The sequence below is a fragment of the Streptomyces sp. NPDC002577 genome, assembly GCF_053594815.1.
Genome location: NZ_JBSFWK010000035.1, coordinates 1 through 56,411, shown reverse-complemented (window position 1 = coordinate 56,411; position 56,411 = coordinate 1). Strand labels below are relative to the sequence as shown.

At 70.1% G+C, this 56,411-nt stretch carries 51 protein-coding genes and 5 pseudogenes; 33 read left to right on the top strand and 23 right to left on the bottom strand.

Features of this window, described 5'->3' with window-relative positions; translation table 11 throughout:
• Positions 1-168 precede the first annotated feature (168 nt).
• The gene (locus tag ACWD4J_RS31980) at positions 169-1,170 is read left to right on the top strand and encodes a flavin monoamine oxidase family protein (RefSeq protein ID WP_451398957.1); all 1,002 of its coding nucleotides are present in this window, start codon (positions 169-171) and stop codon (positions 1,168-1,170) included.
• Here the strand turns inward: ACWD4J_RS31980 and ACWD4J_RS31975 are convergent, their stop codons facing one another.
• A complete protein-coding gene (locus ACWD4J_RS31975; RefSeq protein WP_451398956.1) occupies positions 1,171-1,848 on the bottom strand; it encodes a TetR/AcrR family transcriptional regulator in 678 nt (225 codons plus the stop codon).
• Positions 1,849-2,026: 178 nt separating this feature from the next.
• Between ACWD4J_RS31975 and ACWD4J_RS31970 the strand changes: the two are divergent.
• The 4 genes and pseudogenes from ACWD4J_RS31970 to ACWD4J_RS31955 all read left to right on the top strand — a co-directional run.
• A pseudogene (locus ACWD4J_RS31970) lies at positions 2,027-2,607 on the top strand (hypothetical protein); the annotation flags it as partial.
• Between the two features lie 165 nt (positions 2,608-2,772).
• On the top strand, positions 2,773-3,540 hold the full coding sequence (locus ACWD4J_RS31965; RefSeq protein WP_451398955.1) for an IclR family transcriptional regulator: 768 nt from the start codon (positions 2,773-2,775) through the stop codon (positions 3,538-3,540).
• Positions 3,541-3,710: 170 nt separating this feature from the next.
• Entirely contained in the window at positions 3,711-4,400 is a 690-nt protein-coding gene (locus tag ACWD4J_RS31960) for a class II aldolase/adducin family protein (RefSeq protein WP_451398954.1), read from the top strand.
• Positions 4,401-4,742: 342 nt separating this feature from the next.
• Entirely contained in the window at positions 4,743-7,241 is a 2,499-nt protein-coding gene (locus tag ACWD4J_RS31955; RefSeq protein WP_451398953.1) for a SpoIIE family protein phosphatase, read from the top strand.
• A gap of 41 nt (positions 7,242-7,282) precedes the next feature.
• Here ACWD4J_RS31955 and ACWD4J_RS31950 read toward each other — a convergent pair whose 3' ends face one another.
• Positions 7,283-7,876, bottom strand: a complete 594-nt coding sequence (locus ACWD4J_RS31950) for an IclR family transcriptional regulator (protein WP_451399001.1) — start codon at positions 7,874-7,876, stop codon at positions 7,283-7,285.
• Positions 7,877-7,879: 3 nt separating this feature from the next.
• Positions 7,880-8,047 (bottom strand): annotated as a pseudogene (locus ACWD4J_RS31945) (helix-turn-helix domain-containing protein); the annotation flags it as partial.
• An 88-nt stretch (positions 8,048-8,135) separates the two neighbouring features.
• Between ACWD4J_RS31945 and ACWD4J_RS31940 the strand changes: the two are divergent.
• Genes ACWD4J_RS31940 through ACWD4J_RS31925 form a run of 4 tightly spaced genes read left to right on the top strand, consistent with a single transcriptional unit; the run spans position 8,136 to position 12,052 of the window.
• The gene (locus ACWD4J_RS31940) at positions 8,136-9,290 is read left to right on the top strand and encodes a cupin domain-containing protein (RefSeq protein ID WP_451398952.1); all 1,155 of its coding nucleotides are present in this window, start codon (positions 8,136-8,138) and stop codon (positions 9,288-9,290) included.
• On the top strand, positions 9,287-10,132 hold the full coding sequence (locus tag ACWD4J_RS31935; protein ID WP_451398951.1) for a fumarylacetoacetate hydrolase family protein: 846 nt from the start codon (positions 9,287-9,289) through the stop codon (positions 10,130-10,132). Before ACWD4J_RS31940 ends, ACWD4J_RS31935 begins: the two co-directional genes overlap by 4 nt.
• Positions 10,129-10,773 carry a maleylpyruvate isomerase family mycothiol-dependent enzyme gene (locus tag ACWD4J_RS31930; protein ID WP_451398950.1) on the top strand — a complete coding sequence of 215 codons (645 nt, stop codon included), beginning with the start codon at positions 10,129-10,131 and terminating at the stop codon, positions 10,771-10,773. The genes ACWD4J_RS31935 and ACWD4J_RS31930 overlap by 4 nt, the downstream gene beginning before the upstream one ends.
• A 13-nt stretch (positions 10,774-10,786) precedes the next feature.
• The gene (locus ACWD4J_RS31925) at positions 10,787-12,052 is read left to right on the top strand and encodes an FAD-dependent oxidoreductase (RefSeq protein WP_451398949.1); all 1,266 of its coding nucleotides are present in this window, start codon (positions 10,787-10,789) and stop codon (positions 12,050-12,052) included.
• Positions 12,053-12,134: 82 nt separating this feature from the next.
• On the opposite strand, the gene ACWD4J_RS31920 is transcribed toward ACWD4J_RS31925, so the two are convergent.
• From ACWD4J_RS31920 to ACWD4J_RS31880, 9 genes are all read right to left on the bottom strand, one after another.
• On the bottom strand, positions 12,135-12,893 hold the full coding sequence (locus ACWD4J_RS31920) for an alpha/beta fold hydrolase (protein ID WP_451398948.1): 759 nt from the start codon (positions 12,891-12,893) through the stop codon (positions 12,135-12,137).
• 112 nt (positions 12,894-13,005) lie between these two features.
• Complete coding sequence (locus ACWD4J_RS31915; protein WP_451398947.1) at positions 13,006-14,511, bottom strand: ABC transporter permease subunit; 1,506 nt, start codon at positions 14,509-14,511, stop codon at positions 13,006-13,008.
• Positions 14,508-16,022 carry a sugar ABC transporter ATP-binding protein gene (locus ACWD4J_RS31910; protein ID WP_451398946.1) on the bottom strand — a complete coding sequence of 505 codons (1,515 nt, stop codon included), beginning with the start codon at positions 16,020-16,022 and terminating at the stop codon, positions 14,508-14,510. The genes ACWD4J_RS31915 and ACWD4J_RS31910 overlap by 4 nt, the downstream gene beginning before the upstream one ends.
• Positions 16,019-17,167 carry a sugar ABC transporter substrate-binding protein gene (locus tag ACWD4J_RS31905; protein ID WP_451398945.1) on the bottom strand — a complete coding sequence of 383 codons (1,149 nt, stop codon included), beginning with the start codon at positions 17,165-17,167 and terminating at the stop codon, positions 16,019-16,021. The genes ACWD4J_RS31910 and ACWD4J_RS31905 overlap by 4 nt, the downstream gene beginning before the upstream one ends.
• Positions 17,168-17,211: 44 nt before the next feature.
• A complete protein-coding gene (locus ACWD4J_RS31900; RefSeq protein WP_451398944.1) occupies positions 17,212-17,709 on the bottom strand; it encodes a nuclear transport factor 2 family protein in 498 nt (165 codons plus the stop codon).
• A 168-nt stretch (positions 17,710-17,877) separates the two neighbouring features.
• Positions 17,878-18,984, bottom strand: coding sequence for an NAD(P)-dependent alcohol dehydrogenase (locus ACWD4J_RS31895; protein WP_451398943.1), 1,107 nt, complete (start codon positions 18,982-18,984; stop codon positions 17,878-17,880).
• Between the two features lie 36 nt (positions 18,985-19,020).
• Positions 19,021-20,484 (bottom strand): aldehyde dehydrogenase family protein, encoded by a 1,464-nt coding sequence (locus tag ACWD4J_RS31890; RefSeq protein ID WP_451398942.1) that lies wholly within the window; start codon positions 20,482-20,484, stop codon positions 19,021-19,023.
• Positions 20,485-20,578: 94 nt separating this feature from the next.
• Positions 20,579-22,900 (bottom strand): ATP-binding protein, encoded by a 2,322-nt coding sequence (locus ACWD4J_RS31885; RefSeq protein WP_451398941.1) that lies wholly within the window; start codon positions 22,898-22,900, stop codon positions 20,579-20,581.
• A 120-nt stretch (positions 22,901-23,020) separates the two neighbouring features.
• Positions 23,021-23,797 (bottom strand): GntR family transcriptional regulator, encoded by a 777-nt coding sequence (locus ACWD4J_RS31880; RefSeq protein ID WP_451398940.1) that lies wholly within the window; start codon positions 23,795-23,797, stop codon positions 23,021-23,023.
• Between the two features lie 120 nt (positions 23,798-23,917).
• Between ACWD4J_RS31880 and ACWD4J_RS31875 the strand changes: the two genes are divergently transcribed.
• Positions 23,918-24,769, top strand: coding sequence for a fumarylacetoacetate hydrolase family protein (locus tag ACWD4J_RS31875; protein ID WP_451398939.1), 852 nt, complete (start codon positions 23,918-23,920; stop codon positions 24,767-24,769).
• Positions 24,770-25,041: 272 nt separating this feature from the next.
• On the opposite strand, the gene ACWD4J_RS31870 is transcribed toward ACWD4J_RS31875, so the two are convergent.
• Both ACWD4J_RS31870 and ACWD4J_RS31865 read right to left on the bottom strand, forming a co-directional pair.
• Positions 25,042-26,301, bottom strand: a complete 1,260-nt coding sequence (locus ACWD4J_RS31870; RefSeq protein ID WP_451398938.1) for a flavin-dependent oxidoreductase — start codon at positions 26,299-26,301, stop codon at positions 25,042-25,044.
• Positions 26,298-27,494 (bottom strand): cupin domain-containing protein, encoded by a 1,197-nt coding sequence (locus tag ACWD4J_RS31865; protein WP_451398937.1) that lies wholly within the window; start codon positions 27,492-27,494, stop codon positions 26,298-26,300. The genes ACWD4J_RS31870 and ACWD4J_RS31865 overlap by 4 nt, the downstream gene beginning before the upstream one ends.
• A gap of 376 nt (positions 27,495-27,870) precedes the next feature.
• Here ACWD4J_RS31865 and ACWD4J_RS31860 point away from each other — a divergent pair.
• From ACWD4J_RS31860 to ACWD4J_RS31835, 6 genes and pseudogenes are all read left to right on the top strand, one after another.
• Positions 27,871-28,461, top strand: a pseudogene (locus ACWD4J_RS31860) (family 43 glycosylhydrolase); the annotation flags it as partial.
• Positions 28,462-28,561: 100 nt separating this feature from the next.
• Positions 28,562-29,779 (top strand): annotated as a pseudogene (locus ACWD4J_RS31855) (glycoside hydrolase family 36 protein); the annotation flags it as partial.
• A gap of 132 nt (positions 29,780-29,911) precedes the next feature.
• Positions 29,912-30,277, top strand: a complete 366-nt coding sequence (locus ACWD4J_RS31850) for a peptidoglycan-binding domain-containing protein (RefSeq protein WP_451398936.1) — start codon at positions 29,912-29,914, stop codon at positions 30,275-30,277.
• A gap of 528 nt (positions 30,278-30,805) precedes the next feature.
• Positions 30,806-31,219 (top strand): hypothetical protein, encoded by a 414-nt coding sequence (locus tag ACWD4J_RS31845; RefSeq protein WP_451398935.1) that lies wholly within the window; start codon positions 30,806-30,808, stop codon positions 31,217-31,219.
• A gap of 92 nt (positions 31,220-31,311) precedes the next feature.
• Entirely contained in the window at positions 31,312-31,527 is a 216-nt protein-coding gene (locus tag ACWD4J_RS31840) for a hypothetical protein (RefSeq protein WP_451398934.1), read from the top strand.
• A 218-nt stretch (positions 31,528-31,745) separates the two neighbouring features.
• Positions 31,746-33,218 carry a SulP family inorganic anion transporter gene (locus ACWD4J_RS31835; RefSeq protein ID WP_451398933.1) on the top strand — a complete coding sequence of 491 codons (1,473 nt, stop codon included), beginning with the start codon at positions 31,746-31,748 and terminating at the stop codon, positions 33,216-33,218.
• A gap of 80 nt (positions 33,219-33,298) precedes the next feature.
• Here the strand turns inward: ACWD4J_RS31835 and ACWD4J_RS31830 are convergent, their stop codons facing one another.
• From ACWD4J_RS31830 to ACWD4J_RS31820, 3 genes are all read right to left on the bottom strand, one after another.
• Positions 33,299-34,135: an undecaprenyl-diphosphate phosphatase gene (locus ACWD4J_RS31830; RefSeq protein ID WP_451398932.1), complete on the bottom strand. Its 837-nt coding sequence runs from the start codon at positions 34,133-34,135 to the stop codon at positions 33,299-33,301.
• Between the two features lie 91 nt (positions 34,136-34,226).
• Positions 34,227-35,444: a glycosyltransferase family 4 protein gene (locus ACWD4J_RS31825; RefSeq protein WP_451398931.1), complete on the bottom strand. Its 1,218-nt coding sequence runs from the start codon at positions 35,442-35,444 to the stop codon at positions 34,227-34,229.
• The gene (locus ACWD4J_RS31820) at positions 35,441-35,926 is read right to left on the bottom strand and encodes a DedA family protein (protein WP_451398930.1); all 486 of its coding nucleotides are present in this window, start codon (positions 35,924-35,926) and stop codon (positions 35,441-35,443) included. Before ACWD4J_RS31820 ends, ACWD4J_RS31825 begins: the two co-directional genes overlap by 4 nt.
• A gap of 149 nt (positions 35,927-36,075) precedes the next feature.
• Between ACWD4J_RS31820 and ACWD4J_RS31815 the strand changes: the two genes are divergently transcribed.
• From ACWD4J_RS31815 to ACWD4J_RS31785, 7 genes are all read left to right on the top strand, one after another.
• Entirely contained in the window at positions 36,076-36,465 is a 390-nt protein-coding gene (locus tag ACWD4J_RS31815; RefSeq protein ID WP_451398929.1) for a BlaI/MecI/CopY family transcriptional regulator, read from the top strand.
• 15 nt (positions 36,466-36,480) lie between these two features.
• Complete coding sequence (locus tag ACWD4J_RS31810; RefSeq protein ID WP_451398928.1) at positions 36,481-37,431, top strand: M56 family metallopeptidase; 951 nt, start codon at positions 36,481-36,483, stop codon at positions 37,429-37,431.
• 75 nt (positions 37,432-37,506) lie between these two features.
• A complete protein-coding gene (locus ACWD4J_RS31805) occupies positions 37,507-37,860 on the top strand; it encodes a VOC family protein (RefSeq protein WP_451398927.1) in 354 nt (117 codons plus the stop codon).
• Between the two features lie 277 nt (positions 37,861-38,137).
• Positions 38,138-38,329 carry a hypothetical protein gene (locus ACWD4J_RS31800; protein ID WP_451398926.1) on the top strand — a complete coding sequence of 64 codons (192 nt, stop codon included), beginning with the start codon at positions 38,138-38,140 and terminating at the stop codon, positions 38,327-38,329.
• Between the two features lie 5 nt (positions 38,330-38,334).
• Entirely contained in the window at positions 38,335-38,673 is a 339-nt protein-coding gene (locus tag ACWD4J_RS31795; protein ID WP_451398925.1) for an ArsR/SmtB family transcription factor, read from the top strand.
• A gap of 71 nt (positions 38,674-38,744) precedes the next feature.
• On the top strand, positions 38,745-39,140 hold the full coding sequence (locus tag ACWD4J_RS31790; RefSeq protein WP_451398924.1) for an ATP-binding protein: 396 nt from the start codon (positions 38,745-38,747) through the stop codon (positions 39,138-39,140).
• A 30-nt stretch (positions 39,141-39,170) separates the two neighbouring features.
• Positions 39,171-39,317, top strand: coding sequence for a DUF6126 family protein (locus tag ACWD4J_RS31785; protein ID WP_451398923.1), 147 nt, complete (start codon positions 39,171-39,173; stop codon positions 39,315-39,317).
• 140 nt (positions 39,318-39,457) lie between these two features.
• On the opposite strand, the gene ACWD4J_RS31780 is transcribed toward ACWD4J_RS31785, so the two are convergent.
• Complete coding sequence (locus ACWD4J_RS31780) at positions 39,458-39,808, bottom strand: ArsR/SmtB family transcription factor (RefSeq protein WP_451398922.1); 351 nt, start codon at positions 39,806-39,808, stop codon at positions 39,458-39,460.
• Between the two features lie 214 nt (positions 39,809-40,022).
• On the opposite strand from ACWD4J_RS31780, the gene ACWD4J_RS31775 reads away from it, so the two are divergent.
• Positions 40,023-40,235 (top strand): hypothetical protein, encoded by a 213-nt coding sequence (locus ACWD4J_RS31775; RefSeq protein WP_451398921.1) that lies wholly within the window; start codon positions 40,023-40,025, stop codon positions 40,233-40,235.
• A 105-nt stretch (positions 40,236-40,340) separates the two neighbouring features.
• Here the strand turns inward: ACWD4J_RS31775 and ACWD4J_RS31770 are convergent.
• From ACWD4J_RS31770 to ACWD4J_RS31760, 3 genes and pseudogenes are all read right to left on the bottom strand, one after another.
• Positions 40,341-40,572: pseudogene (locus ACWD4J_RS31770) on the bottom strand (ATP-binding cassette domain-containing protein); the annotation flags it as partial.
• Between the two features lie 217 nt (positions 40,573-40,789).
• Entirely contained in the window at positions 40,790-41,758 is a 969-nt protein-coding gene (locus ACWD4J_RS31765) for a M56 family metallopeptidase (RefSeq protein WP_451398920.1), read from the bottom strand.
• Positions 41,759-41,762: 4 nt separating this feature from the next.
• A complete protein-coding gene (locus ACWD4J_RS31760) occupies positions 41,763-42,188 on the bottom strand; it encodes a BlaI/MecI/CopY family transcriptional regulator (protein WP_451398919.1) in 426 nt (141 codons plus the stop codon).
• A gap of 139 nt (positions 42,189-42,327) precedes the next feature.
• Between ACWD4J_RS31760 and ACWD4J_RS31755 the strand changes: the two genes are divergently transcribed.
• The 8 genes from ACWD4J_RS31755 (at position 42,328) to ACWD4J_RS31720 (ending at position 51,571) form a co-directional block, all read left to right on the top strand.
• Positions 42,328-43,716, top strand: a complete 1,389-nt coding sequence (locus tag ACWD4J_RS31755; protein WP_451398918.1) for an MGDG synthase family glycosyltransferase — start codon at positions 42,328-42,330, stop codon at positions 43,714-43,716.
• Positions 43,713-44,492 carry a polysaccharide deacetylase family protein gene (locus ACWD4J_RS31750; protein WP_451398917.1) on the top strand — a complete coding sequence of 260 codons (780 nt, stop codon included), beginning with the start codon at positions 43,713-43,715 and terminating at the stop codon, positions 44,490-44,492. The genes ACWD4J_RS31755 and ACWD4J_RS31750 overlap by 4 nt, the downstream gene beginning before the upstream one ends.
• A 38-nt stretch (positions 44,493-44,530) precedes the next feature.
• Positions 44,531-45,784, top strand: coding sequence for an MFS transporter (locus ACWD4J_RS31745; RefSeq protein WP_451398916.1), 1,254 nt, complete (start codon positions 44,531-44,533; stop codon positions 45,782-45,784).
• A 387-nt stretch (positions 45,785-46,171) separates the two neighbouring features.
• Positions 46,172-46,999, top strand: coding sequence for a ZIP family metal transporter (locus ACWD4J_RS31740; RefSeq protein WP_451398915.1), 828 nt, complete (start codon positions 46,172-46,174; stop codon positions 46,997-46,999).
• A 455-nt stretch (positions 47,000-47,454) separates the two neighbouring features.
• Positions 47,455-48,111 carry a response regulator transcription factor gene (locus tag ACWD4J_RS31735; RefSeq protein WP_451398914.1) on the top strand — a complete coding sequence of 219 codons (657 nt, stop codon included), beginning with the start codon at positions 47,455-47,457 and terminating at the stop codon, positions 48,109-48,111.
• A complete protein-coding gene (locus ACWD4J_RS31730) occupies positions 48,102-49,370 on the top strand; it encodes a sensor histidine kinase (RefSeq protein WP_451398913.1) in 1,269 nt (422 codons plus the stop codon). Before ACWD4J_RS31735 ends, ACWD4J_RS31730 begins: the two co-directional genes overlap by 10 nt.
• Positions 49,371-49,408: 38 nt before the next feature.
• Positions 49,409-50,683 (top strand): COG4705 family protein, encoded by a 1,275-nt coding sequence (locus ACWD4J_RS31725; protein WP_451398912.1) that lies wholly within the window; start codon positions 49,409-49,411, stop codon positions 50,681-50,683.
• Positions 50,684-51,403: 720 nt separating this feature from the next.
• Entirely contained in the window at positions 51,404-51,571 is a 168-nt protein-coding gene (locus tag ACWD4J_RS31720) for a hypothetical protein (protein ID WP_451398911.1), read from the top strand.
• 410 nt (positions 51,572-51,981) lie between these two features.
• Here the strand turns inward: ACWD4J_RS31720 and ACWD4J_RS31715 are convergent, their stop codons facing one another.
• On the bottom strand, positions 51,982-53,403 hold the full coding sequence (locus ACWD4J_RS31715) for an MFS transporter (RefSeq protein WP_451398910.1): 1,422 nt from the start codon (positions 53,401-53,403) through the stop codon (positions 51,982-51,984).
• Positions 53,400-54,638, bottom strand: coding sequence for a M20 metallopeptidase family protein (locus ACWD4J_RS31710; RefSeq protein WP_451398909.1), 1,239 nt, complete (start codon positions 54,636-54,638; stop codon positions 53,400-53,402). Before ACWD4J_RS31710 ends, ACWD4J_RS31715 begins: the two co-directional genes overlap by 4 nt.
• 122 nt (positions 54,639-54,760) lie before the next feature.
• Here ACWD4J_RS31710 and ACWD4J_RS31705 point away from each other — a divergent pair, with 122 nt between their 5' ends.
• Positions 54,761-55,819: an Lrp/AsnC family transcriptional regulator gene (locus ACWD4J_RS31705; protein ID WP_451398908.1), complete on the top strand. Its 1,059-nt coding sequence runs from the start codon at positions 54,761-54,763 to the stop codon at positions 55,817-55,819.
• Positions 55,820-56,411: the final 592 nt, after the last annotated feature.

Here is a 56,411-nt window from a genome sequence, read left to right as displayed (position 1 = left end):
GTCCGCAGCCATGGTGCGTGCCAGGAACTGTTCCACCATCGTGCCCAAGCGACCGCGTGTCCGCTCGATGAGGTCGTCCCAGAGCTGTTTGTCCTGACCGGACCCGACGGCCTCGGCTCCATCCCGCCCGAACATCACGGCACCGAGGTCGCCGTCGTCGGCGCCGGCATGTCCGGCCTGGTGGCCGCGTACGAGCTGATGAAGCTGGGGCTGAAGCCGGTCGTGTACGAGTCAGCCCAGATCGGCGGCAGACTGCGCGGTGCCCGTCAGCCCGGCACCGACCACCCGGTGGCCGACCTCGGCGGCATGCGGTTCCCCCGGTCCGCCCGCGCGCTCTTCCACTACATCGACCTCCTCGGCCTCGGCACCAAGCCGTTCCCCAACCCCCTCACTTCGGCCTCCGACAGCACCGTGATCGAGATCGCCGGACGCAAGCACTACGCCGAGTCACCCGCCGACCTGCCGCGGATGTTCCACGAGGTGGCTGCGGCCTGGCAGGACTGCCTCGAGGAACGCGCCCACTTCAGTGTCATGCAGCAGGCGATCGCTGACCGCGACTACGCCACGATCAAGAAGCTCTGGAACGAGCTGGTGCCCCTCCTGGACGACATGTCCTTCTCGCACTACCTCGCCACGTCCAAGGCGTTCTCCGCCCTCCCCTTCGAGTACCGCGAGGCGTTCGGGCTCGTCGGCTTCGGCACGGGGGGCTGGGACACCAACTTCCCCGACTCAATGCTCGAGATCCTGCGGGTGGTCTACGTGGGCGCCGAGGACGACCAGCAGCGCATCCTCGGCGGCGCCCAGCGTCTTCCCCAACTCCTCTTGGCAGCACGCCCCCGAGCAGCTCGCGCACTGGCCCGCCGGGACCAGCCTCGCCTCTCTGCACGGCGGCTCGCCCCGCGGCGCGGTGCAGCGGATTCGGCGGGCGGACGGGCCACGGGCGGACGGACCGGGCAACGCGGTGAGGTGCTGGACGACGGCTTCGGGCCGCTCCTCGGCGAGGAAGTGCCCGGAACCGTCCACCTTGACGACCTCGGCGTCCAGCGCCGTGCGGGACAGCATGGTCCGCGCGGGCATCAGGCCCCTAGTTTGGTACCTCGACCAATGAACTCCGGAACACGCGCAGAGAACGGCCCGGACGGCCTTGGGGCGCGTGACGGCCGAGAGTGATCAGTCCCCGGCGAATGCGGCCCGCTCGGGCGCCTGCTCGGGTGCGATCAGAGTGCGGAACGCGGGGACGACGAGGCGCAGGATGTCCTCCACGTCCGCGGCGGCGAGGTCGGGCATACGCAGCAGGTAGCGCTGACTGGCGATCCCCATCAGCATCGCACTGACCAACGCGGCCCGCAGACGGGCATCGCCGGCCGTGACCGTGGCGGCGATCGGTCCGACGGACTCCGCGGTGATGTGCTCCCGCAGCAGCTCCTCGGCGTCCTCGCTGGTCATACTGGCCCGCAGCAGCACAGCCATGGGCGAGTGGGGATCCGCCGCCCAGGCGTCGAGCATGCCCCGAAGGTAGTTCTCCACCGTCTCGCCAGGATCGTCGGTGGTGAATTCGGCGATGGGAATGTGCCAGTGGACCGCCTCACGGAAGAGGGCGTCCTTGCTGCCGAAGTACTGGATGACCGACGACTTGTCGACATCGGCCTCGGCCGCGATGGCCCGGATGGTGGCCCGCTCGTAACCGACCTCGGCGAACTTCCGGCGAGCCGCCTCGAGAATGCGCAGACGGGTGCGCTCACCCTTGCGTACGCAGTTCACCTCACCCTCGGGAGGCTGCTTCCTCGGCCGGCCCCGACCGGAGGGCCTCGACTGCGGCGCTTCTTCCGTCACCTCGGCGGCAGCCACGCTCCGCCTCCTCTCCTCGCTCACCTCGATGCTACAAGCGGCATATCCCGTGGTCCGGGGCGACGCCGCCGCAAAAGTAGACAACTGTTGACTTTTTGTCCAGCCGTACATACACTTCACACCGCCGCTGCGACAACGAAGACTCCGTCCAGGTTCAGAGTGGGGCGGTTCCCATGCGATCGCCTTCGTCGTCGCCATCATGACGATGAAGAACATTCCGCAGGTCAAGGCGGTCGTGAAGCCGATCGTCGACTACCCGGGGATCGCCTTCGTCGCGATCGGTGCGAGCGCCCTGATCCTGGCGACGAGTTGGGGCGGCAGCGAGTACGCGTGGTCCTCCCCCGTCATCATCGGTCTGTTCGCGGGCGGACTGCTGTCGCTGGTGCTGTCGACCCCCACCTGGCTGGAGTCGGTGTTCATGCTGGTCCTCGGTGCCGGTCTCGGCCTGAGCATGCAGATCCTGACGATCGTCGTGCAGAACACCGTCGGGCGACGCGCCCTCGGGTATCCGATCCGGCGACGGACAGCACCGCCCCCACCGCACCAGAGCGATGCGGCGGGGCATCGGACCGTCCAGGCCGCACCGGGCACCCGACGGCGTGAGGAACCCTGCCCGCCTGCCACGGACCGCGCGCCGGGAGGCCGGGAGTGCCGTCGCCGAGCAGGACGCGAAAGCGGGGAACCAGCCGGGCATCCAACACCGTTCGGGATGTCCGCAGTGACCAGGTATGGGTCCAAGACTCACTCCTGCTCACTTAATTGGAACAGTTGCTCATGAGCACCCCCAACGACGGCTGGTGCTCGCCGAGTTCTCTCCTGTAGAACTTAAATGTCAATAACAGAACCGAAATGTATTGCCGACCAAGAATCATCGGGAATCGACGGGCCAAGAAGCGCCAACGGGAGGAACGATAAAGTTCTGCCATGAGGAACTCTGAAGAGACGGAGCAGGCCCCGCAGTACCCCATCGAGACGGTCGACAAGGCCCTGCGCCTGCTGCTGTTGTTCCGCGACCGAAGCCAGTTGCGGCTCACCGACGCATACGAGGAACTCGGCATCGGCAAGTCCCGGGCGCACCGGCTGCTGGCGATGCTCGTATACCACCGCTTCGTCGTGCAGGACCCCGAGACCAGGGTCTATCGCCCGGGCCCGGCCCTGATGGAGATCGGACTGGCCGCCGCGACCCGGATGGACATCCGCGCCCTGGCCCGCCCGGTCCTCGAGGAGCTCGCTTCCGTCACGGGCGAGACCGTCCACCTCGGCACTCTCGAGGGGAGCGAGGTGCGTTTCCTCGACTGCGTGGAGAGCGAACTCGCGCTGCGCGTGGCCGGGCGGGTCGGGCGGGTGCTGCCGGCCTACGCGACCAGCCTGGGCAAGGTGATGCTCGCGCAGCTGCCGACCGATGCCGTGCTGCGCCTGTATCCGAGCGAGTCGCTCGCTCCGGTCACCCCGCACACGATCCGGCGACGCTCGGAGCTGCTCGCGGAACTGGACCGGGTCCGCGAACGGGGATACGCCGTCAACGACGACGAGAGCGAGGAGGGCGTCAGCTCGGTGGGTGTGGCGGTGCCCCAAGGCGGCAACCACCCGCCGGCCGCCCTCAGCGTCGCCGCCCCCACGGCGCGGCTCGGAGAACAGCAGGTCGTGCGGGCGGCCCAGCTGATGCGGGACATGGCCGCCAGAATCCAGTGACCGGGCCCGCTTGGTGGCGTTCTGCATGTCAGAACGGTCTGGCTGTCGGTCGACGCGCCTTCTATCCTCCGTTCAGCAGACCTGAGGTCTGACCAGCAGACCAAGTGAGACCAGGCTTCGCTTCGCGAGCCCTGACCCGCACTGCCGCCACACGGCACAGAAGGAGACCCATGACAGACGACGTGCGAGCTCTCGTCGCCACCGCTTCCCAAGTCCTGGCCGCCGACGGGCACGGCGACCTCGTCTGGGGCCACGCCTCGGCCCGGGACCCGCAGGGCAGGGGTGCATGGATCAAGGCCGCCGGATGGGGGCTGGAGGAGGTGACGCCGGAGCGGGTTCACCTGGTGGACGAGTCCGGCGAGGTCGTGGAGGGTAACGGGCCCCGCCACAGCGAATACCCGATCCACACCGAGATTCTGGCCGCCCGCCCGGACGTCGGCGGAGTGGTCCACGTCCACTCCCCGCACGCCGTCGCCCTTGCCGCCACGGGCCAGCCGTTGCGCCCGGTGAGCCATGCCGCGAACTTCTTCGTGCCGCCGCAGGTCCCGGCGTACACCGGAACGGCCGACCTCATCATGACCCCGGAACTCGGCAAGGAGGTCGCCGCCACCCTCAGGGACGCCAAGGCCGTGTTCCTCGTCAACCACGGCATCGTCACCGTCGGCCCGGACCTGGAGACCGCCACCGTGACGGCCGTCCTGCTGGAACAGGCCTGCCGGCAGCAGTTGCTGACCCACGGCTTCGGCGGCTGGCCGGTGTGGTCCGACCCGGCCGAGTCCCACTCCAAGCGCGGGCACATCTACTCCGAGGGCGCCCTCCGCCAGGTCTGGGACTACCTGGTCCGGGGCCTCGACCGCTGAGCACGCCACAGGTCGTTCCCGGTCGTCCTCACCAGTCAGCCGTGCTGGCCGGGGCGTGGTCTCCCAGGTCGGGAGAAGCGAATCCAACGGTTCGGCAACGCCCCGCGGCACCCTCCGGGACCGGCCGGGCCCACCCGCCGCGGGGGTCGGGCTGCCCATGGGCTGGTGGCGCTGCGCTGCGGGATAATGCCGAGTATGCGTGTACGTGAACACGCAGTATGGGCCTGTCTGTGCGTGCTGACTCCCGCGGACTGCGGCAGTCGGGCGGCGCCTGTCCCAAGCCATGATGATCTCTACGGGGTGAAGTGCTCGAAGATCTCGACGAGAGCGAGCTGAGCGGCCATGGAGCGGCGCGTCCCCGCCCGTCAGGGGAATCCGCCTCCCGATGACAACGACCTGGTCGGCGAGGCACTGACCGCACGCGCCCTCATCGACGAGCACGGCATCGTCACGCAGTGGAACGAAGGCGCCGAGCGTCTTCTGGGGTACTCGTCGGCGCAGATCCTGGGCAGATCAGCGTCCACCCTGCTCGCCGAGGCACCTCCGAAGGAGGAGGTGCCGCCGCTCGACAGAGTGCCGCGGTGGCACGGCGAACTCGCCCTCAGACACCGGGACGGCCACCGTGTGGACAAGAGAGTGGTCGCACATCGCAGAACGACAGAGACGGGCAGCAGTGAGTGGCTTGTGGTCTGCGCGCTGACCGAGCCGCTCCCGCAGGCCGAGGCCGAGGCCCTGGTGAGCTGGAGCTTCGCACAATCCCCCTGTTGCGGCATGGCTCTGTACGACAGCAACTGCCGCTTGCGGGTGGCCAACGAAACCATGCAACAAGCCCACGCCCTCACGGAGGACTACCTCCGCGGGCTGCGCCTGTCAGAGATCATGGACAACGAGACGGGTGAGCTGGGCGAACAGGACATGAAGCGAGTCCTGATGGCGGGTGAGCCGAACTACCGCGAGTACTTCCTGCGCACCGCCGGCATGACACGCGAGAGCGCCCGGGCGGTCTTCCAGGCACCGCTACGAGATGCAGACGGCCGCATCCGCGGTGTCTGTCTCTCCGCGCACGACATCACCGAGCAGCACTGGGCCCGCAAACGACTCCAGCTGATCGCCGAGGCCGGCAAGCGCATCGGCAGCACCCTCGACGTGACACAGACAGCGCAGGAGCTGGCGGACATCGCGGTCCCGGAACTCGCCGACTTCATCAGCGTCGATCTGCTGGCGCCCCTCGACAACATGTACGAGCCGTTCCCGAGAGCGCCTGCGGCGAGCGGCCCGCTCACACTGCGGCGCATTGCCCATCAGTCCGTGCGGCCAGGCATTCCCGAGGCGGTCGTCGCTCCGGGCGGAGTGGACGTGTACCCGGAAGGCTCCCCGCCGGCGAAGACCGTCCGGTCGGGACGGGCCACCCTGTACCGGATGACCGATCCCGGAACCGTCGAGTGGATCGCCCTGGACCCGCTGCGCTCCGCCCGGGTCCGCGACTTCGGCATCCACTCGATGATGACGGTGCCCCTGTCCGCTCGCGGAACGACCCTGGGCGTCGCCGTCTTCGTACGCCACCGGCACCCCGACCCGTTCCAGCAGGACGACCTGGTACTGGCCGAGGAACTCACGGCGAGGGCGGCCGTCTGTATCGACAATGCCCAGCGCTACACGCGTCAGCGCGACACAGCTGTCACCCTGCAGCGCAGCCTGCTGCCGCAGAGGTTGCCCGCGCAGGCCGCTGTGGACGTCGCGTCCCGTTATCTGCCGGCCGGTGGCCATGCCGGGGTGGGCGGGGACTGGTTCGACGCGATCCCGCTGTCCGGGGCGAGGGTGGCGTTGGTCGTCGGCGATGTCGTGGGCCACGGCATCCACGCCTCGGCGACGATGGGGCGCCTGCGCACCGCCGTACGGACCCTGGCCGACATCGACCTGCCGCCCGACGAACTGCTCACTCACCTCGACGATCTGGTGGGCCGCCTGTCCACCGAGGTGGACGAAGCGGGCGCAGAACGGCTTGCAGGTGGTGCGGAAACAACGGGAGACGTCGGAGCGACGTGCCTGTATGCGGTGTACGACCCTGTCTCACGTCATTGCTCGCTCGCCCGCGCCGGGCATCCGCTGCCGATCGTCGCGACTCCCGATGGCAGGGCGGAACTGCTCGACATTCCGGCAGGACCCCCGCTGGGCCTGGGCGGGCTGCCCTTCGAGGCCGCCGAGGTCGCTCTACCGGCAGGCAGTCTCCTCGCCCTCTACACCGACGGCCTGATCGAATCGCGTGACATCGACATCGATGACGGCGTCTCCAGGCTGCGCCAAGTCCTGAGCCGTCCGGCACCCTCACTGGACGCCGCGTGCGACGCGGTTCTCGCAGCCATGCTGCCCGAGCGGCCGACCGACGACGTGGCCCTGCTCATCGCGCGTACCCATGCGCTGGACGCCTCACAGGTCAACACCTGGGAGGTGGAACCCGACCCTGCCGCCGTCGCCGAGCTCCGCAAGGGAGCCGTCCGCCAAGTGGATGCGTGGGGCCTGACCGACGCCGTCTTCGTCACGGAGCTGATCGTCAGTGAGCTGGTCACCAACGCCATCCGGTACGCGCAACCGCCCATCCGACTACGTCTCATCCATGACAGAAGCCTGATCTGTGAGGTCTCGGACGCCAGTAGCACGGCGCCTCACATGCGTCGCTCCCGCACGTACGACGAGGGCGGCCGCGGACTGCTCCTGGTCGCGCAGCTCAGCGAACGCTGGGGGACACGCCAGACCGCAAGGGGCAAAACGATATGGGCGGAACAGAGCCTCCGGTCAGAGCCGGTCGGCGGCCCAGGGCAACTGGCCCCGGCCCCTTCGTAGTCGGCTGGGAAGATGAGCTGGCGCCCTTTGACCAGCGTGGATCACCGGCCTTGCTCCTCCATCTCGGCAGAGATCTTTTCTGCCGCCACGGCCAGAGCCGACACGATCTCCTTCACCCGGCCCGCTGAGTACCGCACGCTGGGCATGGACACCGACACGGCCGCCACCGTGTCCCCGCCGGAGTCGATGACGCCGCGTCCGACGGCCACGACTCCGCGTTCGGAGCGCTCCAGGTTGACAGCCACACCGCTGCGTCGGACGGCGCGCAGATCGTTGCGCAGCTTCGTGAGGTTCGGGCGCTCTTCGGAGGTGTCGGTGGGGGCGGGCGCATAGAGGGCGTCGAGTTCCTCGTCGGTGAGGGCCGCCAGCGTGATCAGGCCGCCGGTCACCTGGTGTGCTGGGAAGACCATGCCTTCGCGGTTTCCGACCCGCAGCGCTTGGGCGCACTCGACCGAGGCGATGAACCGTACGGTCCGGCCGGTGCGGATGCTGAGGTTCGCGGTCTCGCCGAGGGTGTCGACGACGGTGCGCAGCGGGCCGAGGGCGGCGGCGCGGATGGCCGAGATGTTCGAGTGCGCCTTGTCGGCGATCTCCAGGACCGGGCCGACACCGTAGCTGCGGTCATGGTTCTGCACAGCGAAATCGCGGTACACGAGGGTGGAAAGCAGACGGTGGGCGCTCGAGCGGGCGACGCCGATTCGGCGAGCTGCGTCGGAGACCGTGAGAGAGCCCTCTATCTGGAGTATTACCGCCAGTTGCAGCGCGTGATCCACGCTTGTCACGCCGTATGCCGGCGGGCTCTTCATCGACTTGGCCACGGCAATCCCTCTCTCTGGTGTTCTGATGGTCAGAATCTACTATCCCAAATCAGAACTCCCGAGTCACCGTTGTCGTATGAGTGAAGAAGACGATGACGTGGTCTCCCCTGTCTCCCTGACCGCCGAAGACCGGCCGGATCAGCCCCCGGTGACTCCGGAGCTGGAGGACCTTTACCGGGGCTTTGAGAAGGCCCTGCTGGTGCCGCTGTGGACCCGTATCGGCGACCTGATGCCCGAGCAACCGAGGTCCAAGGCACAGCCGCACAGGTGGGAGTGGAAGACGCTGCTCGAGCTGGCCGGCCGCTCCGGTGACCTCGTGCCGGTCGGTCGTGGCGGGGAGCGGCGGGCGATAGCGCTGGCCAATCCGAGCCTGGGTGGCAGGCCGTACGCGACTCCGACCCTGTGGGCCGCCATCCAGTATCTGATGCCCGGTGAGGACGCGCCCGAGCACCGCCACTCCCAGATCGCCTTCCGGTTCGTGGTGGAAGGCGAAGGCGTGTGGACGGTCGTGGAGCGCGACCCGGTGCCCATGCGCCGCGGCGACTTCCTGCCGCAGGCCGGTATGAACTGGCACGCCCACCACAACTCGGCCGACCAGCCCATGGCGTGGATCGACGGGCTCGACATTCCCTTCCAGTACGACGTCGAGGCGCAGTTCTTCGACTTCGGCCGGGACGAGCTGTCCGAGGAGGAGCACGCGACGCCCGACCGGTCGCGCTCGGAGCGGCTGTGGGGCCACCCGGGGCTGGTGCCGGTCTCGCAGTTCGGGCGCAGGGAAAGCACTCCGCTGCTGTGCTACCGCTGGGCGGACACCGACGCCGCCCTGACCGACCAGCTCTTGTTGGAGCGCCAGGGCCACCCCGGCACCGTCGGGCCCGGCCACGCGCTGGTGCGCTACACCAATCCCACCACCGCTGCCGATGTCCTGCCGACCATCCGCGCCCAGTTCCACCGTCTGGTCCGCGGTGCGCAGACCGCGCCGCGCCGGGAGACGGGTTCGTCGGTCTACCAGGTGTTCGACGGCTCCGGCCGGGTGACCGTGGGCGACTTCTCCTGGTCGGTGCAGCGCGGAGACCTCTTCGTCGTCCCGTCCTGGCAGCCCCTGTCGATCCGGTCCGAGGCGTCGCCGTCCGACTCCGACTCCGGCGCGCTCGATCTGTTCCAGTTCAGCGACGCCCCTCTCTTCACCAAGCTCAACCTGTTCCGCACCCACATCGAGGAGAACGCGTGAAGCTCGCCACCATCCGTCTCGGAGACCTCGGTGACCGCACCACCGCGGTCCGCGTCGAGGGCGACACCCTCGTCGATCTGGGACTGCCGGACGTGGGTGCCGTGCTGGCATCGGCTGGCGGTCTCGAAGCCGCGGCGGCGGTCGACGGTCAGCGGTATGCGGGCGCGGACGCCGAGTTGGCCCCGCTCCTGCCCCGCCCCAGCAAGGTGGTCTGCGTCGGCCTGAACTACCAGAAGCACATCAAGGAGATGGGCCGCGACCTGCCGGAATACCCCACTCTCTTCTGCAAGTTCGCGGACACCCTCGTCGGCGCCCTCGACGACGTGCGGCGTCCGGTCGAGACCGAGCAGTTCGACTGGGAGGCCGAGCTCGCCGTGGTCGTCGGCCGCCGGGTCCGGCGCGCCGACGAGGCCGAGGCCGAGGCCGCCATCGCGGGGTTCTCGGTCCTCAACGACGTCACCTGCCGCGACTGGCAGTTCCGCACCCGCGAGTGGCTGCAGGGCAAGAACTGGGACTCCACCACCCCGCTCGGCCCGTTCCTGGTCACCACCGACGAGGTCGGCGGCCCGCGCCCCGCGCTCGACATCCGCTGCGAGGTCAACGGGCAGGTCATGCAGCAGGACAACACCGGCGACCTGCTCTTCGACCCGGTCCACCTGGTCCGCTACGTCTCCACGGTGATCCGGCTCAACCCCGGCGACATCATCGCCACCGGCACCCCCGGCGGTGTCGGCCACGCTCGCAAGCCGCAGGTGTTCCTGCAGGAGGGCGACACGATCGTCACCGAGATCGAGGGCCTGGGCCGCCTCGAGAACCGTGTCGTCTCCGAGGGAGCGCGATGAGGACCCTTCAGACGACGCTGGCCTGGGTTGCCGAGGGCACCGACCTGTGCCGCAAGGCCGTCGCCGACCTCGACGAGGCGGCGTACGACGCTCCCTCGTTGCTCCCCGGATGGACCCGCAAGCACGTCGTGGCCCACGTGGCCGCCAACGCCCGGGCCCTCAGGAACCTCATGCACTGGGCACGCACCGGTGAGCCCACCCCGATGTACAGCTCGCCGGAGCAGCGCCTGGCGGACATCGAGTCGGGCACGCTGATGCCCGTCGACTGGCTCAACGCCTGGCTCGAGGACTCGGCGCAGCAACTGGCCACCGCTATGGCCGAGCTGACCGAAGAGCAGTGGCGCGCGGAGGTACTGACCGCCCAGGGGCGGACCGTGCCGGCGAGCGAGGTCCCGTGGATGCGCACCAGGGAGGTCATGGTGCACGCCGTCGACCTCGACACCGGCATCCGATTCGCGGACCTGCCCGAGAGGTTCCTCGCCGAACTCCGCCACGACATCGTCGGCAGGCGCGGCAGCGACACCGCCCCCACCGTCCAGGGCAGCGACGCCGACATCACCGCCTACCTGGCGGGCCGCCCCTACACGGGTGTCACGACCGGGGACGGTTCCCCGGCCGAACCCCTGACTCCGTGGCTGTGACCAGGAGAGAGACATGAACACCACAGACACCCACCGCCCCGACGTCCTCGTCATCGGCGGCGGAATCGGCGGGCTCTCGACCGCGCTGGCTCTCACCCGACAGGGTCTGCGAGTCCGCCTCTACGAGCAGGCCCCCGAGTTCGGCGAGGTCGGGGCAGGTCTGCAGATCGCACCGAACTGCACCCGGATCCTGCACGAGTACGGGCTCCTGGACGAAGCCGTCCAACTCGGTGTGCTGCCCGAGCACATGATCATGAAGGACGCTCTCGACGCGAGCGAGCTGACCCGGGTGGACCTCAAGGACATGGAACGCCGCTACGGCTTCCCGTACATGGTCATCCACCGCAGCGACCTGCACGGCGTCCTGCTGCGCGGCTGCGAGAAGGCGGGCGTGGAACTCGTGACCGGCGCACGCTGCGAGGCCTACGAGAACATCGAGGGCGGTGCACGGGTCACCTTCGGCGACGGCAAGAGCGACGAGGCCGAGGTGGTCATCGCCGCAGACGGGCTCCACTCGGTCGCACGCAAGCTCATCGTCGACGACGAGCCCGTCAACTCGGCATACGTCGCCTACCGCGGAGCGGTCCCCTTCGAGCAGGTGCGCGCCAACGAGGTGCACGAGAAGGACGTCGTGCTGTACGTCGGACCGCGCTGCCACTTCGTCCAGTACCCGCTGCGCGGTGGCCAGATGTTCAACCAGGTAGCGGTGTTCCAGTCGCCGAAGGCACTGGCCGGCCAGGACGACTGGGGCACCCCGGACGAACTCGACCGCGCCTTCGAGGGAACGTGCGACCAGGTCCAGAAGGGCCTGCCGTTGATGTGGCGCGACCGCTGGTGGCGGATGTTCGACCGCGAGCCGATCATGACGTGGGTCACGGGACGCATCGCCCTGCTCGGCGACTCGGCCCACCCTCCGCTGCAGTACATGGCCCAGGGAGCCGTCATGGCCATCGAGGACGGCTGGGTCCTGGCCCAGCACGTGGGCAAGCAACTCGCGAAACGGTCCGAGAACGGGTCCGGTGTCGACTGGGAGGCGGCGCTCGCCGCCTACGAGGCCGTACGTCCCGAGCACTGCCGCCGGGTGGTCCTCACCGCACGCTCATGGGGCGAGCTGTGGCACCACGTCGGGGTCAAGCGGGAGCAGCGCAACGGGGTGATGCGCTCCCGCAACACGTACGACTACTCCTTCATGGACTGGATCTACGGTCCCACGGCGCTGGCCCCCGACCAGGAGCCGGAGATGTATCCGACCATCCCGCTGGACTCCGTCGAGGTCTGAGCAACCTGACTCACATGATTCGTGCGCCGCGGCCGACAGGTGCCGCGGCGCACGAATCTGCTTGAGCTGCAGCAACCGCCCGTCAGCCCAGCTCCGCGACAATGTCGGCCACCTCGCGCGGCATGGACAGAAACGGTGAGTGGGAGGTCTGGAGGGCCACCACAGAGGTCGGGTTGGCGGGAAAGGCGGTGTCCGCGTCGTCTATGAACTTCCGTTGCAGAGCCGGAAGGATCGCGCGGTCCTGTGCGCGGGTGATGTACGTGCGGGGCACCGAGCCCCAACCGTCACGGGTGAGGGTGGTGGCACCGAGCGCGATGCCGACCGGAGCGTCAGTCGCGAGCAGACCGAGGGCCACGTCGGCGACGGCCGTGTCGAAGGCCGGTCCCATCACGGAGCCCGCGTTCTCGGGCAGGCGCAGGTAGGCGGCGGCCGGCATGCCCGAGGCAGGCATGAAAGCGGTCAGGTACACCGCGTGCGCCACAAGTTCCGGCGCGAGTTGGGCCGCCCGCGTCAGTACCGTGCCGCCCATGCTGTGGGCCACCACGGTGACCGGGCCGCCACGGCCGACCTTCTCGATCAGGGACACGAGCAGCTCACCCGCCCGGTCCAGGTCCACGTCGACCGCCGGAGACACCTCGGTGGCCGGCTCCTCAGGAGAGAAGGGGCGCTCGGTGAGACACGTGGGCCGACGGGCCGGTAACCCATGGCCCGCCATGTCCACCGCGACGGCTGGGCGGCCGGCGCCGGTCACATACGTGAGGACCGTGAGGACCTCGCTCCAACGCCAGGAACCGTGCCAGTAACCGTGCAGGAAAAGCAGCGGTGTGGAACCTACGGACATGAGCACCCCTCTTCTGAGCTGATACCGCCGGCTGGTACCGCCACATCGCTCGGCACCGGCCGGGGCAGACGCCGCGGCCGGTGCCGGTGACTGGGCAATGGATCTGTCCCGGTCAGCTGGGACGCTGCTCGTTCAGCTGCTCGTTCAGCTGCGCGGCGACCAGTCGTGCGGTGTCCGTGACGCCGTCGCGTATCTGCTGCACGAGCTGGTCGTCGACGCGCGCCCGCGGAGCGCAGACCGACACTGCGGCCAGAGCACGACCGTCCTCGGTGAGCACCGGCGCGGCGACAGTGATCACGTCTTCGTCCTCCACGGTCACCGCTCCGGAGTCGATGTCGGTCCTCTGGAGGACCTCGACGTCCGGTGCGCCCGCCTGACGGAGATCGCCGGGCCGTCGGACGATGCGCAACGGCCGACGGCTCTCGGCCGCTTCGACCACCTTCGCGGAGCCGCCCTCCTGTGCGGGCTCGGTGAGCCACACGCTCTCGTCCAGGCTGTCGCGCAGCCGCTCGAGGTGGGGGCGGGCCGCTTCTCGCAGGGTCAGCGGCGGACGGACCTTGGCCGTGGGCGCGTCCTGCGCGGGCCGGCTGGTCAGCTGCCGCCGTCGCACCGACAGGGCGACCGCCACGAGCAGGGCGATGCCGTTGAACAGGTCGGGCAGCCAAAAGGGGGCGCCGGCCAGTTGCAGGCCCTTCACTCCGGTGGCCAGCGCGTAGACGGCGATGAGGGTGCCGAGGACGTTGAAGCGGCCCTGCCGGATCTGGGTGGATCCGAGGAACGCGGCCGCGAAGGCCGGGAGCAGGTAGGGCGGTCCGATCGTCGGCGAACCGGTGGCGATGCGCGAGGTCACGCCGATGCCGGCGATCGTGGCGATCAGCGCGGTGCAGACGATCGTGCCGAAGATGACGCGGTTGGTGCGTACGCCCGCCAGTCGCGCGGCTTCGGCGTTGCTGCCGGTGGCGTACATGTACCGGCCGATGGGGCGGTGTTCGAGTACGAACCAGATGACGACGGCGAGGACGAGGGCGATCCAGAACGCCCCCTGGATGCCGAGGACTTCGAACGTCGCCCAACGCTGGAAGGACTGCGGCAGCCCGATGATCAGCTGGTTGTTGGAGACAGCGGAAATGAAGGCGGCGAGTATCGAGCCGATGCCGAGCGTGGCGATGAAGGAGTGGACACGGAAGACGACCACCATCGTGGCGGTGACGCATCCGGCGAACGCGCCGGCCGCGAGCGTCACCAGGGCCGCGGGCACCGGTGCCATCCCCAGGCCGGCCATGAGTTTCGCGACGAGGATCGCGGTGGCTCCGAGTACGGCGCCGACGGACAGGTCGAAGACGCCGGACGAGAGCGCGACGACCACGGCGAGCGCGAGGATCACGGTGACCGCCTGCTCGCCGGCCATGGACTGCCAGGTCGTCGCGGTCAGGAACTTGTCGGGGACCCAGAGGGTGAACAGGGCGAAGATCGCCGCCCACACGTACACGAGGCTGATGTTGGCGAACGACAGCGGCGAGGCGGCCAGCCGGTCGCGCAGACTCGTGCGGCCGGGCGTCGCGGGAGACGCGGGAGGTGTGGGAGGTGCGGCGGTGTCGTCGGCGAGGGCGGTGCTCATACGGACTCCAGCTTGCGGGGTGGGTCGAGGGTTTCGGCGAGGATGCGTTCGGTGGTCAGGCCGCGGCCTGAGAGTTCGGCGACGACGCGGCCGCCGCGCATGACCAGCACCCGGTTGCAGAGACCGGGCAGGTCCTCGGTCTCCGCCGTGCAGACGAGCAGCGCCAGCCCTTGGGCGGCAGCGCTGCGCAGTACGTCGTGGATCCGCTCCTTCGCGCCGACGTCGACGCCCTGAGTGGGCTCGTCCACGATCAGCGCGCGCGGTCCGACGCGCAGCCATCGCGCGAGCACCGCCTTCTGCTGGTTGCCGCCGCTCAGGGTGCCGATGGGCCTCTGCGGGTCGGCGGGCCGCAGTTCGAGCCGTTCGCTCAGCGCCAGGACCTCGTCGTGTTCGCGTCGGCGCTGGATGCGCAGCCTCGCCATGAGGGGCCGCAGCCTTGGCAGGGTGACGTTCTCCGCCACCGTGTGTTCGAGGATGGCTCCGAGGCGGGGGCGGTCGGCGGGTACGAGGACCACGCCGGCGTCGATCGCCGAGCGCGGGGTGCGCCGGCGTAGCGGTTCACCGTCGACGATCACCTCGCCGTCGGTGCCCGGCACGGCGCCCACGATCGCGGCGGCGAGGTCTTCGCGTCCGGACCCCGCCAGGCCGGCGACGCCGACGATCTCACCGGCACGCAGGCCGACCGAGAAGTCCTCGATCGTCCGGCCGCGCATGGAGCGGATTTCGAGCACGGTCCGTGCTTCGGGTGACGGGGCCGGCGTCTGCCGGGTCTCGTGGGACAGGCCGTGGCCGAGCATCAGCTCAATCAGCCCGTCGTGGTCGAGCTCCGCCACTTCGGCAGTCGTCACCAGACGACCGTCACGCAGCACGGTGACCCGGTCGGCGACGCTGAACACCTCGTCGAGGCGGTGTGATACGTACAGCACCGCACCGCCGCGCAGGGTGACGCGCCGGATCGCTTCGAACAGGCGGTCCACCTCGGGCGCCGGAAGCGCGGCCGTCGGTTCGTCGAGTACGAGCACCGCCGAGTCGGCGAGCCCGTCCAGTGCACGGGCGATCGCGATCAGGGATCGCTCGACGGGGCGCAGTTGCTCCAGCGGCCGGTCCAGGGGCACGTCGGCGCCCAGCTGACTGAGGACGCCGGCCGCCCGCTCACGCTCGGCCCGCCGGTCGATCCGCCCGCCACGCATCCGGAAGCCGCGGCCCAGCGCGAGGTTGTCGATCGCATCCAGTGCACCGACGAGCGCGAGATCCTGGTGTACGAAGGCGATCGGACGCTCGCCGCGTTCATGGTCACGGAACTCGACGGTGCCGCCCGGATCCGGCTGGTGGAAGCCGGCGAGGATCTTGATCAGGGTCGACTTGCCCGAGCCGTTCTGGCCCACGAGCGCGTGCACCTCGCCGGGGCGGATGCCGAGGTCCACGCCGGCCAGCGCCACCTGCCCCGGAAACGTCTTGCCCAGGCCCCTGATCGTCAGCAGGGGCGCGACCGCAGCGGCCGTCGCGCTCACTTGAGGCCCCAGATCTTGTGGAACTGCTCCTTGAAGTCGGGGATCGGGTGGAAGAACTCGGTCTTGGGATCGAAGGTGACGTCCTTGCCGGTGATCAGGTAGTGCATCTGCAGGTCGCTGAGGTCGGGTGCCTTCTGACCGGTCACCAGACGGGCCGCCGCGTCGACCGCGTAGTACGCGTTCAGGGCGAGGTCGACGTCGGCCGCCGCCTCCTGGGCACCCGACTTCAGGTCGGCGTAGCTGTTCGCCGAGGGGGCCTGCACGATGATCTTGACGTGGTCGGACAGCCCGGCGGCCTTCAACGCCTCCGGCACACCCAGGGACTGATAACCGGCCATGAACACAACCGTGTTGATCGAGGGGTCCTGCTGCAGCGCGGAGACGACCTTCGTCGGGATCTGAGTACCGACATCGGTCTGCACGGTGTCGATCGTCTTGAACGAGCAGCCCGCACAGTCGTTCTTCACGGTCTCCTGGAGGCCGGCCTTCATGCCCCTGCTCAGGGTGAACAGCGACATGTTGACGAACAGGACGTGGGCCTTCCCGCCACGCTGCTTGATCGCGTAGGCCGCCTCCGCGGCGCCCACGTCGTGCCAGGCCTTGCTGGAGAGGAAGAACGCGTCGAACGTCGACGGCTTGTCCGCCGTCGAGAAGTCGACGGTCACGATGCCCTTGGCCTTCATCTGGGCCAACTGCGGTTTGATCAGCGAGGAATCGAGCCCGGCCATCAGGACGGCTGCCGGCCGCTCGTCGATGGCCTGCTGCGCCGCCGCCTGGAAGCTCTCCGGGGTCGCGCCCGCCTGGATCGGCTCGTAGCGCATACCCAGCGCCTTCGCCGCCTCGCCCATGCTCCGGCCCAGGTTCTTACAGGGATCGGCCGTGCACTCCAGGAAGGTCAGGACCTTTCCTTTCGGCAGCTTCTTCAGCGGCTCGGTGAGCGCGATCGACTTGGGCCGGGTCAGGAACGGCTTCAGCAGGCTGTCCGCCTTGGCCGTCTCCGCCGACGTGGCGCCGCCGGACGTCTGCGCGGAGTCGGTGGAGCTCCCGCCGCAGCCCGCGGTGAGGGCGGCCAGCGCCAGGGCTGCCGCGACCGCGCCCGCGCGGACGAGCCGCCTTCTCGGTCTGACGACCTTCGGTTCTGCCATGTCTGTCTCCTGAGTGAGGTAGGTATTGGGTGATTGCGGGTCCGTCAGCTCGTCGCCACGCGAAGGGCGTCGTAGCGTTCGCTGGAGATGCGGAAGACGTCCTTGCTGCCCGTCTCGTGCCAGACGTTCATGCGCAGTCGGCTCATCGACCAGCCGGACTCCGTGCGGCGCATCGTGATGTCGTACGAGCCGCGCAGTGTGTACATGTGCTCTGTTCCGTCCGGCGCCTCGACCACGTGCCAGGCGTACATGTACGCCGTGACCTCGGCGCTGTCGCCGTCGATCGTGATCACGTGGTTGGGGCTGATGTGCTGTGTGGCGCGGAAACCGCCCATGCGCTGGGGCGCGGCTCCGACGAAGTCGTCGGAGGCGACCGTCTCCCGCGGGTCCCCGAACAGCTCCGAGAAGTCGAGGTCGAGGGTCTCGGCCAAGGTCGCGCGCATCGCTGGCCAGTCCTGCGCGTCGAGTGCGTTGAAGTAGCGGGTGATGGTCTCGGAGATCTCGGTGCGGTCCACGAGCCACTGCAGCTTGTCTTCGGACATGGTGGTGCTCCTGTTTCGTACGCAGGCGTCCTCGCGGGCCCGCGGTGATTGAGGCCGCTCTTTTTGTGCGCACCGAAGTGCTCGCATGGCGGCTTACGCGTTCTCGTCAGCCACGGCTGCTGATCGGGGTGGCGCCCCTGCTGTGCGGCTCTGCGGGGGGGGAGGGGGTCAGAAGAGCACTACGGGCTTGATGGCCACGCCGGTGTGCATGTCGTGCGCCGCGGTGTTGAGGTCTTCCAGCTTGTAGTGCCGGATGAGCCGGTCCAGCGGCAGCCTGCCCTGCTGGTGCAGTGCGGCCAGGCGCGGCAGCAGGGTCTCCGGCTCGCCGTCGCCCAGCGTCACGCCGAGAATGCGCTTGCCCGTCAGCAGGCCGTGGATCTCCAGCGACACCTCGGTTCCCGACGCCGCCACACCGACCACCGCGCACGCGCCGCCCACGGCGAGCGAGTCGACGGCGGTACGGAGGACGGCGGGATGGCCGGTGGTGTCCACGACGTTGTCGACGCCGCGGCCTCCGGTGATCTCCGCCAGCGCGGTCGCGAGGTCGACCTCGTTGGTGTTGACGGTGTGTCGGGCGCCGAGGCTGCGCGCCAGCTCCAGCCGCTCCGGTACCCGGTCGACGGCGATGATGTCGCCGAGCGGGAGCAGGCTCGCGGCCATGATCGAGGACAGGCCGACCGCGCCGGTGCCGAACACCGCCAGGCTCGCGCCGGGCCGGGGGGCGAGTACGTTCCAGACGGCGCCGACTCCGGTCTGCACCCCGCAGCCGAGCGGGGCGAGCATCGAGAGGTCGGCCTCGGCGTCCACCTTCACCACGCTGCGCTCGTCGGCGAGAGCCGTCCGGGAGAAGGAGGACTGGCCGAAGAAGTGACCGCCGATCGGCACGCCTTCGCGCTGGACGGTGGAACTGCCGTCGGCCCGCGTTCCGCTGACCACGTTGCTCGGCACCCAGGTGTCGCACAGCGCCGGATGGCCGTTGCGGCAGCCGGTGCAGTGCCCGCAGGAGGTGAAGCTGAGCAGCACCTTGTCGCCGGGCTTGACCTTGGTGACCGACGATCCGACCTGCTCGACGATTCCGGCGCCCTCGTGGCCGAGGATGCCGGGCAGTTTGAACGGGATCTTGCCGGCCTGTGCGCCCAGGTCGCTGTGGCACAGGCCCGTGGCGACCATCCGGACGAGGACCTCGTCCTCCCGGGGTTCGTCGAGGACGACCTCGGTGAGGGTGAACGGTGCCCCCGGCTCTTCGACCACGGCGGCGGTGGTGACAGTGCTCATGATGTGCCTTCCTTTCCGTGACTCCGTGGCCGATGCTCAGAGGGCGACGACGACCGACTTGGTCTGCAGGTACTCGTCGAGTCCCTCGGGACCGTTCTCGCGGCCGTACCCCGACTGCTTGTAGCCGCCGATCGGCATGGAGAGGTCCATCGCGGCCCAGGTGTTGACCCATACCGTCCCCGCCTGCAGAGCAGCGGCGACCCGGTGCACGCGGGAGACGTCGCGGGTCTGGAGCCCGGCGGCGAGACCGTACGGGGTGCCGTTGGCGAGCCGGACGGCCTCTTCCTCGGTGTCGAACGGCTGGACCGTCAGCACCGGCCCGAAGATCTCCTCCTGTACGTAGGCCGAGTGCTGGTCGACGTCCGCGAGCACCGTCGGAGCGACGTAGAAACCGGGTCCGTCCGGGTGGTCGCCGCCGATGACGCGGACGCCGTCCTGCCGGGCACGGTCCACGTAGGACAGGACCTTCGCCCGGTGGTTCGGCCCGGCCATGGGCCCGATCACGGTGTCTTCAGCGAACGGGTCGCCGATCTTCACGTGCGCGAGTGCGGCGGCCACGCCCTTCAGCACGTCCTCGTACACCGGCCGCTCGACGAGCAGCCGGGTGCCCGCCATGCAGAACTGGCCGGTGTTGAAGGTGAAGGCCTTGACCACCGTGGTGACGGCGGCCGGGAGGTCGGCGTCGGCGAAGACGATGTTCGCGCTCTTGCCGCCCAGTTCGACGGTCACCTTGGTCATGGTGTCGGCGCCGTCGCGGATGACCTGCTTGCCGGCGGCGGTCGAGCCGGTGAACGCCACCTTGCCCACGCGGGGATCGCGCACCAGTGCCCGGCCGGCCGCCACGTCCCCGGTGACGACGTTGAACACGCCGTCCGGCACGCCGGCGTCCTGCAGCACCTCGGCCAGCCGCAGCGCGGTCAGCGGGGTCTCCACGGCCGGCTTGTGCACGACCGTGTTGCCGGCGGCCAGAGCCGGGGCGATCTTCTTGCAGGACAGGACCAGCGGGAAGTTGAACGGCGTGATCGCGGCAACGACGCCGATCGGCTCGCGGCGGGTGTAGGCCAGCGTGGGCGCGGCCGTGGTCCGCGTGGCGCCTTCGATTCCAGCGGCGAGGCTGCCGTAGTACTCGAAGGTGTCGATCGTCATCGGTACGTCGACGCGGCGGGTGAAGGTGAGGGGCTTGCCTACGTCGTACGACTCGAGTTCCGCGAACTCCTCCGCCCGCCGGCGCAGCAGGTCGGCGGTGCGCAGCAGGATCCGGCCGCGCTCGCGCGGGCTCAAGCGGGGCCAGGGCCCTTCCTCGAAGGCCCGGTGGGCCGCGGCGGCCGCGCGCTCGGCGTCGGACTCGTCCGCCTCGGCGACCGTCGTGGCGACCTGGCCGGTCGCCGGGTCCAGCAGTTCCCGGGTGACGCCCGCCGTCGCCGGTACCCACTGACCGTCAATGAACAGGCTGCCCGGTGCTACGTCGACTCGGGGCTGCGCCTGCTGCATCGTCACCATGAAGACCTCCTCGTCCTGGTGTGGCGCAGAGCGTCACCCGGAGAGGCGGTCCAAGGACATGGGCAGACCTACCCGATCCGCAATCCCCGTGGTTCTACCTGGTACCCGAGGAAGCCACCCAGGCGGCCACCTGCGCGCGCGACGCGAACCCGAGCTTGGCCAGGATGCGCTCGACGTGCCCGTCGACGGTGCGGGGCGACAGCACGAGTGACTCGGCGATCTGGCGGTTGCTCAGGCCCTCCGCCACGAGCGCGGCCACCTCGCGCTCGCGCCGGGTCAGCACCTCGTCCGCGGCAGCGGGTGGGACGGCGGGCCGCACGCCGGTGGGGCCGTCGAGCGCGTAGGAGATGGCCTGGTCGTGGTCCATCCGCCCGCCCTCGGCGAGCGCGGCCTCCCATGCCTCGGCGCGCAGCGCGTGCAGCACCTGGCGTTCGCACTGGGCATGGTGGTGGTCCAGGTGCGGTCCGAAGGCGGACAGCGAGGTGCCGATGGCGCGCCAGATCGAGCGGATCGCGCCGAGCAGTCGGGCGGCGTGGCCGAACTCCTTCTTGGACGCGGCGATCCAGGCCAGCAGTTCGATCAGCACAGCGGTGCCGACGTGGTCGTTGAACCCGCGCTGGATCTGCAGCCCGGCGCGGGCCAGGGCGGTCGCCGAGTCCAGCTCACCGTGCGCCCAGGCGCGCAGGCCCAGTGCGTACAGCGCGTACGAACGGGTCCACCGCTCTCCGAGCTGCTCGCTGAGGGCGATCGCGCGCTCGCCTTTCTGCGCCGCCCGTTCGTCCCCCGCGTGGGCGTGCGCGATGGCGGCCTGGAAGTCCGTGAAGAGGGTGCCGCCGGTGTCCCCCATCCTGGTGAGACCGGCCGAGGCGGCCTCGAAGCTGTCGAGCGCCTTGGGCAGGTTGCCACGGAACAGCGCCGCGGTGCCCCGCAGGCTCAACGCTATGTAGGGCGCCACCTCGTCGCCGAGTTCAGCGGCCAGCTTCTCGCATTCCGCCAGCCGGGCCTCGGCTCCGTCGTAGTCACCCTGCTGCAGCATGACCCAGCCGGCCACCCACAGGGCGGTGGCCCGTTCGGGCGAAGGCGGTCCGGGGAGGTCGAGTGCGCGGTCGAGCCAGCGCCTGCCCTCGCTCTGGAAGCCGTCGGCGCACCAGTGGTGGCGCAGCGCCGCCACCAGGGACAGGGCCTGCTTCGCCTTGCCGTTGCTGACGCACCACTCCAGCGCCGCCTCCAGGTTGCGGTGGTCGGCGCGGAGTCTGGCCAGGCCCTCCTCCTGGCCGGGCCCGTACCAAGTGGCCGCTACGTGCACGGCCAGTTGACCGAAGAACTCCTGGTGCCGGGTCCGCAACGCGATGTGCTCGTCGGAAGCCGCCAGCAGGTCCCAGCCGTATTCGCGGATGGTTTCGAGCATCCGGTAGCGCACCTGGCCGTCGCGCTCCACGGCCTGCACGACCGACTGACCGACCAGGTGGTCGACCAGATCCACGATCTTCGTGCGCGGCAGTGCGTCGTCGGCGCACACCCCTTCGGCGGCCGCGAGGTCGAAGCCGCCCGCGAACACCGACAGGCGCGCCCACAGCAGCCTTTCCTCCGCCGAGCACAACTCGTGGCTCCAGTCGATCAGCGCGCGCAGGGTGCGCTGACGGGGAAGCGCGGCGCGGCTGCCGCCGGTCAGCAGCGCGAACCTGTCCTCCAGCCGGTCGACGACCTCGCTCAGCGGCAGCGAGCGCAGCCGGGACGCGGCCAGTTCGACGGCCAGCGGGATGCCGTCGAGGCGGGCGCACAGCCGCGCGACCGCCACACGGTTCGCGTCCGACACCGCGAAGCCGGGCCTGATCGCCGTCGCACGGTCCACCAGCAGACGCACGGACTCGTACTGACCGAGCGCCTCCACCGGGGGCGGGGTGTCCGGGTCTGGGACCGATAGCGGCGGCACCTGGTAGACGTGCTCACCGACGATGCCCAGCACCTGCCTGCTGGTGGCGAGCACCCGCACCCGTGCACAGCCGCGCAGGAGCCGATCGGTGAGGACGGCGCAGGCGTCGACGAGATGCTCGCAGTTGTCCAGCAGTATCAGCGCCTGCCGCCGGGCCAGGTGGTCGATCAGCTGCTCGACGGGCGGTTTCGTGGACTGGTCGGGAATCCCCAGCGCGGTCACCACGGCCTGCGCGACCAGCTCGGGTTGCCGTACGGCCGCGAGGTCGACCAGCCAGACCCCGTCGCCGAACGCCGTGCTCGCCTCGGCGCCGGTCTCGATCGCCAGCCGTGTCTTGCCGACCCCGCCCACGCCGGTCAATGTCACCAGTCGGGCGGCGCCGAGGAGCCCCCGGACCTCGCCGATCTCCTGGCGCCGTCCGACGAAACTGGTGACTGCGGCGGGCAGGTTGCCCGCACCTACGGGTGACGTTCGCTCGGCCATGGGGCCCCGATCCAATCGCTCTGCGGCGGCCGTGGTCGGTCCAGCTGGGACCGTGCCGCCGCGGGCCCATTGCTTGGCCGCCCAAACACCGTCGGCCAGCATGCCCCGCGAGTCAAGTGGTCAGATGACTCCCGGCGCGTGGAACAGCCCCAGGGCCTCACGCACCGCTGCCGGGTCGTAGCGGGGCGCGAGCTCTCCGATCATCGACAGGGCGGTTCGCGCCAGGTGGGCCGCGAGCTCGTTGGCCGCGCCCGTCGCGTCGCGTTCCCGACAGAGTTCCGCAATGCGCTCGTGTTCTCCGAGGTGCCGCAGCGACGCCCGGGGGCCCCGGTACTGGTACTGCAGGCGATAGTGCTCGGCGCGCTGCATGTGGCCCTCGATGCTCCGCAGCAACTGGGGCCCGGCTCCTGCCACCAACGCCAGATGGAAGCGGTGGTGGGTCTCGTTCCACTCCGGGGTCCGCCCCGCGTCACCGGACATGCGGGCCAGCTCGGCGGCCAACTCCCCGACTGCGGCCCTGTCCTGGTCACTCATCGACGGCACCGTGAGGCGGACGGCGAGGCCCTCGAGCATGATCCGCTGTACGTAGACGAACTCGAACTGCGCCGCCTCGAAGCCGATGACCCGCGCCCGTTTGTACGGCTCGGCCTCGACCAGCCCCTCCTCCTGGAGCATGCGCACGGCCTCACGTACAGGGGTGCGGCTGATACCCAACCGCTCGGCGAGCTCCACCTGATTGAGCTCGGCGTGCGGCGGGACGGTCCCGTTCAGCACCAGCGTGCGCAGATAGGCATGGGCGGCGTTGGCGGCATGATCACCCGCCTCACGCGGGATCGGAGCGAGGCTGTCGAGCCACGTATCCACGCCTGCACCACCATTCAGGGTTTCCTCGGTCATCCCGAAGAGTATACAGTAGCCGCACTCTTGCAGGGAGTTCACTGAGAAATCCACGATGGGCAACACCAAGTGTATGCAGCCGTGGATGCGATCCGTACCGATGAAGGTGAGCGGAGCACGATGAAGCTGAGCCTGTTCGACGACTACCGGCTGGGTGTCTGGGGCCGTGACGACACGATCGTGGATGTGACGAGCGTGCTCGACGCCTCGATCCGCCCCACCGACCGCATGAACGCGCTGATCGAGAACTGGGAGGAGCTGGCGTCCGAGTTGCTCGACGCATCGGCCACCACGGGCATCCCGCGGTCCGGCGTCGTCTTCCGCGCGCCTCAACCGCGCCCGACCAAGATCGTGGCGGCACCCGTCAACCACGGCCCCCACCGGGACGAGATGATCAAGGCGGGGGCCTTCACCAGCGGTGTCGCCGGCACGATCGAGACGTACGTCGGCTTCCTCAAGGCACCCTCCTCCATCGTCGGGCCGGACGGCGCGATCGAGCACCCGGCCCCGGGACGCCGCGTCGACTACGAAGGCGAACTGGGTGTCGTCATCGGGCGGCGCGCCCGGCGCGTCTCGCGTTCCGACGCGCTCGACTACGTGTTCGGGTACGTCCCGCTCGTGGACATCACTCTGCGAGGCCAGGAGGACCGCCCGTACCGCAAGAGCTTCGACACGTTCACGCCCTTGGGTCCGGCGATCGTCACCGCGGACGAGATCCCGGACCCGTCGAAGCTGGAGATCGAGCTCAGCCTCAACGGGACCGTCCGGCAGTCGGGCCGCGTCGCCGACCTGATCTACGACGTGCCGCGCCTGATCGAGGTCTACTCCGAAGCCATGACCCTCGAACCCGGCGACATCATCGCCAGCGGCACTCCCGACGGGGTCGGTCCGGTGGCGCCGGGGGACGAACTGTCGCTGACGGTCTCGGACCTTCCCACGCTGACGATTCCGGTCACCGCGGCGGTCGGCTGACCGAGGGGAACAGGCCGCGTGGCCGACCGGGCAGAGCTTTGTCCGGCCGGCCGCGCGAGCCTTCGTCGACCAGGCCGACAGGGCTCCAGTCAGCCCGTGTCGGTGCTCGTGAACGACCTGCATGGCGACGGCCTCCGTCCACGCCGCGCGACTCGAAATCGCACGGTGCGGACGGAGGTCGTCGCCATGTCCGGAGGAGTCCGCGCACGCCACGGCGTCACGGACTCCACCAGCTGCCGTCACGGCGTCACGGACTCCCCCAGCCGTCGTCACTACCCCCGACGTTCGCCTGCCCCGCCTGCCGCGACGCCTGCCGCGGTGAACCCCGCGATCCGCTGATAGTCGGTCGCGATCGCCTCCAGCTCCCCGGGCGCGAACACGTCGCTGACGCTGTCGAATCCCTCGGGGGCGCGCTCCTCGGCGAGGTCGAGAAGTCTGGCCGCTCCCTGGTTGCGGTTGGCGGCGACGACGCCGGCGGTGGCCGGCAGACGCTCCTGCTCGTAGCGCGCCAGCGCGGCGCCGGGATCCTCTTCCTCGACCAGCGCGCGGCTCAGCGCACGGGCGTCGAGGATCGCCTGGGAGGCGCCGTTCGAGCCCACCGGATACATGGCGTGCGCCGCGTCTCCCAGCAGGGTCGTGCGTCCCGACGTCCAGCTCGGCAGCGGGTCCCGGTCGATCATCGGGAACACATAGGTGCCCTCCGCGCCACGCGCCAGCTCCACCACGTCGAGCCAGGGGAACGACCACGAAGCGAACTCGGGGAGGAAGTCCTCCAGGCGCCCGGGGCGGTTCCAGTCCTCGACGCCCGGCAGACTCTGGGCGGTGTTGTCGAGAACGGCGATCCAGTTGATCAGCGCATTGCCGTCGGCGTCGGGCGCCGAGAGCGGATACGCCACGATCTTGCGCCCGCGGGTGCCGATCAGTGCCATCGACTTGCCGGTCAGGAAGGGCGGTGCCAGCGTGGTCCCGCGCCACATGAGTTCACCGCTCCAGCGCGGCGTCCCGTCCCCGGGGTGCAGCTGCGCCCGGACGGCCGAGTGGATGCCGTCGGCCCCGATCAGCACGTCTGCCGTCTCGTCGTACGCATGACCGGTCACGCTGTCGACCAGGTGGAAGGTGACGGGACCACCACTGCTGGGCACGAAGCCGGTGACCTTGCGGCCCGTCTGAACAGCGCCCTCGCCGAGTGTCCGGCGAGTGATCTCCAGCAGGGCCATCTGCAGGTTGCCCCGGTGGATCGAGAGCTGGGGCACCGGATACCCGGCCGCGAGTCCACGGGGTTCGCGCCATACGAACTGGCCGTGGCGGTTGGCGTAGACGAGCTCCTCGGTCGCGACCCCCAGCGGGAGCAGCTCGTCGAGTATCCCGAGTCCTTCGAGCTCGCGGACGGCGTGCGGCAGGAGGTTGATGCCGACGCCGAGGGGCCGCGGTTCGGGCACCGCTTCGTAGACGGTCACGTCGATGCCGGCGCTGTGCAGCATCAACGCCGTGGTCAGTCCGCCGATACCACCACCGGCGATCGCCACTCTCATCGGTTCACTCCTTCCAGGTGAGGCGCGGCGGCCGGAGCGCCGACACGCAGGGGCGGCTCGCCGTCGGTCTGGCCCGCGTCAGGAGCGCCCGCTCCGGTGTTCGACTTGAACACGCCTGTCACCTCCTGACGCTCGTGCAGCTCCTCGTCGCGGTAGAGGTGCAGGGCTTCCAGTACGACTCGATCGCTGCCGATGAACAGGTCCGCCGTTTCGGTGACCTCGTGTTCGACGGGGACCCAGGACGGGACGACGAAGACGTCGCCGGGACCCCACTCGAACTCGGTCCCGCCGATCACCGAGCGCCCGCGACCGCGGAACACCGTGTGGATCTGGCCACCGGTCTGACGGCGCGGCGGAGTGAGTCCCCCGGGGTGGATACGCGTCATCTGACAAGTGATCGTCGGAATGGCGGGGCCGCCGGTGACCGGGTTCTTGTACTCCACCGTCACGCTCTGGCCGCCGTTCTGCTCGTGAAGCGCCTCGAGCGCGGCGTCGACCTGCGCGTACGGGTAGCGCATCAGCGGTGAGTACGGCTTCGTGTCGGCGGGGGCCGAGGCGTCCTGCAGCCCCGGGCCGGCGAACCGCCGCTCCGAGACGCCGTGGCCGATCAGTTCCTGCATGCCGACCGGGTGGTCCTCGAAGAACACCGACTCCAGGGTCGCGACCAGGACCACGTCGATCACGTCCAGCCAGATCGCCGGCTGATCGCTCTTGTTGGTGTGGTCGTGCCAGGCCCAGTTCGGTGTCAGCACGAGGTCGCCGGGCTCCATCCAGCACGCGTCCCCGTCGACCGTGGTGTAGACACTCGAGCCGGTCATCATGAAACGGATCGCCGCCGGCGAGTGGCGGTGGGCCGGCGCCGTCTCGCCCGCCTCCAGGTACTGGTAGGCACCGAACAGCGCCTCGGTGGTGCCGGCTCGCAGGCCGGGGTTGCAGAACTGCAGCGCCCGCCGCTGACCGTCGCCGCTCTGGAGGTCGAGAACCTGGCCCGCCTGTTTGGCCAACGGGGCGATCGTGTCCCAACGCCACAGATGGGCCCGGGTCATCGGCCTCGGCTCTGACTGCAGCGGCGGCCTGCTCCACAGACCCTTCAGGTCTCGAGCGGCCAGCGCCCCGCAGAGCTCGTCGAACGCCACCTCGGCGGTGTCGACGTCGCTCGGACTCAGGGCATCAGGTTCCGGTTCACTTGCCACGGCTGGCTCGCCTCCGTTGGTTGGCCAACTATTTCTTGTGGGCGCGACTGTATGCAGGAGTTGCACCATAGGTCAATCACTGGATGTCCAAAGTCCAGCCAGCACCGAACACCAACCGCCCTCAACAGCGCTTCTACGGGCTAATTCTGGGCTGCTCTGGATTTCGCACCGTTGAGCCAAGCCCACTCACCGAGGCCTGCTGTATACACTTGCTGCTTCACGGCCCTTCCTCGAGGCAGGCCACAGCGCGCAGGACGCCTCCCGGACATTGCGTGCGAACGTGTTCGACACGACGGTCCTCGGCGATCAAGACGATCGAGACGAATCAGGGCGCTCACAGGCGCGGCCATTGAGGCAGGAGAGGCGGAGACCCCGCATGCAACAGCGGACGGCACAGACCATCCAGAACCCGGTACTGGCCGGCTCGCACCCCGATCCATCCGTCCTGCGCGTCGGTGACGACTTCTACCTCGCGACCTCGACGTTCGAGTGGCACCCCGGCGTACGGCTGCACCACTCCCGGGACCTGGTGCACTGGCGACCGCTCGGCGGCGCCCTGGACAGCGCGCGCCTGCTGGACCTCACCGGCTGCCCCGACTCGGGCGGGGTCTGGGCACCCAACCTCACCCACGCGGACGGCCTGTTCCACCTCGTCTACAGCAACGTCTCCACATACGCGGGCGGCTTCACCGACAGCCCCAACTACCTCACGACGGCACCCTCGATCCACGGTCCCTGGTCCGACCCGGTGCCGCTGCACGCGCGGGGCTTCGACGCCTCCCTCTCCCACGACGGCCCCGACAGCTGGCTGCTGAACCTGGTCCACGACTGGCGGCCGGGCCACGGCGGTTCGGCCGGCCTGGAGGCGACCCGCTACGACCGCGCCGCGCGCCGCCTCGTCGGCGACCCGGTACAGATCGCGCTGCCGCCTCAGGCCGGGTGGATCGAGGGCCCCAACCTGTACCGCCAGGGTGACTGGTACTACCTGCTGACCGCAGACGGCGGCACCGGTTACGACCACCACGCGCCGGCCGCACCCCGACCTCGGACAACTCCCCGTCGTCTTCAACGACTTCATGAACAGCCTGATGGGCGAACCCAGCACGAAAGCGTTGCTGCCTCTGGTCGACGCCGCCGCGACGGCGGGCGCCGAGGTCTTCTGCATCGACGCGGGGTGGTTCGACGCCGAGCCGCCCGGCACGGTCGGTCCGGGCGGGGTGCCGGGCTGGTGGGACGCGGTGGGGGTATGGGAGGAGGCGCCGTCACGGTTCCCCGGGGGACTCGGGGAGGTGATCGGCCGGATCCGCGAGGCGGGGATGGTTCCGGGGCCGTGGCTGGAGCCGGAGGCCGTGGGGGTGCGCAGCGGGGTCGCCGCCGCGCTGCCGGACGAGGCGTTCTTCCGGCGGGACGGTGTCCGCGTCGTGGAGTGGGGCCGCAACCAGCTCGATCTGCGGCACCGGGCCGCCCGCGCGTACCTCGACGGGGTCGTGGACCGCTTGGTGCGCGACTACGGCGTCGGGTACCTCAAGCTCGACTACAACATCGACATCGGCGCTTGCACCGACGGTCCCAGTGGCACCGACAGCCCCGGTGACGGCCTGCTCGGCCACAACCGCGCCTACCTCGACTGGCTCGACGGCGTCCTCGACCGCCATCCCGGCCTGGTCCTGGAGAGCTGCGCGGCCGGCGGCAGCCGCACCGACCACGCGATCCTCTCCCGCCTGCCCATCCACTCCGTCACCGACCAGGACTTCCGCCTGATCCCCGCTATCGCCGCCGCCGCGCCCACCGCGGTCACCCCTGAGCAGGGCGCGATCTGGGCGTACCCGCAGGCCGAGCACACCGAGGCCGAACTCGGCATGGTGCTGGTGTCGGCCATGCTCGGCCGTGTCCACCTCAGCGGTCGCCCCGACCTGCTGAGCAGCGATCAGATGGCGCTGGTGCGCGCGGCCCTGGCCACGTACACGACCTACCGCCACCTCCTGCCGGATGCCCGCCCGCACTGGCCGCTGGGCCTGCCGGGCTGGCGTGACGGCTGGCCGGCCCTGGCGCTGGACGCGCGGGACGGTACGACGCTGCTGGCACTGTGGCGCCGTGACGGGGCGCCCGAGACGGTGACGGTGCCGCTCCCCCGGACCGGCACGGCCGTCCGGCCGCGGGTGCTGTTCGAGGCGGGGAAGCACACGAGGCTCGACTGGGACGAGTGCGATCGCACCCTGCGGGTGGGCCTGCCGGCCGAGGGTTCCGCGGTCCTGATCACCGTCGCCCCGGCGGAGCGTGCGTGACCGCCGTACCGATACGGCGGTACGGACCGTACACGCGCGACGGCAACTCGCGGACCTTGCTGAATGTGGTGAGGATGGGGCGTACCCATCGACTCTAGAAGCCCAGCGAGCAGGCGGGCCGGAAGGAGCGGCATGAGACAGCGCAGACTGGTCACTTTGGGCGCGGCGCTGTGCGCAGCTGCGTCGCTGGGTCTGGCGGTGCCACAGGTCACCGTGGCCGTGCCCGGGGAGTGCTCGTACATCTCATCGGCGTTTCGGCCCACGCTTACTTACGGTGACACCGGTACGGCCGTCAAGCAGGCGCAATGCCTGAGCAACATGTGGGGAGGCCAGCCGCCCAAGCTCACCCCCGACGGGGTCTTCGGCTCGGTCATGCTGAAGAAGACCATGTGGATCCAAGGCTGCCATGGCCTGCCGGAGAGCGGCGTCATCGATGCGCGCACCTGGCAGGTGCTCTACCACCCGGTCCTGGACTGCTACGACCCCTATCCGGCCTGACGGCCTGAGCAATCGCACCAGCATGCCCGCACGAGCGAGGACACCGCGGAGCTCGTGAGGCACTGCGCCGGCAGACCGTGCACGAAAGCTGCGGCGAGGCCCAGCTGGACCGGATGCCCGGTGGACCGGATGCCCGGACCGTGCGATGCGGTCCGGACATCCGCCCTCAGGCTGCGACGAGCGCGGCTGCCGGGCGGTGAGGTGTGTGCGGGCGAGAGCAGCGACCGCGGCCGCACACGCCAGCCCGGTGGCGGTCAGGGCACGCCAGGCCAGCCATGGGACAGAGCCGCTGGGCAAGGTCCCGCAGAGCACCGGTCATGAGGTTCCCGCCGGGACCCCTGGCGGCAGGGGGTGACCGCTGCATGACGACGGACTGTCGTAGCGGGGGCGCACGGGCACGCGAGAGATCCAAGTCCGGATCATCACCACATCGGGTGAATCCGGCCCCTGATCAGCCCTTCCTGTGCGCGGTCGGCCGATGCGCGGGGTTTCCTGGCAGGAAAGCAACGAGAGGGCGAGATGCGGCACATGACCACGACGGCCGAGGCGGCGGCTCGCCGCGGCCTTGGTGCCGCCGTGCTCGTCGCCCTGCTGGCACTGCTGCACGCCGCCTTCACCTCCGGCACCTCGCACCTGCCGGCGCTGGACCTGGACGACTGCTTGCGGCAGCACGCCGTGGCACCCTCCGGCCTGCCTTGCGACGCGGCACCCGATGTCGCACTGCTCGACGCGGGCGGCGACGGTCATCACGGTGACGCCTCACAGTCGTGCGACGCGTCTGCGGACGGGCCCCGCCAGGTGTCGGGCCCTGCCGCCGGAGCGGTGGCGCCGGGCAGCGTCCCGCCTTCCTGGGCGACCCCGGCGGGACATGCCGGGGCCCATGGCCCGGCATGCACTCGCCGCGGTCTTTGCCTTCCTGCCGAAACGGTCATGCGCTGCTGACTGGGCCCGGCCGCACCCCACCCGCTTGCCGCGGGTGGGTTCGTCCTGCCATGCCCTGTCTTCCACGACCGCACCGGAGCCCCACCATGCCCATGGATACGTACGCCGCCATCGGCGCCCTCGTCCGCGCCGAGATCGCCCATAGCCGCGCACCACAACCCGAGCCACCCGCCTCCGCCGACGCCGGCCGAGACCGGATCGCACCGCCCCGGGACCACACCCGGGCCGACGCCCTTGCCCACGCGGATCACCTGCCGGCCATGCGCCGGGGTTTCGCGCTGCGCAACCTGGCGGCGCTCTTCCGTTAGCGCCGCGCTCCGCAGCCCCACCCGTGCGTGGCCCGCCGCCCGGCCTCCGGACGGCTGAGGCTGCACGCCTGGTACTACACCGTCGAGACCGGCCAGGTCCTGGCTTGTGAGCCGGGCAGCCGGACCTTCAAGCCCCTGCGACCCGAGCGCCCGGGCCCCGCCCCGTCCACTCCGGTCGCGCTCACCGCGACGTTCGTTCCCCCACCCGAGAGAACGCCATGACCTCACTCACCTCCACTCTCCGGCGCGCCCTGCGCACCGACCTCACCGCCTCCCTGGTCGTCTTCCTCGTCGCCCTGCCGCTGTGCGTGGGCGTCGCCGTCGCCTCCGGTGTCCCGGCGGAACTGGGCCTGATCACCGGCATCGTCGGCGGCCTGGTCACCGGGCTGCTGCCCGGCAGCAGGCTCCAGGTCAGCGGTCCGGCCGCGGGCCTGACCGTGCTCGTGTTCACCGCCGTGAGCGAGTACGGACTGCCCGCGCTCGGCGTGATCGTCCTGGTCACGGGCCTGCTCCAACTCGCCCTGGGCGCCATGCGGTTGGGGCGGCTGTTCCGCGCCATCTCCCTGTCGGTCGTCCACGGCATGCTCGCCGGCATCGGCCTGGTCCTGATCGCCGGACAGCTGTACGCACTCGCCGACCGCAAGGCTCCGGGCAGCGGCAGGTCGAATGCGACCGGTCTGCCGAACCTGGTGGTCGACGTTCTCGGCTCGGACCCGGCCCTGACCGCGGTCGGCGTCGGCGCCGGGACCGTCGTCGTCATGACGCTGTGGAAGAAGCTGCCCAGCAGCGCGCAGTTGCTGCCCGGCCCGCTCGTCGCGGTCGGCTCGGCGATGCTCGCCACCGCCGTCTTCGACCTGCCCGTCAAACGGGTCGAGGTCAAAGGCCTGATGGAGGCGATCCAGCCGCCTGCCATCGGCGACTTCTCGCGCCTGTCCGAGATCGGCCTGCTGACGACGATCGTGGCCTTCACGCTGATCGCCTCGGCCGAGTCGCTGTTCAGCGCGGCGGCCGTGGACCGGCTGCACGACGGCCCCAAGACCGACTACGACAAGGAGTTGTTGGCCCAGGGCGCGGGCAACACCGTATGCGGGCTGCTCGGCGCGCTGCCGATGACCGCGGTGATCGTCCGCAGCGCCGCCAACGTCCAGGCCGGGGCCCGCACCAAGCTCTCCCGCGTCCTGCACGGGGGGTGGCTGCTGCTGTTCGCCGCACTGCTGCCCGGCACGCTCGGCATGATCCCGACCGCCGCACTCGCCGGGGTGCTCGTCCATGCAGGCTTCAAGCTGCTGCCCGTAAAGGAGTTGCGACCGCTGTGGCATGAACACCGGGGCGAGGCCGTGGTGCTGGTGATCACCGCCGGGGCGATCCTGGTCACCAATATGCTCGAAGGCGTCCTGATCGGGCTGCTGCTCGCGGTGGTGAAGGCCGCGTGGGAGACCTCACATGTCCACATCGAGGTCGACGACCCGGGCACCGGCCCGGTAACGGCGCGGATCGTCGGCCACGCGACCTTCCTGCGCCTGCCGCGCATCCTGGACGCCCTGGAGCACCTGCCCACCGACCGGCCCGTCGAGCTCAATCTCGCCGGACTGCGGCACCTCGACCACGCCTGCATGAGCGCACTGCAGACGTGGGCGGACCAGCACAACGCGCACACCGTCCAGCCGGAGCGTGCTCGCACGTCGGCGTGATTGCGGATCCGTGAGGCGGCGCCCCGGCCGCCTCACGGGCTCGCGGGCCCTCGGCGGTTGGGCTGGTGCGGACGACTGGGTCAGCTTGACAGCACGCCGGTGGCCAGCAGGCCGAGAAGCGCCACGCCGACGATGATGCGGTAGACGACGAAGGCGTTGAAGGAGTGGTTGGCGACGAACTTCAGCAGCCAGGCGATGGTCCCGTAGGCGACGACGAAGGACACGGCCGTGCCGACGGCCAGCGGGACCGCGCCCACGCCCGCACCGAGCGCATCCTTCAGCTCGTACAGGCCCGCGCCCGTCAGAGCGGGGAGGCCGAGGAAGAAGGACAGGCGCGTGGCGGCGACGCGGTCCAGGTCGAGGATGAGCGCGGTGGACATGGTGGCGCCGGAGCGGGAGAAGCCGGGAAAGAGCAGCGCGAGGATCTGCGAACAGCCGACCAGCATCGCGTCCTTGAAGGAGGTGTCGTCCTCACCTCGCTTGTGCCGGCCCATCTGATCGGCGGCCCACATGAGCCCGCTGCCGACGATCAGGGAACCGGCGACCACCCACAGCGAGGCCAGCGGGCCGTCGATGAGCGGCTTGGCGGCCAGCCCGACGGCGACGATCGGGATGGTGGCGTAGATGACCCACCAGGCGAACTTGTAGTCGTGGTGGTACCGCTCCTGCTTGTGGACGAGGCCGCGGCAGAGGGCGGTGACGAAGCGCCGGATGTCCGTGAAGAAGTACACCAGCAGCGCGGCGATGGCGCCGACCTGGATGACAGCCGAGAAGCCGACGACGGCTTTGTCCTCGACCGGGATGCCCATGAGCCCTTCGGTGATCTTGAGGTGGCCGGTGGAGGAGACGGGCAGGAACTCCGTCAGCCCCTCGACGACTCCGAGGACGACGGACTGGCCAAGGCTGATGGCACTCACGGTGATTCCTGTCTGTGGTGTTGGGGACGTGGGCGACGAACGTGGGAGCGGAGCGCCGCGAGGAGCAGGTGTACGGGCGCAGAAGTAACGGTCAGCGGGGCCGTCGGCGCAGGATGCGTGCGGCCAGGGCTCGCCAGGTGGATGTGCGGCGTGCCCATGCGCGGGAGCGGCGTGAGGCGGCCAGGTTTGCGAAGAGGTCTTCGTAGGTGTGAACGATGTGCGCGGGGTCGTAACGGTGGGCGGCCCGGCGAGCGGCTTGACCCATACGGCGGCGAGCGGACTCGTCGGCGACCAGGTCGAGCAGCGCGTCGGCCAGCGCCTGTCGGTCACCCTTGGGCACCAGACGGCCGTCGACACCGTCGTGGATGATCTCCGCGGGGCCGAGCGGGCAGTCGGTGGAGACCACCGGGACTCCGCAGCGCATGGCCTCGACCAGAGTCATGCCGAAAGACTCGGCATCGGAGGCGGAGGCGACGACGGACGCCTTGGCGAACTCGGCCTCGATCGGAGAGACCACCCCCATCAGCACCGCCCGACCGCCCAAATCGTGATCGTCGATCAGCTGGTGCAGGCGGTCCTTCTCCTTGCCCGCGCCGTAGATCCGCAGCGTCCAGTCGGGATACTTGGCGGCGACCTCGGCGAACGCCGTGATGAGCAGGTCGAACCGCTTGCCGGGGGTCAGGCGCCCGGCCGCGGCGATGACCTTGGCGCTCGTGTCGGCGGGCGGCAGGCCGAGGTCGGGCACACCGTTGGGAATGGCCGAGATCCTGACCCCTGGCAGGTGCATCCTCGCCCGGTAGACGGTGGCGTCCGCCTCCGTGGTGGTCACCAGGGCATCCAGATCCCGGTAGTGGCGGGCGAGTTGGGCGCGCAGCCGCTTCGTGTGGGTGTCGTGGGTGAGGTGCTCCTGGGCGATGCGCAGGGCCTGGGGCGGGGCGAATCGGGCCAGGTACACGTTGACGCCCGGGCGGGTGCCGATGATCACGTCTGCGTCGCAGGCCCGCAGGTACTGCTCGGCTCGCTGGTCGGTCAGGCTGCTGTACTGCCGATACCGCTTCTCGGCGGCGGGGAAGACCTCGGCCGGCTGGTGCAGCAGCGGGTCGACCGCGTCGGTGCTGTTCTCGCGCATGTCGACAAGTGGCACCACCGTCAACCGCGGATCGACGGCGAACCGCGGACGGGTGCGGTGGCGCAACATCGACACGATGGTCACCTCGTGCCGATCGGCGAGCGCGGCGGCGAGGTTGAGCGTGGTGCGGATGGTGCCGCCGATCCCGTACACGTTGTGGATCAGAAAGGTGATCTTCACTCGGAGCTCCCCGGGATCAGCTCCGCGACGGTGCGGGCGCGACGGCGGGACCTGAGCACTTCCAGGGCCAACGGCAGCAGAGAGACGGCCACGATCACCCCGACCAGGGGCAGCAGATAGCGGTCGACATGCGTCACGCTCGGCCCGAGGGCGTAGCCGCCCAGGACCAGCCCCGCCGTCCACACCAGCCCGCCGATGACCTGCCACAGCGCGAAGGTGCGGGTGGGCACGCCCGCGATCCCGGCGAGCGGGTTGAGCACAGTGCGCACCACCGGGATGAACCTGGCCAGCACGATCGCCTTGCCGTGGCCGTACCGGGACAACAGCTCCTCGGCCCGCGTCACGCCGTTCACCAGGTGGCGGTTACGGGTGTGCGCCACGAACACCCGGCCGGCGCGGCGGCCGGGCAGGTGACCGACCTGGTCGGTGCCGAGCGTCGTCAGCAGCGAGGTGGCATCCAGCGGGTCGAGGGCCTGGAGCACCCAGGTTCCTTTCTGCCACGCGCCACCGCGGCGTACGGGGGGCTGTCTCCGGCGCAGGAGCGCATGGCACACTCAAGAGACGGCAGCATTTACACCGCCGTAGAAGTTCTACACGACTGTAGAAGATGAGCGGGAGAACGACAAACCCCATGGGCGGGACTACGCACGACCGGGGCCCCAAGCGCCCCAACGGCGCACGCGAGGCGGAGATCCTCGCCCTGCTGCAGCAGGCGGATGGCGCCCTGACTCCGGGAGAGGTCGCCGAGCGCCTCGGCGACGAGCTGACCTACAGCAGCGTGGTGACGATCCTCACCCGGATGCACACCAAAGAGCTCCTCACCCGCACCCCGCGCGGGAGGGCGTACGCGTATGCGCCGGTGATGGACGAGGTCGGGTTCGCGGCCCGCCGTATGCGCTCCGTCCTGGAGGAGCGGCCCGACCGTGAGGCGGTGCTCGCCCGCTTCGCCGACGCACTGTCCGACACCGACGCCGACCTGCTGCGCCAGCTGCTCGGCCCCGAACCCGGCCCTGACCAGTAAGAAGAGGCCGCCCGGATGCGCATCGCCGTCTACCTGCCGCTGCTGCTCTGTCTCCTCGCACCGCTCGGCGCCCGCCCGCTGTCCGAGCGGTGCGAACCCCGCCTGGCCACCTGGCTGCTCACCGCCTCATCCCTGGTCCTGGGTACGGCAAGCACCATCTCCCTGGGGCTGCTGGCCATCACCGGCCTCATCCGGATCCCCCAGCTCGCCGCCCTCGGCCACTGGTCGGCCCACACCGCCCAGCACGACGACCCCACCGAGCTCTCCACCGCCCTCCTCGCCGGCCTGCTGCTCGGCGCCGCCGTACTCATGGCCGCCCGCATGCTGTGGCGCCGCGCTCGCAGCCTCGCCGCCGCCGTACTGGAGGCCGCCTGCATGCCCGCAGACGACGGCCTGGTCATCGTCGACGACGAGGCGCCGGACGCCTTCGCACTGCCAGGACTGCCCGGCCGGGTCGTCGTCTCGACCGGCATGCTGCACACCCTCGACGAGACCGAGCACGACATCCTGCTCGCCCACGAGCGCTCCCACCTCACCGCCCACCACTACGTCTTCGTCGCCCTCGCCCAGCTCGGCGCCGCCGCCAATCCGCTGCTGCGCCCTTTCGCCACCGCTGTCACCTACACCATCGAACGCTGGGCCGACGAGAACGCCGCCACTGCCACCGGCGATCGCACGCGCGTCGCCCGCACCGTCGGCAAGGCCGCCCTCGCCTCCCGCCGCACGCCGACGCTCGCCCGCGCGACCGCGGCCGCCCTCGGCATCCTCGGCCGCCCGAGCCGCCGCAACCCGCTCGCCTCGGCCGGCCCGGTGCCCCGCCGTGTCGCCGCCCTCCTCGCCCCACCCCTGCGCCGCCCACCAGCCCTTGCCGCCGCGACCGCGGCCATCCTCGCCGCCGCGACGCTCGCCACGGCCGACGCCGCCGACGATCTCCACCTCCTGCTGAAGACCGTCGGTGTGTCGTAGGGACCCGCTCAGGCAAGAGCCACCGGAGCACTGATACCCGGTTGTTCGAAGCCCTGGCAGGTCTAAGCTCGGCGAATGACCTTGGAATGGGAACAGGTAATTGTTCACTCGGAAGATCCGGTGGCCTTGGGGCAGTGGTGGGCTACAGCTCTTGGCTGGGTTGTGGTCCATTCCTCTGATGAGGAGTTCGAGATCCGCCCGGAGCCGGATCGCCTGCCGGGGTTGGACTTCGTCCGGCTTGATGAGAGCAAGAAGGCCAAGAGCCGACTGCATCTCGACTTCAGGCCCGATGACCAGGACGCCGAGGTGGCTCGTCTGGTGGCTCTTGGCGCCCAGCGTGTCGATATCGGCCAGGGTGATCAATCGTGGGTTGTATTGGCAGACCCCGAAGGCAACGAGTTCTGCGTCCTCGGCCAGCGGCGCCAGTAAGGCCCACACCTGGATCGGGTCGATGGGGAAGCGCTCGGGGTGGGCGCCGCGGACGTAGCGGATCGCGGTGTGCGAGGTGATTCCGAACAAGCGCATTTAGGCGGACCGGGTCCTCGACCTCTCGTGCCTCGTCGAGGAACCGGTCCTGCCCAGGGCTCCGGCGCTCGCGCCGCAAGGCCCTACCCAAGGTCCCGAGCGGCTGTCCCCACACCCTAGGATTGAAGAGTTCTTCAATTCGCTAGTTGCCATGGCGGCAGATCGCAGAGGAGGTGTCCGGGTGGGTGGGTTCGCCGAGGCGCTGCGGGAGCGTGTGCGGGAGGCGCGGGCCCGTCTGAAGGCCGCACTCGAGGCCGAGGACGCCTACGAGGTGGCGGCCGCGCAGGACGAGCTGGACGACGCGGTGCGGCTGGCCCGGGCGAACGGGATCGACGTCGAGGCGGACATCGTCGACGAGGGGGACGAGGGGTGATCGGAATGCCGGTTCCGCTGTACGAGGCGAAGGCCGAGTTCTTCCGGATGCTGGGACATCCCGTGCGGATCCGGGTGCTGGAGCTGCTACAGGATGGGCCGATGCCGGTGCGCGAGCTGCTGGCCGCGATCGAGATCGAGCCGTCCAGCCTGTCCCAGCAGCTGGCCGTGCTGCGCCGCTCCGGGATCGTCACCGCCACCCGCACCGGCTCGACGGTGGTGTACGAGCTGGCCGGCGGCGACGTGGCGGAGCTGCTCGCGGCGGCCCGGCGGGTCCTCACCGTTCTCCTGGCCGGACGGCAGGACCTGCTCGAGGAACTGCGCCAGGCGGAAGTGAGTCCGTAGTGGACGGGCACCGGTTCCAGCCGTGGCGGGAGGGAAGGCCCGCGGCGGCCGTCGAACATGTGCTTCCGAAGGTGCAGCGGCACATCACGTCGGTGCCGGTGGGACCGGAGGCAGTGACCCGGGCCCGGGAGACGGTGGCCGGACACTTCGCCGAGACAGGCATCGCCGCCGACTCCGCTTTCGCCGACGCAGTGTTGATCGTGGTCAGTGAGCTGGTCACCAACGTGCTGCGGCACGCCTCGCGCTCGCCGGTGGCGGACGTATGCATGACGGTCGCCGCCGGGCAGCTGGTCATCGGCGTCTCGGACGCCGAGCCGCATCTGCCCGATCTCGCTCCCGACGGCATGGGCGCCGGGCTGCGGATGGTGGCCGAGCTGGCCGCCGACTACGACGGCGACGTCAGCGCCGAGGCGGCCGTCGACCACGGCGGCAAGGTCGTCCTCGTACGGTTCCGGATTCCTTCGTAGAGAGCACCTGACAAACAGGGAGTTGATGCAATGAGTGAGGCCAAGAAGGAGCGGGACGGGGAGAGCTGGAAGGAGCGTGGCATGGCGTTGCGCGCCTTCTTCTACATTGCCGGCACCCATCTGATCGCCGGGTTCGTGATGCTGCTGTTCTACCTGGGTAACCACGCCCAGAAGTAAGAGGTGGGCATGCCCACCCCGAGGATCATCTGAAGGGTGACGTGGGCGGGACGGCGACGTCTTGAGGGAAGGCGGCCGCCTCCCGGTGTCACAGAGCGCTGTCCAACTCTCAGCAGGCGGCCGCCGTTCGAGGACCGCCGCTACGACGGCGGTTTCGCCTCCCCCTGCGCGGCCCGCAGGTCGGCGAGCAGCTCCGCCTGCCCGGCCAGGACCCCGGACAGAATCGTCCGCGCGACGCGAAGCAGTTCCGCCACGTGCGGACTGGTCAGCGAGTAGTACACGGTCGAGCCCTCCTTGCGGGTCACGACCAGGTTCGCCCGGCGCAGCACCGCCAGCTGCTGCGAGAGGTGCGCGGGCTCTATGCCCACCTCGGGCAGCATCTCCGCGACCGCGTGCTCACGCTCGCTCAGCAGCTCCAGCACCCGGATGCGCGCCGGATGGCCGAGCGTCTTGAAGAACTCGGCCTTCAGCTGGTACAGCGGCGTACTCACGGAGCCGTCACCTGCCCGGCACAACAGTGCGGCCGTACTGGCCGGCGCTCGGCGCATCGCTTCCACCCACTCGTCAAAGACATGCGCCCCATCCTCACCCGCAGCACCGGCTCTGCCGAATCCGCGCGTGAGAACTGAGCCGCCCGAATCCAGAGGTGAGGGCCTCAAGAATTGCCGAGATTAGCAACTGCATACGTGATGTGAGGGAGGCTTGGTGAGGACCACCCCGCTGCGCGGCCAGGGCGTCACCTGGTTCAAGTGCCCCGCCTGCCGCCTCAAGTGCCGCCCCACCGCCGTCGGCCCGGACGGCAACTGCCCGCGCTGCGACGACGCCCGCATACTGAAGCTGTCCTTCGGTGGACGCTCGGTCGGCGCACCACGGTCAGAGCGCCGACAGCCACTGACCCGCCCACGCGTCCGCACCTGAAAAGGGTCGGTGGTGGATGACTGGACGACTGGCCGCCACGGGGTTCGCCGAGTACGCGGGCGATCAATCGAGGACGCCTGCCTCGCCATACCCGTACGGGACGTCGAGGGTGCCTTCGCGTCCGGGTGGGCCGGCGTGGTCACTCCTTGTGCCATGCCCCCTTCCGACGCGTTCGCTATGACTCGTCGGTGCGTCCAGCCCGACGCATCGTCGTGCACTTGCCCGCACCATTGGGCCCCAGGAAGCCGGTCACCGTGCCGGGCTTCACGGTGAAGTCCAGCCCGTCGACGGCTGTCTTCTCCTCGTACCTCTTGGTGAGCTGCTGTGCCTCGATCATCCGGTTCTCTCTCTGACTCCGGCGCCCGAAAAACGCGTGACGCCTCCTCCGTCACGCTAAGCCCGCGAACTGCCGGATCCGGTGGTACCCGGGCGTGATCAGTGACGGCCGGGTAGTACCTGGGTACTAGACCTACCGGCGAAGTGCAGCTCGTCAGGTCACGGGATGCCGGTCCTGTCGGCGGCGGCTGAGCCAAGCGACGCCGAGAGGTCCCGGCTCAGCGGTCCAGGCGGCCGACACCGCCCACCGGCGGTGCGCTCCTGGATGCGGCGTGGGCCGCACACTGTGCCTGCTGCGCGCCGTCCAGCATGTGATCGCTGTCGGATGTGGCATGGGCGAGACTTGCACAGCACGCTGCCAGAAGGAGCCCACCCGCCACAAAGGGCAGGCTTCGGCGTGCCGGAGGCGGAGCCAGCAGGGCCCGTACCCGCTGGGGCACCGCTCCGCCGGTCACGGCCAGCGCGGCGGGACGGGACGCGCCGGCGGACGCGAGGGCGGCACGCCCGACGGCATGGGCGACAACTGTGCGGTCGCCGACACGCTCGGCGGCCTCCTCGTCGGCCCAGCGTTCCAGGACGAAGTCGCCCGCGGCAGCCAGGGGGCGCAGCAGCGGGTTCAGGGCTGCCGTGAGCCGCCAGAGGCTGTGGAAGAGGTGGTGACGGCCGCGCAAGTGGGCTCGTTCATGCGCGAGAAGCGCCATGCGCTCCTCGTCGCCGAGACAGCGCAGCATCCCCCGGGAGACCACGATGCGTCCGGGCGCTCCGGGCAGCGCGAAGGCTAGCGGGACATCGTCATCGACCACGGCCAACTCCGTCTCCCCAGACAGAAGGGCGCACTCCCGCCGCGCCCGGATGAGGTGGCGGACCTGTCGTACGGTCGCTACACCCAGCGAGATGACGCCTCCGGCCAACAGCAGGGCGCTGACAGCCGCGACGACGAGGTAGACGGGGTCCTCGGCGCGCAGCGCGGCAACAGACCAGCGGCCTTCCTCCGCGATCTGGGGAACCTGTGCCACGCCGGTGAAGGCCAGCAGGGCGAGTGCTCCGGTCCAGCCGACCGCCGTTACGAGTGCGGCGCAGGCCAGCGCCCAGGCGGCAGGGCGTGGGGGCAGCCTGCGCGCCATGCGGGGCCCGAGCATGGTGAGTGCGAAGGTGACGACGAAGGGGATGTAGACGCTGATCAACATCGGCTCACCGCTTTCTGCGGGAGCGTTCGCCCTCGCTGTGGCCGCTGTGTTCGGACAGCAGCCGGTGCAGCAGGTGTTCGTCGCGCACGGAAAGTTCCGAGACGAAGCGGGCCAGCACCGCTTCGCGGTCGGAACCGTCCTCCAGCAGGGCTCGCATGCGCTGGGCGGTGTGGGCCGCCTCGTCATGGGCCGGCTTGTAGGCGTATCCACGGCCTTCGCGGTGCCGGACGAGCAAGCCCTTGTCGTACAGCCGGGAAAGGATGGTCAGCACGGTCGTGTATGCCAGGTCGCCCGGCAGTCGTTCCCGGACTTGGCGGGCGGTCAGCGGGCCGTCGGCGGCCCACAGGGCGGCGAGCACATCGCTCTCCAGTTCGCCGCGCGCCCGCCTGCCCGTCGCCTCGCGGGAGTCCCCGCCCTTTCGCTCCTCCACCGTCCGCCTTCCATCTCCAATCGTGCGTAGAGACTACCCGGCCATCTACTACTAGATGTAGAAGGTATGCTCCGGACCTCGGACCGCGAACTACTACATGTCGTAGAGTCCCGCTTCCCTCATGTCCGGAGGAAAACCTATGCCCCACGCCGAAGTCACGGCACCCAGCTCCGTGCTGGCGGGCGCCTTTCCGCGGCAGCGCGCCGCAGCACTTGGCGCAGGCCGGGTCGCAATCGTCTCTGCGAGTGTCGGAGCCGGTCACGACGGTGCCGCCGCGGAGCTCGCCCGCCGTCTGACTGCGGACGGTTTCGCGGTCGACCGGTTCGACCTGCTGGACCTGCTGCCCGGCCGGCTCGGCCGTGCCGTCCAAGGGGGCTACCATCGGATGCTCGTCCGAGCACCGTGGGCCTACCAGCGGATCTACTCCAGCACCGAGCGCGCCGGGGGCGGCGGCCCGGCGGCTCGGGCGCTACTGCGCAGTGCCGAGGACCGGGTGCTGCAGGCCCTTCCTCCGCGCACCGGAGCGGTCGTCTCCACCTACCCAGGGGCCAGCCGGGTCCTGGGCAGCCTACGGCTGAAGGGGCGTCTGGAGGTTCCCGTCCTCACCTACCTGACCGACTTCTCGGTGCATCCGCTGTGGGTGGCGGACGGTGTCGATGTTCACCTGGCGGCCCACGCCGTGCCCGCTGCCCAGGCGCGGGCCGCCGGGGCGAGGGACGTGCGGGTGTGCGGGCCGGTCACCGCCCCCCGGTTCCGCCCGTGCGACGCACAGCAACGCGCCTGTGCACGCGCCGCGTTCGGGCTGCCAGAAGACGCGCCGCTCGCCCTTCTGGTCGCAGGGTCCTGGGGTGTCGGACCGGTCCGCAAGGTGGCCTTGGAGCTGCGCGACTGCGGCGTCGCCGTACCGGTCGTCGTGTGCGGCCGGAACGAGGCCCTGGCCGAGCAGTTGCGCGCGGACGGCATCGAGTACGCCTACGGCTGGGTCGACGACATGCCTGGCCTGATGCACGCCGCGGACGTTCTCGTCCAGAACGCCGGCGGACTCACCTCACTGGAGGCGTGCGCCTCGGGCCTGCCCGTCGCCAGCTACCGCTGCATACCGGGGCACGGGCTGACCAACGCGGCCGCCCTGGACGAGGCGGGTGTGGCCGTGTGGATCCGTGCCCCGGCCGACCTCAAGGCAGTGCTGTGCGACCTGATCGACGGTCCGCTCGGACCGCGGCAGCGGGCGGCGGGCCTCGCCCTGTTCGCCAGGGCCGAGGATGGCGGCCCGGCGGCCGAGATCGGGCGCGTTCACCGATCGGGTCTGGCGGACCGGAGCCGGAACTCCGTCGCGCGACGGCGCCCTGCGCACCGTCACCTCGCCGCCACCGCTGCGATCGCGTCCGCCGTGTGGGCCTGCGCCGTCGGCACGGGGATGGCGACGACTCACGACGTTCCGGACCTCATGCGCTCCATCGGCCGCAGCCTCGACCTGGACAGCCTCACCCCAGACCACCCCCCACGTCCAGGAGATCACCACTCGTGAACGCCTCGCGAACGCTCCGCTCGGCCGCCATCGCAGCACTGCCCGTGCTCGCCGCCGCCCACGCCGCGCCGGTCGTCTCCACCTTCGGGCCGCTGCGCAACCGCGTCATGCCCCGCCTCTCGGGCCGGGGCCGCTCGGACCACGTCGCCCTCACCTTCGACGACGGACCCAATCCCCGCTCCACCCCACACTTCCTGCAACTGCTTGCCGAACGCCAGGTTCACGCCACCTTCTTCCTGCTGGGCAGCGAGGCGCACCGCTCCCCGGACCTGGTCCGCGAGATCGCCGAGGCCGGCCACGAGATCGGCATCCACGGCTGGCTGCACCGCCCCCTGCTCCTGCGCGGCCCGCACGCCACCTACGACGACTTGACCCGCGCCCGCGACACCGTCGCCGCACTCACCGGACAGCGGCCCGTGCTCTTCCGGCCCCCATACGGCGTCATGTCGACCGCCGCCCACCTCGCCGCACGCCGCCTCGGCCTGACTCCGGTGCTGTGGACCTGCTGGGGCGAGGACTGGACCGCACGCGCCACCCCCCAGTCCGTACACCGCACCGTCACCGCCGACCTGGACGGCGGCGGCACGATCCTCCTCCACGACTCCGACTGCACCTCCGCCCCAGGATCCTGGCGCTCGACCCTGGGCGCGCTCCCCAGGATCCTGGACACCTGCGAGGAACGGGGCTACAGGGTCGGCCGACTGCTCGACCACGGATGGCCTCCGCGAAAGACGGTCCCTCGCGAAACGCCTTTCGCCCGCCGATCGTCCAGCTAGCTGGCCGTACCAGGCTCGCGACATCTCCGGGAGGACATGTGAAGCCCGCGCACAATGTGTCCGCACCGTCGGACGGACCTGCCCCGCGTCTGTCGCCGTGGCGGTTCGTGATGGTGTTCGGGGGCGTCAGCCTGCTCATGGACTATGTCTACGAGGGCGCCCGCTCGATCACCGGCCCGCTGCTCGCCCACCTGGGAGCCTCGGCGGCCGTGGTCGGCGTGGTCACGGGGGCCGGGGAGGCCGCCGCGCTCGGACTGCGGCTGGTCTCCGGTCCGCTTGCCGACCGCAGCCGCCGTTTCTGGGCCTGGACGATCGCCGGATACGTACTGACCGCGGTCACCGTCCCGGTGCTCGGTCTGACCGGCGTCCTGTGGGTGGCCTGCACCCTTGTGGTCGCCGAACGGGTCGGCAAGGCGGTGCGCTCTCCGGCCAAGGACACGCTGCTCTCGCACGCCACCGCCGCGACCGGGCGGGGCCGCGGATTTGCCGTGCACGAGGCGATGGACCAGGTCGGCGCGTTGCTCGGTCCGCTCACGGTGGCCGGCGTCCTCGCCCTCACCGGTGACGACTACGCGCCCGCACTCGGGGTGCTCGCCCTGCCCGGCGTGGCCGCCGTCGCCCTGCTGGTGTGGTTGCGGGCCAGGGTCCCCGACCCGATCGCCTACGAGAAGGACGCCGGCACACCGGTGCCCCAACTCCCTTCCCCCGTCGAACCCCAGGACTCGGGGCTGCCGCGATCCTTCTGGGCCTACGCGGCCTTCACCGCCGCGACCCTGACCGGTTTCGCCACCTTCGGTGTGCTCTCCTATCACCTGGTGACCCGCCATCTCATGGCCACCGCGACGGTGCCCCTGCTGTACGCGGCGGCCATGGCCGCGGACGCGCTGGCGGCGTTGGCCACGGGCTGGCTGTACGACCGGTTCGGCGCCCGGGTCCTGGTCGTTCTGCCGCTGCTGTCCGCCGCCGTTCCAGCGCTCGCCTTCACCGACACGGTGGGGATCGCGGTGGTGGGTGCCCTGGCGTGGGGCGCCGCTGTCGGTGTCCAGGAGTCCACTCTGCGCGCCACCGTCGCCGATCTGGTGCCGACCGGTCGCCGGGCCACCGCTTACGGCGTCTTCGCCGGGATCATGGGCGTCGCCGCACTGGCCGGTGGGGCGCTGACCGGGGCGCTGTACGACGTATCCGTCCCCGTTCTGGTCATCGTTGTCGCCGGCATCCAGGCCGCGGCGCTCGTCCTGCTGTGGACCACCCGGGCTGCGCGGTCAGATACGCGGATCTCTCCCCGTGGGTGAGCCTGCGACTGAAAGGGGCAGCACGTCCACGCCGTCCGGGGTTGCTTGTGGTGGGCCCATCCCCTGCGAGGCGGGTGGGCGCCGCCGGCATCACGGCGGTGCATCGTCACTGCGGCGGCGGCCGTGGAATCGGCCGGCCAAGGGCTGCGCCGTCCAGGAACGGCAACGCAGCGTTACGCAGCGAGCCCGGACATCTGGGTGTGCGACAGGCCCAGTCGCGAGAGTCGGCGAACGGCGCACGGAGGCCATCCGCAAAGGAATCCCGCGCCGCACTGCCCGTAATGGTTTCGCCAAATCTCCCAGCAGTAGACCCCCACGGCTTGTTAGGTGAGCCTTACCTGACTTAACTTCGGTGTACTTCCTGTGCACGAAAGACCGGAGTCCCTCATGTCCAGCGCGAACATCGCCCTGCTCGGCGCCATCGCGGGTTTCACCATCTACCTCGGCCTTCCCGTCGGTCGCCTGCGCACGCCCACACCGCGGCTCAAGGCGGGCCTGAACGCCGTGGCCATCGGCATCCTGACCTTCCTCGTCTGGGACGTCCTGACCCACGCCTGGGAACCGGTCGACGAGGCGCTGAGCAAGCACACATGGGCGAACGTCGCGTCCGGGAGTGTCACCCTGGCCGTAGGACTCACGATCGGGCTGGCCGGGCTCGTCCACTACGACGCCTGGGTCAGCCGCCGCCGGGCCGCCACCGCACGCCCGACCGGGCCCGGCGCCGCCGCCACCGCCGAGCTGGCCCCGACGACCCGCAGCCAGGCGGGCTCACTTGCCCTGATGATCGCCACCGGCATCGGCCTGCACAACTTCGCCGAGGGGCTGGCCATCGGCAACTCCGCCGCCCAGGGCGAACTGTCCCTCGCCCTCCTGCTGATCATCGGGTTCGGCCTCCACAACGCCACCGAGGGCTTCGGCATCGTCGCCCCCCTGGCCGCCGAGGGCGAACGCCCGTCCTGGGCGACCCTGCTGTGGCTCGGCCTGATCGGCGGCGGCCCCACCTTCCTCGGCACGCTCATCGGCCAGCACCTGGTCGACGACACCCTGTCGATCGCGTTCCTCGGTCTCGCCGCCGGGTCGATCCTCTACGTGGTCATCGAACTGCTCGCCGTCGCCCGCAAAACCGGGCTGAAGGCCCTCACGACCTGGTGCATCCTGCTCGGCCTCCTGCTCGGTTTCGCCACCGACGCCGTGGTCACGGCAGCCGGCGCCTGAAAGACGGCGACACTCCGCGCCGGCGACCACTGAACCTCTGTGTCCCCGGCGCCCAACCAGCGTCACGGGCCGCGTGCCGAGCCCGGACCGCCCCATCGCCTGCCCGCCGGTGCGGGACCGCCCCGGCGGGGGCGATCGCCTCCGGCCCCGCTGTCCGGGCCCGGTTGCCCTCGCCGTAGCCCAGGAGTCGGGCCTGCCCGTGTTCGCCGTCGGCCGACCCGGCACGGGCGAGGTGTGGTGACCCCGCGCGGCCGACGGGATGTCTTCGTGTGCGGGTGACGCGCGCAGGCCGGAGCCGGATGCGGGCGTCGAGGCCGCCGTGGAGTGCGGCGCGACGTCGCACCGTCGGCCTGGGTGAGCCGCTGGACCCTGGAAGCCGTTACGGATCTCGCAGCCTACCAGGGCTCTGACCAGGGAGAATGGAGAACTCTCGCTTGAGTACCTAGGGTCAGCCCGTGGCTTTTATTATGGTGTGCGAAGATGACGCGGCGGTCCGCGACATCCTCAAGCGCGCACTCGAGCACGACGGCCATACGGTCGCCGTCGCTTCTACGGCGGACAGCATGCTGCGGCAACTTGAGCCGGTCCCTCACCTGGTCGTCCTGGATCTGGGGCTCCCGGACGCTGATGGCCGCGATGTCTGCTTGGCGCTGCGGGCACGTGGCGTTGATGCCCCGGTGCTGATGCTCACCGCTCTGGATGGCATGCATCACAAGGTGGGCGGCTTCGAGGCGGGAGCCGACGACTACATGACGAAACCGTTCGACATCCCGGAGTTGCTGGTGAGGGTCCGCGCCCTGCTGCGCAGAACAACAAGCGCGACGACCCCGCCGAGGGGCGTCGTTCTCGATCCGGCGAAACATGTCGTGATCTACGGTTCGACGAGCGAGAGCCTGACGCCGACCGAGTTTCGGTTGTTGGGCAGGCTTATCGCTTCGCAGGGCGATGCTGTACGCCGCCACGCCCTTGTTGCTGCCGGTTGGCCGCATGGCGCGCAGGTCAGCGACAACACCCTTGACTCCTTCGTTCGCCGGCTGCGGACCAAACTCGGTGCGCTGGGCGTGGCCGATCGCCTGGCGACGGTCCGTGGGGTGGGCTATCGATGGCAGTGACGGGCTTCCGTGGGAGGGTCGTCGCGCTTGCGGTTCTGATCGCGACAGCGGTGGTCGCAGTGCTGGTGGTGGTCTCACACGTCTTGCTGAGCCGGGTGACCGACGCCGACGCGAACGCTTTGGCGCATACGCGTGCAGAGGCGGTGGCGGCGAACGTAGCCGTACGCGGTGGCCACGTCGTGCTGATCGAGGGCGGCAACGAAGCGCTGGACACGGTCTCGTGGGTGTATGCCGATGGGCACCTCATTGACGGAATCGTGCCGGGCAGCGTCCTTGACCGCGTCGAGGCGCTTGCCGGCTCCGGGCAGTCCCAGACCACCACAGTCGGCAGTTACCTTCTGTATGCTCAGCCAATCCGGCTCGAAGGCCACCGCGTCGTGGCGGTCGTGAGGGTGGATCTGACACCGTACGAGACGTCGGAGCAGCGCAGCCTGGCGATGGCGCTCATGTTGGGTGGCATCTCGATCCTGCTCGCAGGCGTCGTCGCATACCTCATGGTGGGTCGTGCGTTGCGGGTGGTTCACGACATGGCCGCTCTTGCCGACGACTGGGGCGCTCACGAGCCCGGGCGCCGATTCGACCTGGGCGTTCCTCGCGATGAATTCGGGGAGCTCGGGCGAACTCTCGATCGCCTGCTTGACCGCGTGGACAACGCGCTCGCGGACGAGCGCCGGCTCACCGATGAGGTCGCCCACGAGTTGCGGACGCCCTTGACGGCCCTGCGGGGCGAGGCGCAGTTGGCGCAGCTCTCCGGTCGCCATGTGGCACCGGAGTCTGTTCTGACCGAGGTCGACCGCCTGAACACGGCGATCACGACGATTCTTGGTGCCGCCCGGACGCGGATCGATGGCGGTACCCGCTGCGATCTCAGGGCGGCGGCGCGACAGGCGATCGCTGGTCGCTCCATCGAACTCGCCATCCCGGCCAACGTCGATGTCGCCGTGGCAACCGAACTGGTCGTGGCTGTGTTGTCGCCCCTGCTGGAGAACGGCCTGCGGCATGCGAGGTCGCGCGTTTGGGTCACGGCGTGCATCCAGCCCCAGGGGGTCGTGATCGATGTCCTCGACGATGGCCCGGGGTTCGATCCGGCGGAGGTTGACCGGGTCTTCGAAGCGGGCGTGACCAGCGGCAACGGGCACGGGTTGGGGCTGGCCGTGGTAAGGCGTCTCGCCGCGTCCGCGGGAGTGGCGGTCCGTGCGATCGCGGATGGTCACGGTCGCGTCGAAGTGACCTTCCCAACGCCAGAGGCGATTGCGTAGTCAGGTTGTGTGCAGGTTGGCCGAGCCAACCTCGTTGCATGACAACGACAAGCGAAGCCCGCACGCGCCGCAGCGGGCGGCTGATGCTGAACAAGGTTCCCGAGGTCACCATCTGGTTCTGGGTGATCAAGATCCTGTGCACGACCGTCGGTGAGAGTTTTGCCGACTGGATCAACATGAAGCTGGGCGTCGGCCTGGTGAACACGGCCTGGATCTTCACCGCGGTGTTCGTGGTGGTTCTGGGCGTCCAGTTGCGGCTGAAGCGGTACGTCCCCTTCCCGTACTGGCTGACCGTGGTCGTTGTCAGTGTCACGGGCACGCTGTACACCGACATCCTGACCGACCAGCTCAACGTGCCGCTGTGGATCAGCTCCGCAGTGTTCTCGGTCCTGCTCGCCGTGGTCTTCGGCGTGTGGTGGCTGCGCGAGCGCACCCTCTCGATCCACTCGGTCACGACGCTGCCGCGTGAGTCGTTCTACTGGCTCGCCGTTCTCGTCACCTTCGCGCTCGGCACCGCGACCGGCGACTGGACCCTCGAGCTCACCGGCTGGAGCCCGGGAGTCTCGGTGCTGTTGCCGCTCGGCCTCATCGCGGCGGTCACGCTGTTGTGGAAGTTCGGCGCGAACCCGGTGCTGTCCTTCTGGCTCGCCTACATCCTGACCCGCCCGCTGGGCGCCAACATCGGCGACTGGCTCGCCTCCCCGAAGGTCGCTCAGCCGGGCGAACCGACCGGCCTTGCACTGGGCACCTTCACCACCAGTCTGATCTTCCTTGGCCTGATCCTCGTGACTGTCATCTACCTGACGGTGACGCGCTCCGACGTGACCGAGACCTACGAGGCCACGCACACCCCGCAGATCACCGCCAACCCGCGCAGGGAGCGCATCGCGCTGGCGGGCTTCGGCCTCCTCGCCGTCGCCACCGGGGTCCTGCTGTTCTGGGCGCACAGCCAGCCGCACGTCGGCCCGGCGCCGGAGACCTACGCCACCTCCACCGTTCACCTCGCCCCCGGCCAGGCCGTGAAGCACTTCCCGTCCACGAAGGTCGACGCACTGAAGGCACTCGCATCGACCTCACTCAGGGACGCACAGTCGGGGAACGCAACTGGGGCCCACGCAGCTGCCCAGTCACTGCGAGACCTCTGGGATGCCGACCAGGCATCGTTGCAGCCGCTGGACAACACCGGCTGGACGTTCATCGACGCCCAGATGGACCAGGTCCTGAAGACCTTCGGCATCGACCACCCGAACCCGCCGATGTCGCCGGCCCAGCAGGAGGCTGAACTCCGCACCCTCCTCACAGACATGCGCTGACGGACCTGATCGGCGGCGACTCCCCTGGGGCCGCCGCCGATCACGCTCTCGCGGTGCGCGGGATCAGACGCTAATGATCGCCGACGCGCCCACCTTCGGCCAGGTGCGGCCCGAGCTGCTGCGCGTCACCGATGGCCGCACCCTGCTGGCGTACAACTAGGAACACGACCGCCACATCATCACCACGACTGCCGACCTGGGCCGGAGTAGGACATGGGACTGCCTCATGACAGGTTCTCGACCGGTCTGTCTGCGACCTGCCGGCCTTCCTCAGCGCCCATGGCGGAACCCGGGAGGACGTCGATAGAGCTTGGTGCCGAACATTGAGCCCGTTTGGTAGTCGGACGCGGGGGCCGAGCGCAGGAGTCCAGTGGTGTTGCCGCGAGCACGCAAGAGAGCTTCTTTGAATCCTGTGGTCCCTGATGGGCGGGCACCGCTACTGGTACACGCGAGGAAGGGTGGGGCGGGACATGGATGTGATCGAGGAGCGGTGCGGGGGCGCCGACTTGAGCAAGACAGATGTCAAGGTGTGCATCCGAGGGCCGGGCACCGGCAAACGCGCCCGTTATGAGATCCGTACGTTCTCCACGATGAACGACGGTCTGCTGGAGTTGCGGGACCGGCTGGTGGAGAACAGGATCGCCCGGATCGGAACAAGGCGACGGCGTCATACTGGAAGCCGCTGTTCTACCTGCTCGAGGCCACTGAGGGGATCGAGTCGTGGCTGCTGAACGCCCGGCACATCAACCAGGCGAACGGGACCCGCAGGTGCCGGCATCGCTCGCCCTGGGCAGTTTGCAGGGCAAGGTCCCCTTGCTGACCCGCGCCCTGACCGGTGACTTCAACGAGCACCACGCCTTCATGATCGTTTCGATGCTGCGACGATGACGTCGTGCCCTTAGGGAGCAGGACGACCGATGCTTTCGCCTTGGAGAAGACGAGGGCTGCGGGAACAGCCATGGACGGACAGCAAAGGCTGTCGTCGCTCGCTCAGTGGCCAGGAGTTCCGCCAACTCAGCTGCACAGAGCGGCATCGGCCACTGGAGATGACGTCCGGCCCCCTGGCTCGAACCAAAACTCGATGATCCTGGCCCCGCCATTGATCCGCATCGCCTCCCGCCACGACGGCGACCGCACCCCCACCTGCTTGAACCCGTCCGGCAGCGGCGACGACCTCGCCGGGTGCTCGGTTCCCACTCCATGGTGCTCGGACCGATCTCGGCGAGGTGCCGTGCCGGGCGGCGTGGGGGGGCGTGCCTCACTTCCCCGAGGCCGATCAGGGACCTCCTCGAGGCCGATCAGCGACTGCGGCCGGGGGTCTCCCGTCCGCCGCCCGTCTGGAGCGCCACCGCCACGGTGCAGGCGGCCACGCCGAGCCCCCACAGGGTGAGGTAGGCAGTGAGCGAAGGGGTGTCCGAGGCGCCGACGACCAGGGCGCCGAGGATGACGGAGGCGCCCGCGCCCGCCATGCCGCCGCCCAGCGTCTTGAGGGTGCTGAGGGCGGCGGTGGCGCTCGCGGCGCGGTCGTGGGCGCTGCCCTCGGCGATCACCGTGGGCAGTCCGCCCTGGGACAAGCCGATCCCGAAACCGGCCACGGAGTAGGCCACGACGAACAGGGCCAGGTTGGCGTGAGCGAGAATGAGGCCCGCGTGGCCGATCGCCATGAGCGCAAAGGCCGACACCAGCATCCGGCGGTAGCCGATGCGAGCGCCGATCGCCGGGGCGAGCGCGGAGGCGACCAGGCCGAGCACACTGGGGATCAGGCTCCACAGGCCGATCTGCCAGACGGCCAGGCCGAAGCCGTAGCCGCCCTCGGTCGGCTCCGCGGCCAGGAACATCACGGCGACGGACTGCCCGGCCAGCAGGACCGCGCCCAGCACGAACCCGGCGGCGTAGTGCGGGGCGAGCGCGCGCCGGGCCATCGCGCGGACATCGACCAGGGCGTCGGGGCGGGCGAGCTGCACGCGCAGCCAGGCCCAGCCGAGCACGGCCGCCAGCAGCAGGGCGCCCGCCAGACGCGGCGACGCAACCCCCCAGGCATCGGCGCGGGACACGGCCCCGAGCAGCACCACGAGGGCGAGTCCCAGCAGGACCGCGCCCGCCCAGTCCATGCGCCCCGCGCCGCGGGGTCCGGACTCCGGTACGCACCACCAGGCCAGGGCTGTGCAGACCAGACCCAGCACCGCGAGAGCGGCGAACGCGACCCGTACGCCACCGAAGATCCCCAGCAGCGCGCCCGAGAGGGCGCTCCCGAGCAGAGCGCCCAGGGTGAGGGCCGCAACCAGCAGGCCGATCGCGCGGCGGGCACCGGAAGCATCCAGCCGACCGCGCACCAGGCCGATCTCCAGCGGGAGCAGGGAGGCGATCGCTCCCATCAGGGCGCGCCCGACGAGCGCCACCGCGTACGTGGGGGCGAGGAAGACCAGGAGCGTACCCGCCGTGACGCACCCCAGTGCGATGCGCAGCAGACGGCGGTGCCCGTACAGGTCGCCGAGCCGCCCCAGGACCGGCACACTGACCGCCGCCGCGAGGAGGTGCACCGTCATGAACCACTGGGCGTCGGCCGCACTCACGCCCCACTCGTCCTGCACCGCGGGGAGCAGCGGCGCGTCCGCGCCCTGCACGAAACCGCTGAACAGCTCGAAGGCGACCAGGACCCCCACGACGGCGCGGACGCGGGCGGAGGGAGCCACCTCCGCGTCGTCCCGCACCGCCGTCACGCGACCTCTCCGGCGGACGCGGAGGCCGATTCGGTCGACGCATCCGTGGCGGCCAGGCGGCGCTCGGCCAGCTCGGCGAGCAGCGCCGCCTGCTTGTACAGCACCCGGTCGTCGAAGACGGCGCGTGGTGAGTGGTTCATCGGCGCGTTCTGCCAGTCGGCGCCCTCGGGGGCGGCGCCCACCATCAGCATCGCGCCGGAGACGCGCTGGAGGACGTACGAGAAGTCCTCGGAGCCGTTGCTCGGCTGCGGGGACTCCCACACCTCGTGCGCCTCGAACAGCTCACGGGCGGTGACCAGGGCGAAGTCGGTCTCGTCGGTGTCGTTGACGGTGACCGGATAGCTCTTGGTGAACTCCGCCTCCGCCTCCAGGCCGTGGGCAGCGGCGATCGACCGTACCAGCCGGGGCAGGCCCTCGTAGAGCCGCTGCTGGGCGTGGACCGAGTAACTGCGCACCGTCGCCTCGAACTCGGCCGTATCGGGGATGACGTTGGCCTGGGTACCGGCGTGGAAACAGCCGACGGTGACGACGACCGGGTCGAAGATGTCGAAGGCGCGGGTCACCCAGGTCTGCAGCGCGGTGACGATCTCGCAGGCCACCGCGATCGGGTCCTTGGCGGTGGCCGGGTTGGAGCCGTGGCCGCCCTCGCCCCGCACCGTCACGGTCAGCTGGTCGGAGGCGGAGGTGACGGTGCCGGAGCGGGTGACGACGACGCCGCCGGGCACCCGGTTGGCTGCCACGTGCAGTGCGTACGCCGCGTCGAGCGGCTTGCCCGCCGCCTCCAGCACGCCCTCCTCGATCATCGCGACGGCGCCGTTGTGGCCCTCCTCGCCGGGCTGGAACATGAACACCACATCGCCGTGCAAGTGCTCGCGGCGCTCGGCGAGCAGGGTGGCGGCGCCGACCAGGCCGGCGGTGTGCAGGTCGTGCCCGCAGGCGTGCATCCGGCCGGGGACGACGGAGGCGTACTCCACCCCGCTCTCCTCGGTGACGGGCAGGGCGTCCATGTCGCCGCGCAGCAGGACCGCGCCGCCGGGCTGCCCGCCGCGCAGCACGGCCGTCACCGAGGTGAGGCTCTTGCCCGTGGTGATCTCCAGTGGCAGCCCCTCGAGTGCTGCGAGCACCTTCTCCTGGGTGCGGGGCAGCTGGAGACCCAGTTCCGGCTGCCTGTGCAGCTCCCGGCGCAGGCGCGCCATCTCGGGCTGAAGTTCCTTCGCGCGTTCCACTGCCGACATGCTCCGCCGACCTCCTCTTCCTCGCGGCCGCTGCTGGTACGGTTCCGGCCGTGCTGGGGCCAGGCTGAGGCTCCCGCTGATCAGCGGCCCGAATCCGCCGGAAAAACGCAAGGAGGCAGTCCGTGACACAGGATTCCGCGCGCTTCGGAGGGCTGGACGATGTGGACCAGGCCCTGGTGCACGCCCTGCAGATCGCTCCGCGCGCGAGCTGGACGACGATCGGCGCCACGCTCGGGCTGGACGCGGTGACGGTGGCGAGGCGCTGGCACCGCCTGGCCGAGAGCGGTGCCGCCTGGATCAGCTGCCACCCCGCGCCGGCGCTGGCCGAGTCCGGGCAGGGCTGCATGGCCTTCGTCGAGGTCGACTGCGCTCCGGGGCGGTTCCATCAGGTCGCCCGCGCCCTGGCCGCCGTACCGCGCGTCACGGCGCTCTCCCACGTCAGCGGAGACCGCGACCTGTACCTGAACGTCATGGCCCGCAACCTGGCGGACCTGTCCCGGTGGGTGACCCGCGACCTAGCGGCCCTCGACGGCGTCGTGTCCACCCGCACCCATCCGGCGGGCCCCGTCCACACCGAGGGCAGCCGGTGGCGGCTGAGGGCACTGGACCACCGGCAGACCGCCCAGCTCGCCGCCGCCGCGCCCCGCCGTACGGACCTGCCCGCCTTCGACCTCACCGACCTCGACCAGCGCCTGATCACGGCCCTGTCGGTGGACGGCCGGGCCACCTACCGGGCGCTGGCCGAACAGTGCGGCGCGAGCCCCGACACCGTGCGCCGCCGCGTACGTCGCCTCTTCGATGCGAACATGCTGCACGCCCGTTGCGAAGTGGCGCGCGCCCTGTCGGAATGGCCGGTCTCGGTGATCCTCTGGGGCCGGGTCCCGGCCGCCCGGCTGCGCGAGGCCACCCGCCGGATCACCGGTATGCGCGAGGTCCGCCTGTGCGCCAGTGTCCTCAGCCGCCACAACCTGCACCTCACCGCCTGGGTGCGCTCCGTCGACGACGCCCAGCGCTTCGAGATCCGCCTCGCCGAAAGCACCCCCGACCTCACCGTCACCGACCGCGCGATCACCCTCCTGCCCATGAAGCACAGCGGCCACCTCCTCGACGAGGCCGGCTACCGGGTGGGCACGATACCGCTGGCGCTGTGGGCGGAGGCGGGCGCGTCGGACGACGAGTGACCTGGCCCGCAGCCCGGCCCCCAGGCGGGACTGAAACGGCGCGGGTACTCCACCCGGCGCGCACTCCGGCTCGCACTGGTGCACAGCACTCAGTCGTGTCCCTCCGAGGGCACGCCATGACTGGGGAGGACACCGGCCGGACGACCGGCGTCCCGCCTCGTCCGTGGTGGCTCGGGCTCCGCCCGGGCAGGCCTTCCGCGAGCAGCTGCCCGGGGGCTGGAACGCCACCGGCGATGCACGCCCCGCCTGGCCCCGGATCGGCGCGGTGGTCCGCGAGTCAGCCGACCGCGCCGACACGCGAGCCCCCGGAAGCATGACAGTTCCTCGAACGGGTCCTGCCGGACAGCATGGCCGCCGACTTCCTCCGCCTCGAGGACGGCATCCTGGCGGAGTACCTGGGACATGATCGAGGAGGAAGCCTCCCGGGAGCAGTCCCTGAGCGGCCTGCCGACGTACGGCGAGGACTTCTCCGAGGACCGCTGACAATGAGCACCTGTCTAGGGCGCGTATCGAGTCGTGATCAATCTGCGCGATCCGCCCTCGCGGAGGGGCCTGGGCCGGTAGATCTTCTTGCGTGACGCGAGTGCAACTG

Bases quoted from the DNA above. Each gene is read 5' to 3' on its own strand.
- ACWD4J_RS31980 (WP_451398957.1), top strand. From the start codon at position 169: ATGTCCGGCCTGGTGGCCGCGTACGAGCTGATGAAGCTGGGGCTGAAG.
- ACWD4J_RS31965 (WP_451398955.1), top strand. From the start codon at position 2,773: ATGAGGAACTCTGAAGAGACGGAGCAGGCCCCGCAGTACCCCATCGAG.
- ACWD4J_RS31960 (WP_451398954.1), top strand. From the start codon at position 3,711: ATGACAGACGACGTGCGAGCTCTCGTCGCCACCGCTTCCCAAGTCCTG.
- ACWD4J_RS31955 (WP_451398953.1), top strand. From the start codon at position 4,743: ATGGAGCGGCGCGTCCCCGCCCGTCAGGGGAATCCGCCTCCCGATGAC.
- ACWD4J_RS31940 (WP_451398952.1), top strand. From the start codon at position 8,136: ATGAGTGAAGAAGACGATGACGTGGTCTCCCCTGTCTCCCTGACCGCC.
- ACWD4J_RS31930 (WP_451398950.1), top strand. From the start codon at position 10,129: ATGAGGACCCTTCAGACGACGCTGGCCTGGGTTGCCGAGGGCACCGAC.
- ACWD4J_RS31925 (WP_451398949.1), top strand. From the start codon at position 10,787: ATGAACACCACAGACACCCACCGCCCCGACGTCCTCGTCATCGGCGGC.
- ACWD4J_RS31920 (WP_451398948.1), bottom strand. From the start codon at position 12,893: ATGTCCGTAGGTTCCACACCGCTGCTTTTCCTGCACGGTTACTGGCAC.
- ACWD4J_RS31915 (WP_451398947.1), bottom strand. From the start codon at position 14,511: ATGAGCACCGCCCTCGCCGACGACACCGCCGCACCTCCCACACCTCCC.
- ACWD4J_RS31905 (WP_451398945.1), bottom strand. From the start codon at position 17,167: ATGGCAGAACCGAAGGTCGTCAGACCGAGAAGGCGGCTCGTCCGCGCG.
- ACWD4J_RS31900 (WP_451398944.1), bottom strand. From the start codon at position 17,709: ATGTCCGAAGACAAGCTGCAGTGGCTCGTGGACCGCACCGAGATCTCC.
- ACWD4J_RS31895 (WP_451398943.1), bottom strand. From the start codon at position 18,984: ATGAGCACTGTCACCACCGCCGCCGTGGTCGAAGAGCCGGGGGCACCG.
- ACWD4J_RS31890 (WP_451398942.1), bottom strand. From the start codon at position 20,484: ATGGTGACGATGCAGCAGGCGCAGCCCCGAGTCGACGTAGCACCGGGC.
- ACWD4J_RS31885 (WP_451398941.1), bottom strand. From the start codon at position 22,900: ATGGCCGAGCGAACGTCACCCGTAGGTGCGGGCAACCTGCCCGCCGCA.
- ACWD4J_RS31880 (WP_451398940.1), bottom strand. From the start codon at position 23,797: ATGACCGAGGAAACCCTGAATGGTGGTGCAGGCGTGGATACGTGGCTC.
- ACWD4J_RS31875 (WP_451398939.1), top strand. From the start codon at position 23,918: ATGAAGCTGAGCCTGTTCGACGACTACCGGCTGGGTGTCTGGGGCCGT.
- ACWD4J_RS31870 (WP_451398938.1), bottom strand. From the start codon at position 26,301: ATGAGAGTGGCGATCGCCGGTGGTGGTATCGGCGGACTGACCACGGCG.
- ACWD4J_RS31850 (WP_451398936.1), top strand. From the start codon at position 29,912: ATGAGACAGCGCAGACTGGTCACTTTGGGCGCGGCGCTGTGCGCAGCT.
- ACWD4J_RS31845 (WP_451398935.1), top strand. From the start codon at position 30,806: ATGACCACGACGGCCGAGGCGGCGGCTCGCCGCGGCCTTGGTGCCGCC.
- ACWD4J_RS31840 (WP_451398934.1), top strand. From the start codon at position 31,312: ATGGATACGTACGCCGCCATCGGCGCCCTCGTCCGCGCCGAGATCGCC.
- ACWD4J_RS31835 (WP_451398933.1), top strand. From the start codon at position 31,746: ATGACCTCACTCACCTCCACTCTCCGGCGCGCCCTGCGCACCGACCTC.
- ACWD4J_RS31815 (WP_451398929.1), top strand. From the start codon at position 36,076: ATGGGCGGGACTACGCACGACCGGGGCCCCAAGCGCCCCAACGGCGCA.
- ACWD4J_RS31810 (WP_451398928.1), top strand. From the start codon at position 36,481: ATGCGCATCGCCGTCTACCTGCCGCTGCTGCTCTGTCTCCTCGCACCG.
- ACWD4J_RS31805 (WP_451398927.1), top strand. From the start codon at position 37,507: ATGACCTTGGAATGGGAACAGGTAATTGTTCACTCGGAAGATCCGGTG.
- ACWD4J_RS31795 (WP_451398925.1), top strand. From the start codon at position 38,335: ATGCCGGTTCCGCTGTACGAGGCGAAGGCCGAGTTCTTCCGGATGCTG.
- ACWD4J_RS31785 (WP_451398923.1), top strand. From the start codon at position 39,171: ATGAGTGAGGCCAAGAAGGAGCGGGACGGGGAGAGCTGGAAGGAGCGT.
- ACWD4J_RS31765 (WP_451398920.1), bottom strand. From the start codon at position 41,758: ATGTTGATCAGCGTCTACATCCCCTTCGTCGTCACCTTCGCACTCACC.
- ACWD4J_RS31755 (WP_451398918.1), top strand. From the start codon at position 42,328: ATGCCCCACGCCGAAGTCACGGCACCCAGCTCCGTGCTGGCGGGCGCC.
- ACWD4J_RS31740 (WP_451398915.1), top strand. From the start codon at position 46,172: ATGTCCAGCGCGAACATCGCCCTGCTCGGCGCCATCGCGGGTTTCACC.
- ACWD4J_RS31730 (WP_451398913.1), top strand. From the start codon at position 48,102: ATGGCAGTGACGGGCTTCCGTGGGAGGGTCGTCGCGCTTGCGGTTCTG.
- ACWD4J_RS31725 (WP_451398912.1), top strand. From the start codon at position 49,409: ATGACAACGACAAGCGAAGCCCGCACGCGCCGCAGCGGGCGGCTGATG.
- ACWD4J_RS31710 (WP_451398909.1), bottom strand. From the start codon at position 54,638: ATGTCGGCAGTGGAACGCGCGAAGGAACTTCAGCCCGAGATGGCGCGC.